General features: G+C 44.2%; 51 protein-coding genes (2 of these 51 cut by a window edge). 27 read left to right on the top strand and 24 right to left on the bottom strand.

Annotated features, from left to right (window positions below; genetic code table 11):
• The 9 genes from ACTD55_RS11090 to ACTD55_RS11130 form a co-directional block, all read right to left on the bottom strand.
• Positions 1-218, bottom strand: the 5' portion of a protein-coding gene (locus ACTD55_RS11090) for an alpha/beta hydrolase family esterase (RefSeq protein ID WP_438864394.1). Its footprint begins 691 nt before the window's first position; only the first 218 of its 909 coding nucleotides appear in the window; it begins with the start codon at positions 216-218; its stop codon lies beyond the left edge, outside the window.
• Positions 219-712: 494 nt separating this feature from the next.
• Positions 713-2,356, bottom strand: coding sequence for a carboxylesterase/lipase family protein (locus ACTD55_RS11095; protein WP_438864395.1), 1,644 nt, complete (start codon positions 2,354-2,356; stop codon positions 713-715).
• Positions 2,353-3,717 carry a spinster family MFS transporter gene (locus ACTD55_RS11100; RefSeq protein WP_438864396.1) on the bottom strand — a complete coding sequence of 455 codons (1,365 nt, stop codon included), beginning with the start codon at positions 3,715-3,717 and terminating at the stop codon, positions 2,353-2,355. Before ACTD55_RS11100 ends, ACTD55_RS11095 begins: the two co-directional genes overlap by 4 nt.
• 258 nt (positions 3,718-3,975) lie before the next feature.
• Complete coding sequence (locus tag ACTD55_RS11105) at positions 3,976-5,631, bottom strand: carboxylesterase/lipase family protein (RefSeq protein ID WP_438864397.1); 1,656 nt, start codon at positions 5,629-5,631, stop codon at positions 3,976-3,978.
• Between the two features lie 78 nt (positions 5,632-5,709).
• On the bottom strand, positions 5,710-7,506 hold the full coding sequence (locus tag ACTD55_RS11110; RefSeq protein ID WP_438864398.1) for an acyl-CoA dehydrogenase C-terminal domain-containing protein: 1,797 nt from the start codon (positions 7,504-7,506) through the stop codon (positions 5,710-5,712).
• Between the two features lie 27 nt (positions 7,507-7,533).
• A complete protein-coding gene (locus ACTD55_RS11115; protein ID WP_438864399.1) occupies positions 7,534-8,304 on the bottom strand; it encodes an SDR family NAD(P)-dependent oxidoreductase in 771 nt (256 codons plus the stop codon).
• Positions 8,305-8,356: 52 nt separating this feature from the next.
• On the bottom strand, positions 8,357-9,541 hold the full coding sequence (locus ACTD55_RS11120; RefSeq protein ID WP_438864400.1) for an acetyl-CoA C-acyltransferase: 1,185 nt from the start codon (positions 9,539-9,541) through the stop codon (positions 8,357-8,359).
• Positions 9,542-9,589: 48 nt separating this feature from the next.
• Positions 9,590-11,719: a 3-hydroxyacyl-CoA dehydrogenase NAD-binding domain-containing protein gene (locus ACTD55_RS11125; protein WP_438864401.1), complete on the bottom strand. Its 2,130-nt coding sequence runs from the start codon at positions 11,717-11,719 to the stop codon at positions 9,590-9,592.
• A gap of 57 nt (positions 11,720-11,776) precedes the next feature.
• Positions 11,777-13,582: an acyl-CoA dehydrogenase gene (locus ACTD55_RS11130; protein WP_438864402.1), complete on the bottom strand. Its 1,806-nt coding sequence runs from the start codon at positions 13,580-13,582 to the stop codon at positions 11,777-11,779.
• A gap of 126 nt (positions 13,583-13,708) precedes the next feature.
• Between ACTD55_RS11130 and ACTD55_RS11135 the strand changes: the two genes are divergently transcribed.
• From ACTD55_RS11135 to ACTD55_RS11145, 3 genes are all read left to right on the top strand, one after another.
• A complete protein-coding gene (locus tag ACTD55_RS11135; RefSeq protein WP_438864403.1) occupies positions 13,709-15,217 on the top strand; it encodes a PAS domain-containing sensor histidine kinase in 1,509 nt (502 codons plus the stop codon).
• Positions 15,218-15,251: 34 nt separating this feature from the next.
• The gene (locus ACTD55_RS11140; RefSeq protein ID WP_438864461.1) at positions 15,252-15,863 is read left to right on the top strand and encodes a response regulator transcription factor; all 612 of its coding nucleotides are present in this window, start codon (positions 15,252-15,254) and stop codon (positions 15,861-15,863) included.
• Between the two features lie 103 nt (positions 15,864-15,966).
• A complete protein-coding gene (locus ACTD55_RS11145) occupies positions 15,967-16,656 on the top strand; it encodes a glutathione S-transferase family protein (RefSeq protein WP_438864404.1) in 690 nt (229 codons plus the stop codon).
• Between the two features lie 105 nt (positions 16,657-16,761).
• Here ACTD55_RS11145 and rpmE read toward each other — a convergent pair whose 3' ends face one another.
• Positions 16,762-16,977, bottom strand: a complete 216-nt coding sequence (rpmE, locus tag ACTD55_RS11150) for a 50S ribosomal protein L31 (RefSeq protein WP_438864405.1) — start codon at positions 16,975-16,977, stop codon at positions 16,762-16,764.
• Positions 16,978-17,427: 450 nt separating this feature from the next.
• Here rpmE and ACTD55_RS11155 point away from each other — a divergent pair, with 450 nt between their 5' ends.
• The 6 genes from ACTD55_RS11155 to ACTD55_RS11180 all read left to right on the top strand — a co-directional run bounded on the left by ACTD55_RS11155 (position 17,428) and on the right by ACTD55_RS11180 (position 26,528).
• The gene (locus ACTD55_RS11155; protein ID WP_438864406.1) at positions 17,428-18,132 is read left to right on the top strand and encodes an autoinducer binding domain-containing protein; all 705 of its coding nucleotides are present in this window, start codon (positions 17,428-17,430) and stop codon (positions 18,130-18,132) included.
• 602 nt (positions 18,133-18,734) lie between these two features.
• Entirely contained in the window at positions 18,735-19,148 is a 414-nt protein-coding gene (locus tag ACTD55_RS11160) for a hypothetical protein (RefSeq protein WP_438864407.1), read from the top strand.
• Between the two features lie 19 nt (positions 19,149-19,167).
• Complete coding sequence (locus tag ACTD55_RS11165) at positions 19,168-19,941, top strand: hypothetical protein (protein ID WP_438864408.1); 774 nt, start codon at positions 19,168-19,170, stop codon at positions 19,939-19,941.
• Positions 19,942-20,308: 367 nt separating this feature from the next.
• Positions 20,309-22,495, top strand: a complete 2,187-nt coding sequence (gene priA / locus ACTD55_RS11170) for a primosomal protein N' (protein ID WP_438864409.1) — start codon at positions 20,309-20,311, stop codon at positions 22,493-22,495.
• A gap of 125 nt (positions 22,496-22,620) precedes the next feature.
• The gene (locus tag ACTD55_RS11175; protein ID WP_438864410.1) at positions 22,621-24,744 is read left to right on the top strand and encodes a methyl-accepting chemotaxis protein; all 2,124 of its coding nucleotides are present in this window, start codon (positions 22,621-22,623) and stop codon (positions 24,742-24,744) included.
• Positions 24,745-24,938: 194 nt separating this feature from the next.
• Positions 24,939-26,528, top strand: coding sequence for an ABC-F family ATPase (locus ACTD55_RS11180; protein ID WP_438864411.1), 1,590 nt, complete (start codon positions 24,939-24,941; stop codon positions 26,526-26,528).
• 54 nt (positions 26,529-26,582) lie between these two features.
• Here ACTD55_RS11180 and amt read toward each other — a convergent pair whose 3' ends face one another.
• Both amt and ACTD55_RS11190 read right to left on the bottom strand, forming a co-directional pair.
• Complete coding sequence (gene amt, locus ACTD55_RS11185) at positions 26,583-29,624, bottom strand: ammonium transporter (RefSeq protein ID WP_438864412.1); 3,042 nt, start codon at positions 29,622-29,624, stop codon at positions 26,583-26,585.
• A gap of 214 nt (positions 29,625-29,838) precedes the next feature.
• Positions 29,839-30,597, bottom strand: coding sequence for a PEP-CTERM sorting domain-containing protein (locus tag ACTD55_RS11190; protein WP_438864413.1), 759 nt, complete (start codon positions 30,595-30,597; stop codon positions 29,839-29,841).
• A 419-nt stretch (positions 30,598-31,016) separates the two neighbouring features.
• Here ACTD55_RS11190 and ACTD55_RS11195 point away from each other — a divergent pair, with 419 nt between their 5' ends.
• The 8 genes from ACTD55_RS11195 to ACTD55_RS11230 all read left to right on the top strand — a co-directional run bounded on the left by ACTD55_RS11195 (position 31,017) and on the right by ACTD55_RS11230 (position 37,777).
• Positions 31,017-31,547 (top strand): SPOR domain-containing protein, encoded by a 531-nt coding sequence (locus tag ACTD55_RS11195; RefSeq protein ID WP_438864414.1) that lies wholly within the window; start codon positions 31,017-31,019, stop codon positions 31,545-31,547.
• A gap of 106 nt (positions 31,548-31,653) precedes the next feature.
• Complete coding sequence (gene hslV, locus ACTD55_RS11200; protein WP_416306462.1) at positions 31,654-32,178, top strand: ATP-dependent protease subunit HslV; 525 nt, start codon at positions 31,654-31,656, stop codon at positions 32,176-32,178.
• A gap of 11 nt (positions 32,179-32,189) precedes the next feature.
• Positions 32,190-33,518, top strand: a complete 1,329-nt coding sequence (gene hslU / locus ACTD55_RS11205) for an HslU--HslV peptidase ATPase subunit (RefSeq protein ID WP_438864415.1) — start codon at positions 32,190-32,192, stop codon at positions 33,516-33,518.
• A 158-nt stretch (positions 33,519-33,676) separates the two neighbouring features.
• Entirely contained in the window at positions 33,677-34,096 is a 420-nt protein-coding gene (locus ACTD55_RS11210) for an ATP-dependent zinc protease family protein (RefSeq protein ID WP_438864416.1), read from the top strand.
• A gap of 21 nt (positions 34,097-34,117) precedes the next feature.
• The gene (rimK, locus tag ACTD55_RS11215; RefSeq protein ID WP_438864417.1) at positions 34,118-35,023 is read left to right on the top strand and encodes a 30S ribosomal protein S6--L-glutamate ligase; all 906 of its coding nucleotides are present in this window, start codon (positions 34,118-34,120) and stop codon (positions 35,021-35,023) included.
• 2 nt (positions 35,024-35,025) lie between these two features.
• Positions 35,026-36,051, top strand: coding sequence for a succinylglutamate desuccinylase/aspartoacylase family protein (locus tag ACTD55_RS11220; protein WP_438864418.1), 1,026 nt, complete (start codon positions 35,026-35,028; stop codon positions 36,049-36,051).
• A gap of 107 nt (positions 36,052-36,158) precedes the next feature.
• On the top strand, positions 36,159-36,593 hold the full coding sequence (zntR, locus tag ACTD55_RS11225) for a Zn(2+)-responsive transcriptional regulator (protein ID WP_438864419.1): 435 nt from the start codon (positions 36,159-36,161) through the stop codon (positions 36,591-36,593).
• Complete coding sequence (locus ACTD55_RS11230; RefSeq protein ID WP_438864420.1) at positions 36,590-37,777, top strand: SO_0444 family Cu/Zn efflux transporter; 1,188 nt, start codon at positions 36,590-36,592, stop codon at positions 37,775-37,777. The genes zntR and ACTD55_RS11230 overlap by 4 nt, the downstream gene beginning before the upstream one ends.
• Here ACTD55_RS11230 and ACTD55_RS11235 read toward each other — a convergent pair.
• Positions 37,774-38,847: an MJ1255/VC2487 family glycosyltransferase gene (locus tag ACTD55_RS11235; protein WP_438864421.1), complete on the bottom strand. Its 1,074-nt coding sequence runs from the start codon at positions 38,845-38,847 to the stop codon at positions 37,774-37,776. The two genes, ACTD55_RS11230 and ACTD55_RS11235, sit on opposite strands and share 4 nt — an antisense overlap.
• A 9-nt stretch (positions 38,848-38,856) precedes the next feature.
• Positions 38,857-39,369 carry a phosphatase PAP2 family protein gene (locus tag ACTD55_RS11240; RefSeq protein WP_438864422.1) on the bottom strand — a complete coding sequence of 171 codons (513 nt, stop codon included), beginning with the start codon at positions 39,367-39,369 and terminating at the stop codon, positions 38,857-38,859.
• 191 nt (positions 39,370-39,560) lie between these two features.
• On the opposite strand from ACTD55_RS11240, the gene rraA reads away from it, so the two are divergent.
• From rraA to ACTD55_RS11255, 3 genes are all read left to right on the top strand, one after another.
• The gene (gene rraA / locus ACTD55_RS11245; protein ID WP_438864423.1) at positions 39,561-40,046 is read left to right on the top strand and encodes a ribonuclease E activity regulator RraA; all 486 of its coding nucleotides are present in this window, start codon (positions 39,561-39,563) and stop codon (positions 40,044-40,046) included.
• 16 nt (positions 40,047-40,062) lie between these two features.
• A complete protein-coding gene (locus ACTD55_RS11250) occupies positions 40,063-41,076 on the top strand; it encodes a formimidoylglutamase (protein WP_438864424.1) in 1,014 nt (337 codons plus the stop codon).
• 500 nt (positions 41,077-41,576) lie between these two features.
• A complete protein-coding gene (locus tag ACTD55_RS11255) occupies positions 41,577-43,124 on the top strand; it encodes a hypothetical protein (RefSeq protein WP_438864425.1) in 1,548 nt (515 codons plus the stop codon).
• Positions 43,125-43,248: 124 nt separating this feature from the next.
• Here ACTD55_RS11255 and ACTD55_RS11260 read toward each other — a convergent pair whose 3' ends face one another.
• From ACTD55_RS11260 to hutI, 3 genes are all read right to left on the bottom strand, one after another.
• On the bottom strand, positions 43,249-43,698 hold the full coding sequence (locus tag ACTD55_RS11260) for a hypothetical protein (protein ID WP_438864426.1): 450 nt from the start codon (positions 43,696-43,698) through the stop codon (positions 43,249-43,251).
• 346 nt (positions 43,699-44,044) lie between these two features.
• Entirely contained in the window at positions 44,045-44,596 is a 552-nt protein-coding gene (locus tag ACTD55_RS11265; RefSeq protein ID WP_438864427.1) for a GNAT family N-acetyltransferase, read from the bottom strand.
• A gap of 9 nt (positions 44,597-44,605) precedes the next feature.
• Positions 44,606-45,838, bottom strand: coding sequence for an imidazolonepropionase (gene hutI, locus ACTD55_RS11270; RefSeq protein WP_438864428.1), 1,233 nt, complete (start codon positions 45,836-45,838; stop codon positions 44,606-44,608).
• Positions 45,839-45,958: 120 nt separating this feature from the next.
• Here hutI and hutC point away from each other — a divergent pair, with 120 nt between their 5' ends.
• Genes hutC through hutH form a run of 3 tightly spaced genes read left to right on the top strand, consistent with a single transcriptional unit; the run spans position 45,959 to position 49,876 of the window.
• Positions 45,959-46,675 (top strand): histidine utilization repressor, encoded by a 717-nt coding sequence (gene hutC / locus ACTD55_RS11275; protein ID WP_438864429.1) that lies wholly within the window; start codon positions 45,959-45,961, stop codon positions 46,673-46,675.
• A gap of 8 nt (positions 46,676-46,683) precedes the next feature.
• The gene (gene hutU, locus ACTD55_RS11280; protein WP_438864430.1) at positions 46,684-48,360 is read left to right on the top strand and encodes a urocanate hydratase; all 1,677 of its coding nucleotides are present in this window, start codon (positions 46,684-46,686) and stop codon (positions 48,358-48,360) included.
• A complete protein-coding gene (gene hutH / locus ACTD55_RS11285; protein ID WP_438864462.1) occupies positions 48,347-49,876 on the top strand; it encodes a histidine ammonia-lyase in 1,530 nt (509 codons plus the stop codon). The genes hutU and hutH overlap by 14 nt, the downstream gene beginning before the upstream one ends.
• A gap of 52 nt (positions 49,877-49,928) precedes the next feature.
• On the opposite strand, the gene ACTD55_RS11290 is transcribed toward hutH, so the two are convergent.
• From ACTD55_RS11290 to efp, 3 genes are all read right to left on the bottom strand, one after another.
• A complete protein-coding gene (locus ACTD55_RS11290; RefSeq protein ID WP_438864431.1) occupies positions 49,929-50,567 on the bottom strand; it encodes a PilZ domain-containing protein in 639 nt (212 codons plus the stop codon).
• Between the two features lie 134 nt (positions 50,568-50,701).
• Positions 50,702-51,679, bottom strand: coding sequence for an elongation factor P--(R)-beta-lysine ligase (epmA, locus tag ACTD55_RS11295; RefSeq protein ID WP_438864432.1), 978 nt, complete (start codon positions 51,677-51,679; stop codon positions 50,702-50,704).
• A 73-nt stretch (positions 51,680-51,752) separates the two neighbouring features.
• Positions 51,753-52,322: an elongation factor P gene (gene efp / locus ACTD55_RS11300; protein ID WP_438864433.1), complete on the bottom strand. Its 570-nt coding sequence runs from the start codon at positions 52,320-52,322 to the stop codon at positions 51,753-51,755.
• A 34-nt stretch (positions 52,323-52,356) separates the two neighbouring features.
• Between efp and epmB the strand changes: the two genes are divergently transcribed.
• A complete protein-coding gene (epmB, locus tag ACTD55_RS11305; RefSeq protein ID WP_438864434.1) occupies positions 52,357-53,382 on the top strand; it encodes an EF-P beta-lysylation protein EpmB in 1,026 nt (341 codons plus the stop codon).
• A gap of 61 nt (positions 53,383-53,443) precedes the next feature.
• Here epmB and ACTD55_RS11310 read toward each other — a convergent pair whose 3' ends face one another.
• The gene (locus ACTD55_RS11310; RefSeq protein ID WP_438864435.1) at positions 53,444-53,635 is read right to left on the bottom strand and encodes a hypothetical protein; all 192 of its coding nucleotides are present in this window, start codon (positions 53,633-53,635) and stop codon (positions 53,444-53,446) included.
• A gap of 168 nt (positions 53,636-53,803) precedes the next feature.
• On the opposite strand from ACTD55_RS11310, the gene ACTD55_RS11315 reads away from it, so the two are divergent.
• Positions 53,804-54,115, top strand: a complete 312-nt coding sequence (locus ACTD55_RS11315; protein ID WP_438864436.1) for a hypothetical protein — start codon at positions 53,804-53,806, stop codon at positions 54,113-54,115.
• A gap of 70 nt (positions 54,116-54,185) precedes the next feature.
• On the opposite strand, the gene ACTD55_RS11320 is transcribed toward ACTD55_RS11315, so the two are convergent.
• Positions 54,186-54,710: a DUF3016 domain-containing protein gene (locus ACTD55_RS11320; protein ID WP_438864437.1), complete on the bottom strand. Its 525-nt coding sequence runs from the start codon at positions 54,708-54,710 to the stop codon at positions 54,186-54,188.
• Positions 54,711-54,927: 217 nt separating this feature from the next.
• Here ACTD55_RS11320 and ACTD55_RS11325 point away from each other — a divergent pair, with 217 nt between their 5' ends.
• Complete coding sequence (locus ACTD55_RS11325; protein WP_438864438.1) at positions 54,928-55,086, top strand: DUF3309 family protein; 159 nt, start codon at positions 54,928-54,930, stop codon at positions 55,084-55,086.
• 49 nt (positions 55,087-55,135) lie between these two features.
• On the opposite strand, the gene gorA is transcribed toward ACTD55_RS11325, so the two are convergent.
• Both gorA and ACTD55_RS11335 read right to left on the bottom strand, forming a co-directional pair.
• Positions 55,136-56,482, bottom strand: a complete 1,347-nt coding sequence (gene gorA, locus ACTD55_RS11330; RefSeq protein ID WP_438864439.1) for a glutathione-disulfide reductase — start codon at positions 56,480-56,482, stop codon at positions 55,136-55,138.
• 124 nt (positions 56,483-56,606) lie between these two features.
• Positions 56,607-57,404 carry a peptidylprolyl isomerase gene (locus ACTD55_RS11335; RefSeq protein ID WP_438864440.1) on the bottom strand — a complete coding sequence of 266 codons (798 nt, stop codon included), beginning with the start codon at positions 57,402-57,404 and terminating at the stop codon, positions 56,607-56,609.
• A gap of 258 nt (positions 57,405-57,662) precedes the next feature.
• Here ACTD55_RS11335 and prlC point away from each other — a divergent pair, with 258 nt between their 5' ends.
• Positions 57,663-57,671 carry the start of an oligopeptidase A gene (gene prlC, locus ACTD55_RS11340; protein ID WP_438864441.1) on the top strand. Its footprint extends 2,031 nt past the window's final position, so the window shows 9 of its 2,040 coding nt (coding positions 1-9); the start codon lies at positions 57,663-57,665; the stop codon falls past the right edge of the window.

Here is a 57,671-nt window from a genome sequence, read left to right on the forward strand (position 1 = left end):
GCAAAGCCATGCACATCAACAACTAATGCAATTGGAGTACCGTCATAACCATCGGGGACATGCAGTAAATACTCCCGCGAACGGCCATCCACCGTGATAGAAAATTCGCAATCAACTCCAGCCTGAATGGTACAGGGTGCAGCTATTGCGGATGATAAAGGGAATAAACTACCAACCAATGCAATAAAGGTTAGTAATGCCTTAGGTAGTGCTTTCATAAACTTCACCTTGGTTTTTACAAAGTCTTAGTGAATCTAAGAATTGCTGTATTTACGTTAATCAAAAGAATGACCACTGATCTTTAAAGGTCCTTCTCTTGTTCAATGTATAACAACCAGCAGTTTCTAGGACTCAACCACAAGCAACTACATCTTCCAATTAAACTACTATATACCATTATAATAATACATTAATTTTACACATAGTTAACATAAATTATATTTATAGTTAATATTATTTCTTTAGATAATAATATTAAACTGAAAGGCTTTTAGGTGAATGAATTGTGCCTGACATTAGGCATCATAATTGAGTCAGGCGTCCGGCAATATTCCATGTTTTTTTAATGTTGAATTAAGTTAAATGCGTATTCAGTCAAGTGTATTGCGGGAAGTTCAGTGAGGGAAAAGTCTAATGTTGGTGTCTGGCTTTATCGATGCCAGTAAGACTTAATTCAGCTACGCCATAAATTAAGCCTTACTGATACCGTCGATTATAAACAGCCCTCGGAGGGTTTAGTGAGTACCGGTGAGATTAGGCCGGTATTCCAGTGCCAGGGAAATTGACCACTTTGCTTACGACGACAAACCGTTTCATCATGCAATTCATACATGCCGGGAAACAGGTTCTCCTGTGGTTTTGGTGTTTCGCCAAATAACATATAAGCTTGCTCGGCCCCATATACGGGCCAATCCGGCTGCTTATTAGCTTTGGGTTTACCGGTTTTAGCGAAACTACTCCAGTACTCTGTCATTGCCGTTGAAAAGGCATGCTCTTCGACGGTATCTGGGTTTTTAGGCCACAATTCAGGGGTACGATCAAAGGTGCCAAAAACATAAGGTAGTTCGCTCGCATGAAAAGCATGTAACCCGGCATTATCAGCAGCAGGATACCCATGATCAAATAAATATAAATATGACGGCTGGCCGATTGCCTGTTGGCTTTTAGCCATTTTTTCAGATGTCCAGCCGTATAAGGCATCCCGAGTTGTTGCATAAATACTTTCTTGCATATCTGAGCTGGGATACAAACGGAGAAACTTATCTGCCAAATCCAGATAACGGGAGCGAATAACTTTCTCATATTCCTCCGCTGACGACGGAACCGGTGGTGCCAACATTTTCAATGAACGAATTTCACCACTATTAAACCCAACCAACAACGGCACTGGTGCTTGCTTCCCCTGATCAAAAATATCGACCATTTGCCCAAATAATGTTTTACCGTCTACATTGGGAATGGGGAAATAATGTTCAGCTGCAGCGCCATTTGTCAAAGCTTGCGCATCCATGGCCCGTAAAGCCGCCAGATCCTTCGCCCCCACTTTGTTGGCAATATATGAGCCAATAGCTTCAGCAGAAAACTGACCGAACTGAGCATTTTTTAAATTGGGTATTGAAACCATATAAGCACTTTGTGCAATAGCTTTGGTGAATAAGCCACGTGCCGCAGGCGCTGCCATTAGGTGCATAACACTTAACGCTCCAGCTGACTCACCGGCGATGGTGATGTTCGCGTTATCCCCACCAAAAGCTTGGATATTATTCTGAATCCACCGCAACGACTCGATTTGATCAAGTAAGCCGTAATTGCCGGAGATATTATCGGCTGATTCAGCGCTTAACGCTGGATGAGCCAAATAACCAAGCACTCCCAGACGATAATTTATCGATACAACCACCATCCCCTGTTCAGCCAATGCCGTACCATCGTAGGACGGTTCTTTACTTGAGCCCGCAGTAAGCGAACCACCGTGAATCCACACAAACACCGGTAAGTTTTTAGCATCTTTGGGCGCCCAGATATTGAGCGTTAAACAGTCTTCACTGCTTGGACTAATATCATTTGCGTAAATACTGGCAACTTTGCGGGTTGGTTGAATACATGCATCGCCAAAAGTTTGTGCCATTTTTACATCTGACCAAGGTGTTACCGGCACCGGAGGTTTCCAACGAGCCTGGCCTACGGGCGGTTGAGCATAAGGAATTCCCTTAAACACGCTTAACGCCCCTTCATAACTACCTTCAACTTTACCTATCGGCGCCTCTACAACGGGGTCTGTAGCTGCAGAAGCAGGTACAGACATCATGCTAAAGGCTAACGAACTTACCGCTATCAATACTTTTATCTGTTTCATTGGATAACCTCATGAGTTTGCTCGGATTCCTTGCGTAACACTCGTGCAAGCCACAGAAAGAGTGCAATAGCCAGGAAATAAAACGGAACTAAAGAATACAATGCCATTTGCAAGGAATTGTCAGGAAAACTAGCGCGGAAAAAGTCGCTAGCCATTCCCACAAAGGTTGGCCCGAAACCTAATCCAATCAAATTCATGATTAATAACAACAACGCACCTGACATTACTCGCTGATTGGGTTTAACTTCCTGCTGGACTAACGCTACCGCTGACGATAAATAAAAGTAGTTGAGGAATGTGGGGCCAATAAGAAAAGCTAACGAAACCTGCCAGGAAGGAGCCCAGACAAATCCAATATAAAACGGGATAGCAATAGCTAATGAAATGGCCGGTAATAATGCATAGGCTTGTTTAGAGCGCTGGGTAAACCGATCGATTAATCGACCAGATACGAAAATCCCCGCACTCATACCTATCCCAACCAACAACGAGTAATAAATACCAATTTCACCCAATGTCATGCCTTTTTCACGCATTAAAAACAATGTTGTGAAATTGACCAAACCATAGGTGACAAATTGCGTGGCACCGCTACCAAATGCGATAAGCATTAATGACCGGGTTGAGAAAAACATTTTAAGTGTTTCAAAAAAAGCGGCTTGTTGATAATCGTCAGTAGCAGGAGCGCCCGGCTTGTCTTGAGGAAGCGTATCTAACCCTCCTCGCTTAGGTTCTCTTACGACAAGTATTAATGCTAATGCGGCAACAATGCCAGCAATACCAAGCACAATAAAGGCGTGCCGCCAGCTGTAGGTAGCCGCAATTGCTGCCCCAAATGCAATACCTAAAGCGGCACCAATGGGTGGCCCCAGATTGAAAATCCCTAATGCTGTCCCACGACGTCCCGGGGGGAAGTAATCGGTAATGATTGCATAAGAAGGCGGCACCCCACCTGCTTCACCAATACCAACCGACATTCGACTAATCACTAGCTGGGGATATGTTTTCGCTAGCCCACAAGCTACCGTTGCAGCGCTCCATATTGTGCATGCAATTGCGAGAACTCGCACCCGATTGGTTCTATCAGCCAACCACCCAACAGGTATTGCAATAAAACAGTAAAAGAGTGCGAAATAAAGACCACTAATCAACCCTAGTTGGCTATCAGAAATATGCAGACTGTCCTGAATCGGCTTAGCCAGTATGGAAAGCAATTGACGATCCAGGAAGTTCAATACATAAATGAAACACAGCATCCCCAGTGCAGTCCAGGCTCTTGCGTCCGGCACACTAGGGGAAATATGAGGTGAGCTACTCTTTTTAACCTTTATTGTTGTTTCCGATATATTATTTGTTGGCATTGAATAGTGTCCCAATTTATTGAATTACATGTTGATGGTTGCAAACCAAAAACTATTAAAATATTGTTTTATAAAGAAATTAAATACGGTTTTTACAATATTATTGTTACTCTAAAACTAAGCTTGAAAGCTCACAAAGTAAGCAACCAGCCACTATCCTAACATTCACTATCACGTGTGTTAACATTTATTTCACGTATAATTTACAAATATTTTGCCGTTTTTTGTACAACGAACAATCTGACTCTGTCTTGCCAACTAACGGCACTGATCCACTAATTTAGTCAGAACGGGGGATCGCAACCCGGCATTCCCGCGCCACGGAAGTTGTCCACTATTTTTGCGACGACAAACAGACGCTTCATGCAATTCATACATGCCGGGAAACAGGTTGGTCATGGGTTGAGGTGTTACACCAAATAGCATATAGGCTTTTTCGTCGCCGTATGCTGGCCAGTCTGGCTGGTTCTCCGCGCGAGGCGTACCAACTTTGGCAAATTCACTCCAATATCCCATCATCGCAGCTGAAAACGCCTGCTGCTCTTTTGTAGTTGGAATCTTGGGCCACAGTGCAGTCGTGCGCTCAAATGACCCAAATACAAAAGGAATTTCGCTGCCGTGGAACGCATGCAATCCGGCCTTATCAGCCGCAGGATAACCATGGTCAAATAAGTACAAATACGCTGGCTGACCAATTGCCTGTTGGCTTTTTGCTATTTTTTCAGATGCCCAACCAAACAGGGCATCACGGGCTGTGGCGTAAATACTCTCTTGCATAGCGCTACTGGGATAAAGGCGCAAAAACGGGTCAGCCAAATCAAGATAACGGGAACGGATGATCTTTTCGTATTCCGCCGACGATTGAGGAACGGGAGGTACCAGCATCTTTAATGAGTGTATTTCACCACTATTAAACCCAACCAATAAGGGCACCGGTGCTTGTTCGCCGCTAGCAAACGTATCAATCACCTGCCCTGTTATTACATTGCCGTCTACCACGGGCTGGGCCAGGTAACGTGCGGCTGCCGCACTATTGGCTAATTGTTGGGGATCCATCGCTCGTAATGACGCCAGGTTTTTTGCACCTACTTTTTTGGCGATATACGTGCCAATCTTCTCGGCAGAAAACTGTCCGTATTTATCCTGTTTTAATTCCGGCGTTGAGGACAGGTGAGCACTTTGCACAACGGCTTTAGCAAATAAACCGCGGGCAACCGGAGATGCCATCAAATACACGACGCTCAGCGCACCGGCGGATTCCCCGGCAATCGTAATATTAGAAACATCTCCACCAAAGGCAGCAATATTGTTATGCAACCAGCGTAATGATTCGATTTGATCGAGCAAACCATAATTACCGGATATTTTATCGGCCGATTCGGCACTTAATTCCGGATGAGCCAAATAGCCCAGTACGCCTAGACGGTAATTGATTGTTACCACTATCATGCCCTGTTCAGCCAACTTGCTACCATCATAAAACGGCTCTTTACTCGCTCCAGCAGTAAGCGCCCCACCATGTATCCACACAAATACCGGTAATTGTTGCGCTTGTTTAGGTGCCCAGATATTTAATGACAGACAGTCTTCACTGCTGGGGCTGATATCACTGCTGTAAATGCCGATTGTTTTTCGACTTGGTTGAATACATGCGTCCCCATAGCTGTGAGCGACTTTTACATCTGACCAGGGGGCAACGGGAACCGGCGGTTTCCAACGACGTTCCCCGATAGGAGGTTGGGCGTACGGTATACCCCTGAATACGTTCAAGGCTCCTTGGGATACACCTTCAATTTTGCCTATGGGTGCATCAACGACCGGGACGGCTTGACTTGCCGTCTCGGCATTACACATCAGCAATAAGTGTGCGATGGCGAGTGTGATTATTGCGATCACGATTTTAAACTGTTTCATTAATTACCTTACTCCTGTTGCCACTTTTTACATAACCCCCTTTAACATCAAGGGTTGCCATGCTTAAGCAGAATTAACCTAGAAAGAAAAGGCTTCCTCAGATAACGCCATTAAATTTTGCGAGCCGGATCGGATGATGCTGGCAATACTGTGAGTGCGCGGCAATATGCGCTCAAAATAAAATTGTGCCGTAATCAGTTTGGCTTGATAGAAACTTTTATCAGCCATTTTTTTATCCAGTCTCTGTTCTGCTTTTACCGCGCTTAACGCCCAAAAATAGGCCAATACAACATAACCTGAGTACATAAGGTAATCATATGCAGCCCCATTAATTTCATCCGCGTTTATTTTACCGGCACTCGTTTTAGCCATTTCGCTAACATCTTTCGTCAGCTCCTGCCATTGCTGAATAGACTGTGATAACTGCTGTGGAAACTTGCCTGGGTAATCCCTACAGAACTGTTGCATCAGTTCAAGTAACGGCTGCATGATTTGAGCATTACTGGCAATAATTTTTCGACCAAGTAAATCCAGTCCCTGAATGGTGTTGGTTCCTTCATAAATTGTCGTTACGCGGGTATCGCGATAGTGCTGTTCTTGACCGGACTCTCGAATAAAACCATGCCCACCCAGGATCTGAATACCATTACTGGTGGCTTCCAGACTGACTTCCGTTAAAAAACCTTTAGCAATCGGCGTTAACAGTGCCAGTAATGCTTCTGCCTGCTGTTGCTGCTCCTTGTTCTTGCTGCGATGAACAATATCCACTTGCTGGGCACAGAAATAATTGAGTAATCGTCCCCCTTCAGCGAATGCTTTTTGGGTTAACAGCATTCGCCGTATATCGGCATGCACAATGATCGGATCAGCCGGTTGTTGAGGGTCGATTCGTACCCGACCACGCATTTGAGTACGTTGCTTGGCATAAGCCAACGCATTTTGAAATGACGCTTCAATATGACCATGGCCTTCTTGAGCCACACCTAAACGTGATTCATTGATAAAGGTAAACATGGCGCTCATACCTTTATGCGGCTGGCCAAGCAAATATCCTGTTGCACCATCGAAGTTCAGTACGCAGGTGGCATTGCCATGGATACCCATTTTTTCTTCGATAGAACCGCAACTAACATTATTGTCCGGGCCAAGTGTGCCATCGGAATGCACTTGTATTTTGGGTACCGCAAACAAAGAAATGCCCTTAATTCCTTGGGGTGCATCAGGAAGACGCGCCAAGACAATATGAACAATGTTTTCACATAAGTCGTGATCACCGGCAGAAATAAAAATCTTATTGCCCGTAATATGGTAACTGCCATCAGAATTCGGTTGCGCTCTGGTTCGCAATAAACCCAAGTCGGAACCACAATGTGCTTCAGTCAGGCACATTGTGCCACTCCACTTGCCAGTAATGAGATGAGGTAAAAAACGCTGTTTAATGTCCTCACTGGCATGAGTATCTATGGTTGAAATCGCCCCACCAGACAAACTGGTATACTGGCACCAGGCATGGTTTGCCGAGGTCATTAATTCTTTAACCACAATAGCCAACGATTTGGGTAACCCCTGCCCGCCATATTCAGGCCGATGTGCGAGTCCAACCCAGCCACTTTCAGTGTACAAATTATATGCCTGCTTGAATCCCTCCGGTGTAGTGACCTTGCCATTACGCCAATGGCAACCTTGTTTGTCACCAATCTGATTTAAGGGCGCAACGACGTTGTCTGCTAATTTGGCTGCTTCTTCAATAATAGTCTGTACCATGTCTTCGCTGGCATCTTCAGTATCAGGTAACCTGTTGTAATGGCGGTTGAAATCCAACACCTCGTTAAAAGCAAATTGAATATCCCGTAACGGCGATTGATATGATTGCATAAAATTACTCTGGTTAAATTTATCTGCTTAAATACCGCAGGCATGGATGGCGCCATCAACGGGCAACACAGCACCATTGACAAACGAACCCGCATCACTGGCCAGCATGATAATCGGGCCGATAAGCTCCTCTAATTGACCTAAGCGCCGAGCAGGCATCCGCTGGATATATTCTTGTCCAGCCTGGGTCTCAAAGTACGCGTCATTGATTTCCGTTTTAAACCACCCCGGTGCCACCGCATTAACCCGTATATGATGTTTCATCAAATCAACAGACAATGCGCGAGTGAGCTGGATAACAGCGCCTTTAGATGCACAATATGCACTCTGTCCCGGTTTGCTGGTCAACCCCAAAATGGAGGCAATATTAATAATACTGCCAGGCTGCTGCGCTTCTACTAATCGCCGACCAGCCTCCTGTGCCACGTTCCAAACACCATTAAAATTAGTGCTCATCACAAAATCTCTGGATTGGTCTGTGATTTTTAGGAAATTGTTGGTATCCGCAACACCGGCATTGTTGACGATGACATTAATCGTCCCAACTTGTGATTCAGCTGTTTCGAATGCGGAATTAACGCTGTCACGATCTGTCACGTCCATCGTCACCGCAAGAGCTTTACCGCCGGCCTTGTCAATTTCGGATACCAACGCATGTAAGCGTTCAGTGCGGCGGGCAGCCACAACAACCGTGGCGCCTGCAGCAGCCAAACCTTTCGCTACGCAATGTCCTATTCCACTTGATGCGCCTGTCACTAAAGCCACTTTTTCGGCTAATGAGAAGATGTTCTGATCCATAAAATTACCTTAATAAAAACCAAGTCAGGGCATCACGCCCTCAACGTGTGTATCAGGCTACTTCAAATAACCCGGCCGCCCCCATGCCTCCACCAACACACATGGTCACCACCACATATTTAATCCCTCGACGCTTACCTTCAATCAATGCGTGAGCGACCAACCTTGAGCCTGTCATTCCGTAGGGATGACCAACTGAAATACCACCACCGTTGACATTATAAATACTTGGGTCGATGCCCAAGTGATCACGACAATACAAGGCTTGAACAGCAAAGGCCTCATTGAGCTCCCACAAGCCAATATCGTTGACCGTTAAACCATGTTGCTTGAGCAACTTAGGGACCGCATAAATAGGACCAATGCCCATTTCTTCAGGAGCATTACCTGCGACCATCATGCCTCGGTATATCCCCAGCGGCTGTAATCCACGTTGTTCCGCAAGTTTGCTTTCCATCACAACCACTGCCGAAGCGCCATCCGAAAGCTGGCTGGCGTTACCTGCTGTGATCACACCATTGTCAACCACGGGATTTAAACCTTGCAGGCTTTCATAAGTGGTTGAAGGACGATTCCCCTCATCTTTGCTGAGTGTCACCTGTTCAAAGGATTGTTGATTAGATTGCTTATCAATAATGACTTTGGTGGTGCTGAACGGCACAATTTCGTCGTCAAACTTCCCGGAGGCTTGAGCCGCCGCTGTCCGCTGCTGAGATTGCAATGCGTATTGGTCCTGTGCTTCCCGCGATATATTGTATTTTTTTGCCACATGCTCTGCGGTGAGCAACATCGGCATATAAGCGTGCTGAGCATGGTTAATGACATTGGGATCTTGAGACTTTCCGACCCAATCAAAATAGGCTTGCTGGATTTCAGAAATGTTTTCCTGCCCACCAGCGACAACCACATTCATGCCATCAACAATAATTTGTTTGGCTGCAGTGGCAATGGCCATTAAACCCGACGAACATTGGCGATCAATAGTTTGCCCAGAAACGGTCACCGGCAATCCCGCGGCGAGTGACGCCATGCGGCCTATATTCATTCCCGCACTGCCACTGTTTAGTACCGAACCAATGATGACATCGTCAATTTCTGATTTATCGATGCCTGAGCGTTCAACGGCATGTTGAATGGCATGGGCCATTAATGTAGGCGATTTGGTATTGTTAAACGCGCCTCGGTAAGCTTTACCAATCGGGGTACGTGCAGTGGAAACGATAACGGCTTCTTTCATTGTTCCTGTTCCTTGTCGATTTTATTTGTGTAAAGGGATAACACAAAGTCAGTGTGATTCATTATTTATGTATGTTTTGAACGATTTGCCCTCGGCTACCAATTTTTCTAGCAGGGGGGCCGGTGTAAACCATTGTCGCCCATATTCTCCCAACTCAATTTGGTATCGGTTAATAGCACTGAGGATGTTGTCCAGACCAATTTCATCCGCATATTGCATCGGCCCACCACGAAAAGTGGGGAATCCGTATCCATTACAATAAACCGTATCGATATCGCTGGAACGACATGCGATCCCTTCATCAAGCACCTGAGCCCCTTCGTTTACTAGCATGTAGAGGGTGCGCTGCAAAATTTCCTGATCCGGGATTTGACGCTGTTTAATTCCATACTGTTGAGCCAGTTGTGCAGCTAACTGAGTAACCTGTGTGTTGGCGCGCTTGTCGCGGCCATCATAAAGATAAAATCCCCGCGCTGTTTTTTGTCCGTGGTGACCCAGCTCATATAGCTTGTCACAAATAGCGGCATAACTGGGATCACGAGCGTAAAACGCTTGTTTATTACCCTGACGGGTCAGATAGCCAACATCAATTCCGGCCAGATCGATCATGCTGGGAAAACCCATTGCCATACCAAATTGACACAGAACATTGTCAATTTGCTCGGGACTGGCACCTTCAAGTATCAAACGTGACGCTTCACGGGCATAAGGTTCTAACATACGATTACCGATGAACCCCCAGCATACTCCAGCCACGACCGGTACTTTGTTAATACGCTGGGCCATACTAATCATGGACACAATGACATCATCGGCGGTGTGTTTGCCACGCACAATTTCCAGCAAACGCATCACATTGGCCGGACTAAAAAAGTGTAAACCGATCACATCGGACGGACGTTGCGTTACCGCGGCAATGTCGTTTACATCGAGGGTGGATGTATTGGTTGCCAATATCGCACCGGCCTGGCAGATTTCATCAAGCTTTTTAAACACACGTTGCTTAATTTGCATCTCTTCAAAAACGGCTTCGATAACCAGATCGGCGTCCTGAATGTCATTATAATCTGTGCTAACCGCAAGCTTTGACAAGCACTGTTCCATCTGTGCTTCTGTCAATTTTCCTTTTTGTACACTAGCCAGATAATGACTTTTAATCGTATTAAGGCCCCGCTCTAGTGCTTGTTCGCTCAGATCCAGTATTAGGGTAGCGATACCGGCACTGGCAAAATTCATTGCAATGCCTCCTCCCATCGTGCCGGCGCCAATCACCGCCACTTTATTTATGTCACGACTGGCGGTGCCAGGCTTGATACCCGGTACTTTTTTGGCTGCTCGTTCAGCAAAAAAGATATGTTGCTGAGCTCTGGCTTGGGGTGATTGTATGCACTCCTGAAAAAGCGAGGCTTCGAGTTGTAATCCTGCTGAAAAAGGTAATTCACAAGCGGCCTGTACACATTGAATAATCTTTTCTGGCGCCATAAATCCGCGACTACGACGGGCAATGCTGGCGCGAAAACCACTGAAAAAATTGTCTGGCAGTTGGCTTGTATCAACCTTTAGCCTGGCACAATTTCGTAATACTATATCGGCATCGATCAAGTGCTGCGCATAACCGATTGCCATATCAATAAAATCACTTTCGCCAGCATGAACGCAATCGACAATCCCTGCAGCTAACGCTTTTTCTGCCGAAATGGGGGTGCCCGAGATCATCATTTGCAACGCCAGTTCTGCACCCGCAATGCGTGGTAAACGCTGAGTTCCCCCGGCTCCGGGCAAAATGCCCAGTTTGACTTCAGGTAGACCAAATTGTGCTTGTGGTAGTGCAATAATAAAGTCACAGGCGAGTGTCAACTCAAAGCCACCACCCAGTGCCATGCCGTTGACCGCCGCAATAACCGGTTTGCTTGAGTCCTCTATTACATGGCATAAATCCGGCAGACTGGGAGAAGCCAGTGCCTGCTCGGTACCAAATTCACTAATATCCGCCCCGGCACAAAAAACATTCGCCGTTGAAGCGATAACAATAGCTTCAACTTTGCTGTCTTTACTGGCTTGCAGGTAAGCGTTAAAAATCGCTGCCCGTAGCCTTTGGCCTAATCCGTTTACCGGTGGACTCTGTAAACTGATTACAGCAATATTTTCTTCAACAGAGTAATTAATCAGCGCCGTCATGAATAAGCCTTTTGATTGGAATGATGAGGTGTGGTTAAACAACAAAAGAGCAACATATCAAAACCACTCGTCCTGCATTTGGTAGGGTATCTGGTTGAATCCTTTTAATAACGCTACTTGGTGGTAGATTTTGGGTAACTCCCATTGCATGTAATAGCGTGCCGCTTGCAACTTGCCGCGATAAAAACGGTGGTCATTTTCATGCAGCGTTTTGGTGGTCAAGGCTTCAGTGGCTTTTAATGCCTGTCTAAGCCATATCCAACTGGCGACAACACAGCCAAACACATCCAGATAAACCGTCGCATTAGCAAGCGTTAAATCAGGTGATTCGGCTAATTCGGCCGACAATATGCTGGTTACATCATTTAGCGCGTTTAGCGCCTTTGACAGTGCAAAGGCCAGAGGCGCGGTTTGATCCAGATTATTTGCCTTGTTGATTGTGGTTAAAATTTCATTGCTCAATAACGTTAAGCCCTGGCCATTATTGACAATGACTTTTCGTCCCAGCAGGTCGAGGCCATGAATGGCTTCAGTGCCTTCATGAATCGGATTTAGGCGATTGTCGCGGTAGTATTGCTCCACCGGATATTCCCGAATGTAGCCGGAACCACCCAATACCTGAATGGCCAATTCATTGGCTTTTAAACAATATTTAGCGGTCCAGGATTTCACTATTGGTGTAATAAGATCAAGTATTAAACCAGCCCGCTGGCGCTGCTGTTGATTGTCGGCAGTATGTATATCTTCAAATAACGAGCTGGCGTAAAGACACATCGCCAGTGCCCCTTCACTGTAAGCCTTTTGTGCTAGCAGCATACGGCGCACATCAGCATGTTGAATAATATTTACTTGCCTGGATTGTGGGTTTTTATTTGAAGGTAAACGCCCTTGCGGTCTCTCCCGAGCAAAATTGAGTGAGCAGTTAAAACCTTGATAACCTAAAGCGGCAGCGCCAAGCCCAACACCAATCCGCGCTTCATTCATCATTTGAAACATATAAAAAAGGCCGTGGTGTGGTTCCCCAATCAAATACGCTACTGCCCCTTGTTTTTCGCCGAAATTTAATACGGTGGACGTAGTATTTCGATACCCCATTTTATGCAGTAAACCGGCCAGCGAAACATCATTGCGTTGCCCCAATGTGCGATCGTCATTAACCAGATATTTGGGACATATAAAAAGAGATATACCTTTAGTACCTGCGGGCGCACCTTCTATTTTTGCCAACACCAGATGAACAATATTTTCAGTGATATTTTGATCACCACCTGAAATAAACATTTTTTGGCCAAAGAGTCGATAACTGCCATCCTCGGCCAATTTTGCCGTGGTTTTAATATCAGCAAGTGCAGAACCTTGGCCAGGTTCAGTTAACGCCATAGTACCTGCGTAAATTCCTGCCTGCATTGGGGGGAGAAACAAGGACTTCTGTTGTTCGCTTCCAAATGCATTAATCAAGTTTGCCGCACCAATACTAAGAAAGGGATAACCGGTTGTTGCGATATTGGCGGCCGAGAAATAAGCCATACAGGCACGCAGGATAACCTCGGGAAGCTGCATCCCGCCCTGCTCAAAGTCATAGTGTGCAGCTAAAAAACCGGCTTCAGCAAATGCATCCCAGGCTTCTTTCGTTTCTGGCAACATGGTGAGATTCTGTCCATCAAATGACGGTTCGTTGGCATCCCCCATACTGTTGTGATTAGCAAAATATCTTTCCGCAATAGTGCAGGCAGTAGCTAAAGTGGCATCAAATATTTCCCTCGAATGCTCTTGATAACGCGGTCGATGCAACAGTCCCTCAGTGTCGAGGAATTCGTAGAGTAAAAATTCAATATCGCGAAGATTTAACAGTTTTTGGTTCATTCGGATGTTCAACACCAAATAAGTAAGGGTATACCCCTACTTTATGTAATTCACTAATCTTGATCAAGTCTAAAAATGTAATAATATAAGGGTATATACTTAATTATTACCTTCTGCGGGATTCTATTGACTAAAAAAATAAGAGAAATCAATACGTTGGATCTTAGTGATGAGCGTTACCGATTTTTAGTTGAACAGTCAGGAGATTTGATCAGTACGCATCGCCCTGGCGACTGGGCTTATACTGCGGTCAATCCCGCGGTGAAAGTCGTTTGTGGTTATCAGCCTGAAGAGATCATGGGTAAACCGGCTTATGATTATTTTCACCCGGATGATGCTGAAGCGATGAAAAACAAGCTAATTCCGGCAATTTATCGACATGGTATTCGCACCTTTCGTTACCGACACCGACATAAGAATGGTAAATATTATTGGGTCGAGAGCACCCACCGTTCAATCCGGGATGACAATAGTGGCGAATTACAAGAAATCATCGCGGTAACCCGGGATATCAACGCCCAGGTCGAAGCCCAGGAAATGAGTCAACGTTTAGCCAAAGTAGTGGAGGCATCGTCGGATCTACTGGTTTTTTGCAACCAGAGTTATCAAATCACTTATATGAATCCTTCTGCGTTGCGATTTTTTGATGTCGCCAAACAATCGACACCAATAGATTTGAGTCATTTATTTTCCGCCCAAAGCGTCCAGAAACTGACAGCATTGGCCGCAGACATTGCCCAGTCCAGCGACAACTGGCGCGGTAACTTACCGATTAAATCCAGCCAGTTCTCTGAACGATTCATTGTGTTGCAAGAGCTATTAATCCACTCCCAGCAAAGTACCAATGAGACCGGTGATCACTATGTTTTCATTTTTAAGGACATTAGCGCTCAAAAGCGGGCAGAACAGGAAAAACATCAACATCAGGCAGAAATTGCCCATGCATCCAGATTGATGACAATGGGAGAAATGGCATCCGGATTGGCGCACGAAATTAACCAGCCATTGGCCACGACGCTAAATTATGCGCGCGGAGCGTTAAGGCATCTAGAGCATGGTACGTTAGATGATATTGAGAAAGTCCGCTCCGTGTTTGATAATATTGTGCGCCAAACCCAACGAGCCGCAGATATTGTCAAGCGGTTGAGAACGTTGGTAAAAAAAACGCCTTATCAACGTTCCAAAGTTTCGCTCAATGTTCTATGCCGGGACGTGGTATTTTTTCTGCAACATGAACTACAGGATAGCCAAACCACGGTTCAACTGGACTTGGCTTCGGATATACCAGAAATTGATGCCGACAACGTGCAGATTGAACAAGTGCTAATCAATCTGTTACGTAACGCAATAGATGCTTATAGCAACATTTCAGCTGAAGAAAAGTGTGTTCATATCCAAACCCGGTATGATGCGCAAACAGTATCACTCTTGGTGACAGATCACGGGCGAGGCATAGCTGACAGTTTGATCCAGTGTTTATTTGATCCCTATGTCAGTGATAAACCAACGGGTTTAGGGATGGGATTATCGATTTCCCGTACCATTATTGAAGCCCATGGTGGTGAGATTTCCGTTAAATCCGACAAAAGTACATTCACCACTTTTCAAGTGATTTTGCCGCGTCCCATATCATGACAATTGACAAAAAAGAGTATATGCCTTGAATACAATGACAATTTATATTGTGGACGATGATGCCGCCTTTCGAGAGTCTCTGGTTTGGTTGCTGGAAGGAGCTGGCCATATTGTTAGTGCATATGAAAGTGGCGAGGCTTTCTTACACGCTTGTACAGACAATAAAGATTCAATACAGGGATGTTTGTTACTTGATGTCCGCATGAACGGAATGAGCGGGCTGACCTTGCAACAAGAGTTAAACCAACGCGCTATTACACTCCCGGTCATTATCGTCACCGGCCATGCAGATGTCGCTATGGCAGTACAAGCGATGAAAAATAAGGCCGTTGATTTTATTGAAAAACCCTTTGATGACGATAAATTATTAAGGTTGATTGACCGGATACTCGGTGATTTATCACAACAAAGTACTATAGAGAAACAACAAACACAGCATATTGAACGATGGCGTTCATTGACCAAACGGGAGGAACAGGTGGCTCAGTTGGTCATTGCTGGGCGAGTAAATAGAGAAATTGCTGAACAACTCGGTATTAGTATCAAAACCGTTGAAATTCATCGCAGTCGTGTCATGAGCAAAATGCAGGCGCGGAATATTGCGGAATTAATAAAACAACACGTCGATCTTCAGCCCTCTATATAATTAAATTAAGCTCGAAAAGGTGGCTCTACTCTTTTAGTAGCCAACATTTAGCGCACAAATTACCATCTAACAACTGACCTTTTATTTTTTGGAGAGCCCATAAATGCTGCAACTATACATTGCTAACAAAAATTACTCGTCATGGTCACTACGGCCATGGGTTTTGATGCAGCAGCTGGGCATTGAGTTCGAAGAAATATTGGTGCCTTTTGGACTGTCAAAGGATCCAGCCGGTTTTCATGCTTTCTCGCCTACCGGTAAAGTGCCCTGTCTGGTTGATAATGGCACCACCATCTGGGACTCGTTGGCAATTATCGAATATCTGGCAGAATCACATGCGACAGTTTGGCCTGCGAATAAAGTAGCAAGAGCCTGGGCGCGCAGTGCCAGTGCGGAAATGCATTCCGGTTTTGGTCAAATCCGCAATATTTGCGGCATGAATTGCGGCTTACGAGTGAAGTTGTATGCCCCCGAAGCTGAGCTGCTGACAGAATGGCAACGAGTTGACCAGTTATGGTGTGAAGGACTGGATAAATTCGGTGGACCTTTTTTGGCTGGTGATCATTTTACTGCCGTTGATGCGTTTTACGCCCCGCTAGCTTTTCGGGCACAAACTTATACGCCGGCATTATCAGAACAAGCCAATCAATATGTACAACGCCTATTGGCATTAGCGCCAATGCAGCAATGGTATCAAGCTGCATTAGCAGAAGGTTGGCGTGATGATGCTCACGAGGAAGAAGCCAAAGCAGTGGGTGAGTGGTTAGCCGATTTTCGCAGCGAAGCAGACTAAAATGTATTGCACTTGGCAATATGGATGTTAAAGGGATGACTTTTGCAGGTATTGGCAGACACAAAAAAGGCGCTTAACGCGCCTTTTTTAACAAATGCTGTCAGCTTACTTCTTAGAAGAAAGACCACCGAAGCGTTTGTTGAATTTCTCGATACGACCACCGCTATCAACGTTACGTTGTTTACCAGTATAGAACGGGTGACATTCTGAACATACGTCCAGGAACAAATCATTCTTACAAGTAGAACGGATAGTCATTTTGTTACCACAAGAACAGTTTGCAGTAATTTCGTTATATTCCGGGTGTATACCTTCTTTCATGGGATAGCCTCTTTATTTTGGCCCGTATCGCAATCCGGCCCGTAGCCAAACACCATACGTGTTTTACAGTTAACAACCTGCTGGTTGCATTTTTTGGAGGCGGGATTCTAAAGTATGCCACCGCTACAGGCAAGTACTATTTGTGGTTTTAATAACCGATTTCAATAAAACATTTATCACGCCAAGGCGCAAAGATCACAGAGGGAAAGATAATTCAGCAACGAGTGGCGAGCTTCGAGCGACGAGCTAAAGAAAAACACACTGGACCCCGTTCCGGCTCAAAGGATTACCGGTATGACGAAGACTACCGGGGTGACAAATAAAACAACACGTGGGGATAACAGATAAAAATATAATCACCACAACAGTCCAAAGAATGGATAAGAAAGGGTGGACTAATCTATTCAATCGGAGTAAAAAGACAACTAATAAAACGGAATTTATTAGAACATGGATGTATTTATTTCAGATTGTTTCTCTCAATTGGTTCAAAATTTAACTTTTTCATTAAGTTGTCGTCAATTATTCCATAAGCTAAACGACATTGTTCAATATTTGGGGTTTGACTATTATGCATATAGTGTTCATGCGGCTTTTCCTGTAAGTAATCCAAGTTTTGTATTTTATAGTAATTACCCTGATGAATGGAAAAAAAAGTACGCAAAGAATAACTACCCTATAGAAGACCCAACGATAATACACGGCCTTAAAACTTCACTTCCTCTCATATGGAGAGCTAATGAGGTAACTAAACAAAAGAATTTCTGGGAAAATGCATTTACTCACAAGATTAGGTGTGGATGGACTCAATCTGCCGTACTGAATCCTCATAATACTGCCGTTTTTACTATGGCATGTAAAAAGCAAATTGATGTTTCACACCAGTTACAATCTCACCTGCTTACTTTGAGCGCTACGTTCCATAATTTATACACTAAAGTGGTGCTTGCTGAAGTGCCAGATATAAATCTAACAAAAAGAGAAATTGAAATCCTAAAATGGTGTTCTGATGGAAAAACATCCGAAGAGATCGCCATGATACTTAATGTCAAAAAGCGCACAATTAGTTTTCATATAGCGAATGCGATAAATAAGCTTAATGTAAATAATAAAACATCTGCTGCTGTTAGAGCCGTTCAATTGAAAATTCCATAAAACATTCAGCTTTTGAACATAATCTGACCGAGCCGAGATCATAAAATCATCAGTCCGGCTTCAGCTTAAAACACTTAGGCTCATGCTCTTGTTCTGGTGTTTAAGTTAACCCTCTCATTTATCGTCAATAGTATTTCTGCACATAACCAATGGTTCCCGGCAACTTATTGCCTAGTGTAGGAAAGCTTTGGGTGATAAATAGTTTAAAAAATTAACCTTCTTAGCATAAATACTTCATTGATCACATCCGGATCAGTTTTTGGATAGCAAGTATTTGAAATATATACAATATTAGGTTCTCATAAATAAATTTATATGTTGCAGATGCTTTTGCAGACTTATGACCAGACAGCTGATTTACCCTGTCATTTATGCCAGTTTTTAATCGGCTAGATGTCTGATTTAATCTTTCTGACGGGAATTACATGCTCTTTAAATAATCGTTTCAAATCAATGGTGTTATATAAGTTAATGATATTTAACATAAAATATTTTCAGCGTGAGTTGATTGATTGTGAGTAAAGAGCATTTTGTCTTTAGTCAACATTCTTAATTCATTGAAAGGATAACTGTAATGAAAACTTAAAAAAATATTAAACATATTGGTTTTATTTTCTCTATTAGGTGCAACTTCAGCATATGCTCAAACAGGTTCTTGGGAAGAGGAAAGGCCTCGTTATACAATTTATGGAAGTGGTGGGTATGCTGAAACCCTGTTTTATAATTTGCAGACACCAAGAACAGGCATCCACATTACAAATGTAGAATGGAATTGGGTTGGTTATAGCAATGGATTTGATTCGCAAACAGTGGAAATTTGTTATAGAACACCTAGCGGCTACAATGACGTACTATGTTTTGATATATCAGACCTCCAAACAGGTCAATTAAGCGGCTTTAATGGATATGACCCCAGAGGAACAATAGTGCTACGTTATACCCTGGTTGGTGGCACGTATTATGCCTATGGAACTAGTGGAGCTGACGACATAATAACAGTCACTTATAGCGATTAAGATAAAATTAGGGGGTAGGATGCTAATAGATACCGACAAAGTTACTATTGATTCAAGAGCCATAGTCTCAAAAGATGTGATTGACAAAGAGGCGGTCGGAGACTATCAAGTTGAATTATCTGAAATTACACTTAGTCAAACTGGGCAAGACATTAATGATCTTTATCAAAAGGTTTTACAGGTCGCAAAAGAGCATCCATCCCCTATTTATATATCAGTAGATAAACGCTTTGAGTTGTTGGAAAAGACGGCAAGTATGATCGCTGCGAAATCAGATATTAGTTATACATCTGAGCAAATCCATAGGGCTTCACAAGATGTTGGGAAAGAGCTAAATATTACTGAAATTCCCCCCGGAGATATAAGCGCCGGAGGGGGAAATGTATTTTCTTTTCTAAGCCAAGAAGATAAAACTCGTTTAGGCGAGGCTTATCAACATGCACTGGATAACAACTCCGATCTGAAAGACGTAAACACTGTTGCTTTTACTTTAGCTATTGCTAAATTTAGGGAAGAAAAAATTGCTTCTGGGACTATCTACGGAACTTTTAGTAAAGAAGAAAGAGAAAGTCTCTATGAGCTTAACAATAAATTAGAAGCTCCTTCTGATGAAATAAAACAATCAGGAAGAGATTTCGTTGAAGTATTGAAAAGCGAGTTAGAGGGGAATGATCTATTTTCTTCAAATCCTTTTTTAAAAACATTAATTCAACGTGATAGTATTTTTGATATATTAGAAGCAAGAGACCCAGACTACTTTAATAAAAATATCCGTAAAAAGTTTTTCACTTAATTTGTAAGCTTTTTTGCTGATTCTGACACAAAAATAGGTTGTTTGAGCAGAGTCGAAAGTGAGCTGTTTTTTTACAGATAATAGAGTACTATTTTTTCACAGAATACATTAATGGAAAGTTAGTAATATATTTGAGTACTACTTTGTCGTTGTGAATTTTTCGATCGACGAGCTTTAAATTCCTTTCTCCGTGCCCCTGTGGTCAATAAGCTTTTTCTTTTTTTGCTTTTGGCTCGCCACTCGAAGTCCGCTGCTCGCTGCTATTACTATTTCCTATTCTAATTAAATCGAATACATGACCTGACGCGGCAGTTACTTTATAGTAATAAGCCTGTAATGTTAGTTTGCCTCTACTACCTGAGATCCTATGGCCTGTACTATTGCTGATGTAGCCATTGGCGTTCCTAAACGTACCTTATTTGATTACCTCATTGCTGACACCGTGCCAGAGATTGGTGCGCGGGTACTAGTACCATTTGGACGGCGCAAACTGGTGGGTATTGTATTAGGTCTCAAAGAGCAATCCAACTGGCCGGTTGATAAATTAAAACCAATCGAACAAGTATTAGACCAACAGCCGGTGTTTAGCCCCGCCATGCTAACCATGCTTAAGTGGGCTAGCCAATATTATCAACACCCTATTGGTGACGTGTTGCAATCCGCCTTGCCGGTATTATTACGCAACGGCAAATCCAGTCAGATGCCAGCTATTTTAATCTGGCAATGTAGCGAATCGGGTCAACAAACCGACGAGGCTGAGTTAAAACGTTCGCCTAAACAGCAGCAACTACTGTTGTTGTTAAAACAACAGCCGATGCCAGACAGCGAACTAAAACAACAATTTAGTAGCGCCATTATTAACGCACTGCATAAAAAAGCATTGATTGAACAACAACATATTATCCCTGAGCTGGAAAATTACTGGCATCATCAATTACAAATATCGTCAGGCCCCAACCCGGGAATTGAACAATCGCTGGCGATTACCGGTATCACCAGTCACCTAGATCGGTTTCATCCAGTTTTACTCGAAGGCGTAACTGGCAGTGGTAAAACCGAAGTCTATTTACAAGCCATTGAGCCACTATTAAAACAGGCCAAACAGGTATTGATTCTGGTACCGGAGATAGGACTCACGCCACAAACAGTACAACGCTTTAAAACACGTTTTAATGCCCCGGTGGGATTATTGCATTCCAATCTGACCGATAACGAACGACTGGCGGTATGGCGTCAGGCCAAAGAAGGTCAACTCGCCATTGTTATTGGTACCCGTTCGGCGATTTTTACCCCTTTTAAACAGCTGGGGATGATTATCGTTGATGAAGAGCATGATAATTCCTATAAACAGCAGGACGGTTTCCGTTATCACGGACGGGATTTGGCGGCTGTCCGCGCTCGCCAACAGAATATTCCGCTACTATTAGGCAGCGCCACACCCTCGTTGGAAAGCTTACACAACGCCTTAAGCAACAAGTATCAACATTTTCAATTACAACAGCGCGCGGGTGTCGCTCAAATTGCCCGTCAGCAGGTGTTTGATATAAAAAATCAGCCTCTGCAATTCGGCATCGCCAAAGGCATGCAAGATCGCATGGCGGCACACTTGCAACAGGGTAATCAGGTGATGGTGTTTATTAACCGACGCGGATTTGCCCCCAGTTTGTTATGCCATCATTGCGGTTATGTAGAGATGTGCCATCGCTGTGATAAAAGCTATACCCTGCATAAAGGACTGAATAAACTGCAATGCCATCACTGCGGTGATGCTAAACATATTCCCCAGCATTGTCATGACTGCCAATCTCCCCAATTGATCAGTATGGGAGTCGGCACCGAACAGCTAGAACAGGGTTTAAATCAACTTTTTCCTGCTTACAAAAGTATCCGTATTGATAGCGACAACATCCGCAGTAAAAGCCGTTTTCACCAGATGCTGGAAGATATTAATCAGGGTGAATATCAGATCTTGATTGGCACGCAAATTTTAGCCAAAGGCCATCATTTCCCCAAGGTAACCTTAGTACTGATAGTGGATGTGGATGGCGCATTATTCAGTATGGATTTTCGCGCGGCGGAAAATTTATCCCAGTTAATAACCCAAGTAGCCGGGCGGGCTGGTCGAGCTGAACAACCAGGCGAAATGTGGTTACAAAGTCATCATCCCGAACATCCGTTATTACAAGACTTGCTCAATAACGGCTACGGCCACTTTGCCCGTTATGCTTTGCAGGAACGTAAACTGGCACAACTCCCCCCTTTTAGCTTTCAGGCATTAGTTCGTGCTGAAGCCAATTCAGCCAATAAGGCTCATCAATTTTTGCAACTGGCACAGCAGTATTTTATCGATGCCAACGAAGTTATCAGTATGGGCCCCTTCCCCGCCCTAATGGAGAAACGTCAGGGTCGTTACCGCATGCAGTTACTGCTACAAAGTCCCAATCGAGCCAGCTTGCAAAAAGCCCTCTTTAATGCGATCCCTCAGATTGAAAATCGTCCTGAAAGCAGCCAAATTCGCTGGTCAGTCGATGTGGATCCGCAAGATTTCACATAAACAACCTGCCACTTTCAATTTCATTCTATAATTCAGTAAGTTGTACACACATATCAGTGCAAATTTAACTCACAAAATACTGATTCGATACGATATATAAAGACTAAGTAAAAAAGGATATAAATATGAGTTGGCAAAATCGTTACCAAAATTTCAGTATTAGCACTAAATTATTAGCGTTAATCGTTAGTTTAGTTTTGCTATGTGTATTGCTGCTGTCTTATTTTTCTTCTTCCAGCTTAAATAAAATATCCAAAGAACAGCTTACCGCCACGGAAGTGCAATTAAAGCAATCGGTACTGGCCGCCATGCAACTAACCGGTGAAAATGCCGCCGCTAAAGTGCAGGCTTTACTCAATCAGTCTTTCACCGTACCAGTTTCATTAGCCAATATTCTCAAGAACAGCGCCTATCCCAATCAACCACTTAGCCGCAGTGCCGTCAAAGAGCTGGATCGTTCCATGTTGGAAGCCAACCCGCAAATCAGCTCTATCTATTCACAGTTTGAAGCCCAGGGATACGACAACCGGGATGCAGAATATGTGGGTAATCTGGAGCATAGCAGTAACAGCGGAACCATGGAGATTTACTGGGTTCGTGAAGATGGCAAGCTGGTTTACTATCCGGTAGATGATCCGGAAGAAAAACATTTGGATAGCGTTAATGAACTCGGTATACGCGAAGCCGAATGGTATTTATGTGGTCGCGATACCTTGGCTCCCTGCGCATTGGATCCCTATTTGTACGAAATTGAACCGGGCAATGAAGTCTTGATGACCACGCTGGCCGCTCCGGTAGTGGTCAATGGCCAGTTCCGCGGCACAGTAGGAATTGATATCAATTTACCCGTCATCCAGCAATGGATCAGCCAACAGGCTAAAAGCTTCTATAATGGTCAATCCCGTTTAACTCTGGTAAGCCAACGGGAGTTGCTGGTCGCCTCCAGTGAATTTCCCCAACAACTCAGCCAACAGCTAAAAAATGTCTCGCCAGAATTAAAAAAGGTACTGGATAGTGCCGACCATACTATTTCCGACGATAAATTCTGGCATGTTAAAGTGCCGATTAATATTGCTCAGGCCAACACTCAATGGCAATTACTGGTCTCGGTGCCAGTTGATGTGGCCATGGCTCCGGTGGCCAAAATGGCCAAAGTGGCCAACGATACCTTTTCCTCTGAACGGGCTAACTTTATTTATGTTGCGTTAATATTGCTGGTCGTTGCCATTGTTCTGGTGGTGTGGCTGGCTCGTTCTATTTCTCGGCCGATTGAAACCGTATCAGGCGCGATTGCGTTACTATCCAGTAATGAAGGCGATCTCACCCAAGAAATTAATGTCCGTAATCATAAAGAATTGATTGAAGTGTCCGACGGACTAAACCGCTTTATGGAAAAACTGCGGGATATGATCATCTCGCTTAAATCCGAAGCCACCGAGCTTAATAGCCAAGTAACTGAACTGGATGGTAAAGCTTTATCCATGCGGCATGAAACGGATGAACAGGAATCCAATCTGGATAATGTGGTTGCCGCGATTAACCAAATGGCCGCTACCGCCACCGAAGTCGCAAATCTGGCCAGTGGTACCGCCGATAGCTCGAATAAAAGCGCTACGATGTTAACCGAGACCCAGAACAGCTTCCGCCAAAATGTCGACGAGGTGAATTCTCTGGCCACTCAAATCCAATCGTCTGCGGATAAAGTGTCTGAGGTGGCGCATCGTAGTCAGGACATCACCAGTATTGTCGTTACTATTCAAGCCATTGCCGAACAAACTAACCTATTGGCATTAAACGCCGCCATTGAAGCTGCCCGCGCTGGTGAACAAGGCCGTGGCTTTGCCGTGGTTGCCGATGAGGTACGCAGTTTGGCGGCCAGAACCCAATCATCAACCCAAGAAATCGGAGACTTAATCCAGAACTTGCAACAAGAAGTAAATCAGGCCGTTACTTCACTGGGACAAATTCAAACATCTGTCACCAGTACCGTAGATAAGACCCATGTGAGTTTTGAACAACTATCCGAGGTGTTAGTCAGTATTAACGATATTAACGATAATGCCGCGCAAGTCGCTACTGCCGCTGAAGAGCAAAGCCAAGTCAGTGAAGATATTAATCGCCGTATTGTCGCCATCGGTGATGGCAGTAAACAATTATCAACGCTGGGTGATGAACTCAAAGCATTAAGCCAAGTGGTCCATTCCGTTGTTGAATCAATGAATAAACAATTAGGACGTCTTAAATCGTAACGACAGTGAATATTGGAGGTTAACCTCAGAACGATTGGACGGATCCGTTCTGACGTTAACCTAATCCAACTAACCGTCCCTCACTACATCATTCTTCATGACTTTGTGGCATACTATGCGCCAAATTTTAGCCGGGCCATATAGATTCGTTGCTTCGGCCTATTTCTTTGTATCGCTAATCCGGAATTAAGACATTGTTAACAGCTTCTAATATCACCATGCAATTTGGCGCCAAGCCATTATTTGAAAACGTCTCGGTTAAATTTGGCGAAGGTAATCGCTATGGTTTAATCGGTGCTAACGGCTGTGGTAAATCCACGTTTATGAAAATTCTTGGCAGTGATTTAGAACCGTCTTCCGGCAATATATCCAAAGATCATAATGAACGTATTGGTAAATTAAAGCAGGATCAATTTGCCTATGAGAAATTTTCGGTAGTGGATACCGTCATTATGGGTCACGAAGAATTGTGGGCCGTAAAATCCGAGCGTGATGCCATTTATGCCAAAGCAGAAATGAGCGAAGAAGATGGTATGCGAGCTGGCGATCTTGAATCTGAATTTATGGAAATGGACGGATATACCGCCGAAGCTCGAGCCGGGGAACTATTAGCCGGGTTAGGCATTCCGGTAGAACAACATTTTGGCCCGATGAGCGAAATAGCCCCGGGCTGGAAACTGCGGGTGTTATTGGCTCAGGTACTGTTCTCCGATCCGGATATTATGTTACTCGATGAGCCCACCAACAACCTCGATATCAACAGTATCCGTTGGTTGGAAGATATTCTCAATGCGCGTAACTGCACCATGATCATTATCTCGCACGACAGACACTTTCTGAACAGTGTATGCACTCACATGGCTGATTTGGATTATGGTGAACTACGTTTGTTCCCGGGCAATTATGATGAATATATGACTGCTGCGACTCAGGCTCGTGAACGTTTGTTATCCGATAATGCCAAGAAAAAAGCCCAGATTGCCGAACTTAAAACCTTCGTTAGCCGCTTTTCGGCAAATGCATCAAAATCCAAGCAGGCCACTTCACGTGCCAAGCAAATTGATAAAATCGAATTGGCCGAAGTCAAACCTTCAAGTCGCCAAAATCCATTTATTCGTTTTGAGCAAACTAAAAAGCTGCATCGCCAGGCTTTGGAAATTGAAGGACTGGCCAAAAGCTTCGACGAGCAGTTATTTTCCGGCTTTAACTTAATGGTCGAAGTAGGCGAACGCATCGCGGTTATTGGTCCAAACGGGATTGGGAAATCAACCTTGTTAAAATGTTTAGTGGGCGATTTAGAGCCTTCTGCAGGTATGATTAAGTGGTCTGAAAACGCTAATATTGGTTATTACGCGCAAGATCACGCTCATGAGTTTGAACAAGACATGAACCTGATGGACTGGATGTATCAATGGGCTCAGGAAGGTGACGATGAGCAGGTGATGCGTGGCACGTTAGGGCGTTTGCTGTTTTCTCAAAACGAGATCACTAAATCAGTTAAAGTCATTTCCGGTGGTGAGCAAGGTCGCATGTTGTTTGGTAAATTAATGCTGCAACGGCCAAATATTCTGGTGATGGACGAACCGACTAACCACCTTGATATGGAATCCATCGAGTCATTAAACCTGGCGTTAGAAAACTATCCCGGAACCTTGATCTTTGTCAGCCATGACCGCGAGTTTGTATCGTCATTAGCGACCCGAATCATCGAATTAACTCCAACCGGAATTGTTGATTTCCACGGCAGCTACGAAGAATACCTGACCAGTCAGGGTGTGCAGTAACTCTAACTGATCTCGATAAGTATGAACAATACCCGCTATCAAGCGGGTATTTTTTTATTGCTGCAACGGCAGCAGTTGTTCTATCTGTTGAGCCGATAAAGGCTTATAAAAATAGAATCCCTGAAAAACCGTGCAGCCTTTTTCAATCAAAAACTGAAGTTGTTGAGGTGTTTCCACGCCCTCTGCCACCACCGCGAGTTCCAAATTTTTGGCCAAATTGATGATCGTGGCGCAAATTTGTCCGTCCTCGACAATACTGGCGCATTCATCCACAAAAGAACGGTCAATTTTTAATATATCGATGGGTAGGCGTTTTAAATAATTCAACGACGAATAACCGGTACCAAAGTCATCAATAGAAATTTGGATGCCCAAGGCTTTAAGTTCAGCCATTGCCCGAATACATTGCTCAATATCAGTCACCAATACCCCTTCGGTTATTTCAAATTCCAGACGATTTCCGTCTATCTGGTATTTTTCCAGAACACCACGAATAAAGGGCAACAAGGTATTAGAAATAAGCTGTTTACCGGATAAGTTAATCGATACCGGTATCTCCGCAAGCTGGCTATTTTGCCAATGTTGCATTTGTGCCAACACTAGCTCAATCACCTTTTCTCCAATACTGAGGATTAAATTAGACTGTTCTGCCAAAGGGATGAATTCCGCTGGGGAGATCACACCTTCAATAGGATGGGTCCAGCGGATTAACGCTTCCAATCCGACGATCTGCCGGTGATGATCCACTTTAGGTTGATAGACTACCGAAATTTGTTGATCCGCCTGCAATGCATGGCGCATTTCCTGTTCAAAGTTAAATTCCCGGGCCGACTGATTAGCCATCTCTTGTTTGAACAACTGATAATTATCCCTGCCGCTTTGCTTGGCATGGTACATGGCAATATCCGCTTGTTGCACCAATTGCCCGGCCTGAGTTTTATCCACGGCAGACAAAGCAATACCAATACTGGTGGGAATGCTAATCTCGCGCCCATCTAACTCAACGGGTTCACGCATTGCCGCCAAAATGTCATTCGCTTTATTGACAACAAACTCTTCATTGACACCTTGTTCAATCAAAATAACAAATTCATCGCCTCCCCAGCGAGCAATCACATCGGTTTGACGGGTGACTCTGCTGAGTCGTGTCGCCACTTCTTTGAGCAAATCATCACCGGCATTATGACCCAATGTGTCGTTGATTTTTTTGAACCGATCCAGATCCATAAAAAATACCGCCAACATGGTATCTGGAGCAGGAGGAAGCTGAATAATCCGGTTAAGCCGGTCGATCAAATAGGTACGGTTATACAACCCCGTCAGCGGATCGCTGTAAGCCATATTTTTTAATTTATCCTGCAATTTTAACTGACGTGTTACATCCCGCACATGAAAGGTGAATTCATTGCGCAGTTCACCGCCAAGTTCAGCTCCGGTAATGGTAATTTCTGCCGGAAAAATATCCCCGGAGCTACGGCATAAATGAATCGAATTACGACGATTGCGCAACAAACCTTGAGAGGCAGAAAACTTGTGAGACAGGCTATCTCTGATATTTTTTTGCTCAGAGGGTTGAACAAATAACTCTATAAAGTTCAAGCCTTTGACCTGATGTTTAAGATAACCAAACATCTTTTCCGCTGAGGGATTGAATTCAAGAATATGACCGTTTAAATCAATACTGACAATGCTGTCCATCGATGAATTCAGAATGGCACTCTTACGTTTTTCGCTGGCTCTAAAGCTGTTTATGGCATCATCACGTTGAGATATTTCGGCCTTAACCCGATCAATGACCTGATTGTATTGTTGAGCGATTTGTCCCACTTCGGTAAAAGGCTCCACCGGCACCGACTCAACAAAATTTCCATCATGCTGTTGCTTGCTCATCGACCCCAGCAGATCAATCAGCTCGGTCGATGCGCGATGTTCCGAAATATTCATCCCCTGCATTTCATTCTCGGCAGAAACCCGTAACGCCACGAAGCGATTAATCAGTTTTAACAATGCATAGCCCAAGACAAAACTGCACACATTAATAGCCAGAATGCCAAGTAGTTGCACAGATAACTGCTCGGTTCGGGTTAAACCGGTATCTAAAATGGTTAAATCGCCAAATAATGCAACCGCAACCGTTCCCCAAATGCCAGCAAACAAATGCGTCGGAATGACCCCCAGTGCATCGTCTAGTTTCAGCTTTTCCATTAACAGCGTGCCGGCATATAAAATAACCCCGGCCACCATGCCAATAACCGCCGACTGTGCAGGACTAACAGCATGACAGTTAGCAGTCACCGCCACTAATCCGGCCAAAATCCCGTTCAGAATAAAGGTGACATCGATATAACGATGAAAATAGTAATGACAAATACTGCTGACCACGCCCCCCCATACCGCTGCCAAACAGGTATTAAGAATAATCACTGGTACTTGGTCGTTAAATAGCAACGTACTGCCACCATTAAAGCCAAACCAACCAAGCCAGATAAGCAACGTACCTAATGCAGACATAGGTAAATTGTTACCCACCGGCAAGGGTGACTCGGAGTCAAACCGGCCGATTCTAGGACCGATGATCATAATCGCCGCCAGAGCAACTGCCCCACCAACTGAATGCACCACGGTTGAACCGGCAAAATCGATAAACCCCAATTGCTGTAGCCAACCGGCATTATTATGATTGAATGCACCAGCCCATGCCCAGTGACCGGTTAACGGATATATCAAGCCACTGAGAATCACCGTGACCCACAAATAGCCTCTGAATGTCATGCGTTCCGCTACTGCCCCCGACATTAACGTCGCAGCAGTACCGCAAAACATCAGCTGAAAGATAAAAAAACTGATTTCATAAGCCGAATTATGTTCGCCGAACAGGAAGTGGCTGGTTCCCCACAATCCATAATAGGAATCACCAAACATCAACGCGAAACCAAACAGCCAAAACATGATGGTGGAGATAATAAAATCGGTAATGTTTTTAGCGGCAACATTAATGCTGTTCTTACTGCGAATTTTACCGCTTTCCAAACATAGAAAACCGGCCTGCATCAAGAAAACCAGAAACGCTGCAGTTAGCAGCCAAGAGTAATCCACCCACTTCTCCATTCACCTTTTATGCAATCCAGTTTGCAAGAAAACTCTACTGAATACAAAAGTTTATGCGGAAAAAGTCAATAGTTATGCAAGTGTTAACAAGACGCTAAAAAAACTTACAAATGAGACTGATTAGTTAAACAATGGAGGCCGTGAATTTCAGCAATAAAAAAGCCGGTAAAAAATACCGGCTTAATAACAGAGCAGGGTTGGATTAAGCTTTTTTACGTCTTAACAGTAAAAATGCCCCCAAACCAAATAATGCTAATGTCCCTGGCTCTGGAACATCGGTCGCGAAAAATGTCACGTTCGGTGTGAACGAAGTGTAAACACCATATGTATCAGCATATTGTGGCAAGCCATATTGATATGAAGCCATACCTAATCTACCCACATTTAAAGACCCTGTATCTGCACCGAATTCTGGCACCCAATCACCAAAAATATAAGATAACTCATTGTTTTCTCCAACTTGAGCTTGGGCTCCATCGGCATTTGCATCGGTCGCGTTATTAGCTTGATGACCTGAAACATTCCAATTAGTTGAACCATTATTATTCAACACAGAAATTGTATATATAAAGGACTCTGGGACTAATACCTGCGGCAGAAAAATATCTACAAATGAACGTGATGACCCACCATTTCCACCAGCAAGAAAGTGTTCTGTGGTTTGACTATAAATCAAACTCCCCAACGCAGGTTCGCCGCTAGTATCTACGTTATATAATGCAACTTGAATTTGAGCATCGTAATCCGCACCATAATTTGAGGTATCCCAGATTAATTGAGTCAACTGAGCGGCTCCACCCTCAAGTGAAATATAATCGCCCATGGTTGTCGCTGTGCCAGCACAAGTTGGACACAAACCACCAATTACATTATCCGCAGCCTGATAAACAACCCCAGCATTGGCATTACTTGCTACCAAAAGAGCAGTCGCTATGAACATCTTATTTAATAATTTTATCATTGCTAATTCCTTAATATTCAACATCAACTAGTACTGTAGTACTAAAAGCAAAAACCAAGCCAAATAAACAAAAACGATTAACTTCAAACAGTTAGACATATAAAGTGCGACATGATTTATATGTTTGTAAAAATAACTGACATTAAATTGTATATAAATCAATCAACTAGATGTACTTACGCGAATATTTAAATAATTGACGAGATAGCGCTATCAAACGCGGATTATTAGTTTAAATGTCACATTTTAATCCACCACAACGTTCAATGAGACAAGCACTTATATTTTGTGCCGATTTTTGATTGTGCCAATTTATATAGTCGGTACAATCATCGCTTCAGGAAAATGTGACCTGTCCTGCGACAAGTTAATTAAACGTCAGTTATATCTAATTCATCAACAAGTAGTAATGCAACGTTATGGCACCAAAAGATTATGTTTCCCGCGGTAAATCAACGGCTAAAGCAGCACCGGAAAAGTCCCCATTACCTTGGTTAAGAATTATTATTACTGCGGCATTAATCGCTGGGTTTAGTTATTTTTTGTGGTCGATAAAAGGTACGGCTCCCGATACCGCTCCTAAAAAAGTCGTTGTGGCAGAGCAACAGGCCGATCCATTACCGGAAGTCCCAAAAGAAGAATGGGAATTTATTGATGCATTGGATCATCAGAATATTGAAGTGGATGTACCCGAGCCACAAGAAGCCAAAGATACCCGCCCCTATAAAATGCAGTGCGGTTCATTTCGCCTAAAATCACAAGCCGAAGAAATGAAAGCCAAGCTCGCCTTTGGCGGACTGGAGGCGGATGTTAGTGGTTCACAAGGAAAAAATGGCTTGTGGTACCGAGTCGCAGTCGGACCGATTGAAAACAAGCGCGAAGCAGAACGTAAAAAACACCAGGCGCGAAAATTGGGTATCGCGACTTGCCAAATTTGGCGCTGGAATTAATTCAACCTTGAAATTCCCTTCCCCCATCCCTACATACTGACTATCAGTTACACCGCCTCAAGACCAAAGGATCTTCATGCGGTGTTTTTTCAGCGTAGGAATAAATATGACCACTATAGTATCTGTCAGACGTGGTAATCAGGTTGTTGTCGCCGGTGACGGCCAAGTGTCACTGGGTAATACCGTGATGAAAGGTAACGCCCGTAAAGTACGTCGCTTGTATCATGATAAAGTATTAGCCGGATTTGCCGGCGGTACTGCCGATGCCTTCACCCTGTTTGAACGTTTTGAAGCTAAACTGGAAGCTCACCAAGGCCATCTCACCCGTGCGGCAGTGGAACTAGCCAAAGATTGGCGTACCGATCGTATGTTACGCAAACTGGAAGCCTTATTGGCCGTTGCCGATCATACCGGATCATTAATCATTACCGGCAACGGAGATGTGGTTCAGCCAGAAAATGATTTGATTGCAATTGGTTCTGGTGGCCCCTTTGCTCAAGCCGCCGCAACTGCCTTATTGGAAAACACCGAGCTTTCAGCTCCCGAAATTGCCGCTAAAGCGCTGACTATTGCAGGCAACATTTGTGTTTTCACCAACCAACATCAAACAGTTGAACAACTGGATTACTAAGAGACTTATTCATGTCTGAAATGACCCCAAGAGAAATCGTTCACGAACTGAATCGTCACATCATCGGCCAGAATGATGCCAAACGCGCGGTGGCCATCGCCCTGCGTAACCGCTGGCGTCGTATGCAACTGGAGCCTGAATTACGTCAGGAAGTGACTCCTAAAAATATCCTGATGATTGGTCCTACAGGTGTGGGTAAAACCGAGATCGCCCGTCGTCTGGCCAAATTAGCCAATGCCCCTTTTATTAAAGTCGAAGCCACTAAATTTACCGAAGTGGGTTATGTGGGTAAGGAAGTCGACTCCATTATCCGTGATTTAACCGATATGTCGGTGACCATGACCAAAGAACAGGAAATGGCCAAAGTCAGATTCCGTGCCGAAGAAGCAGCCGAAGAACGTATTCTGGATAAATTACTGCCTCGCCCGGAAAATAGCTGGGGCGACCAGGAACCCAGTCAGGATAAAGGCACACGTCAGGCATTCCGTAAAAAACTGCGTGAAGGTCAACTGGATGATAAAGAAATCGAAATCGATGTGACCCTACCGCAAGTCGGTGTCGAAATCATGGCCCCCCCAGGTATGGAAGAAATGACTAACCAGTTACAGGGCATGTTCCAGAATTTGTCCGGTAATCAGAAAAAATCCAAAAAGCTGAAGATCAAAGATGCCTTTAAATTATTGATTGAAGAAGAAGCTGCACGATTGGTTAATCAGGAAGATCTAAAGCAAAAAGCCATCGATTTGGTAGAGCAAAACGGTATCGTGTTTATCGATGAGATCGATAAAATTTGCAAACGGGAAAATGCCGGTGGTGGCGATGTCTCCCGTGAAGGTGTACAACGCGACCTGTTGCCTCTAGTGGAAGGCTCAACAGTCAGTACTAAACATGGCATGGTCAAAACCGATCATATGTTGTTTATTGCTTCGGGTGCGTTCCAGATGTCCAAACCTTCAGATTTAATCCCCGAATTACAAGGCCGTTTGCCGATCCGCGTCGAATTAAATGCATTGGCGGCCGAAGACTTTGTCCGTATTCTAACCGAACCCAACGCGTCATTAACTGAACAGTATAAAGCGTTAATGAAAACCGAGAGCGTGGACATTAATTTTACCGAGGACGGCATTCAGCGGATTGCCAATGCTGCCTGGCAAGTAAATGAAAAAACCGAAAATATCGGTGCCCGTCGTTTGCATACCGTGATGGAAAAATTGATGGAAGAAATTTCCTTCGATGCATCCGAAAAAAATGGTTCCAGCATTGAAATTAATGCCGATTACGTGAATGACAAACTCGACTTGCTAGTGGATAACGAAGATCTGAGTCGTTTCATTCTGTAATATTAAATCCCCTCATACCAACATCAATACCGCCTTCCATGGCGGTATTTTTATGCCCACGGAAAAATATTTTCATTCTGTTATGATTATTTTTAGGCACTTTGTGATATTCATGATATATCGCTTCATTGTAATTAAAGATCATCAGGTTATAACAAGTGAAAACAACTTTAGGCTGGCGTGAATGGGGCGCATTACCCGATTTGGGCATTGATGCCATCAAAATGAAAGTAGATACCGGAGCTAAAACCTCCTGTCTGCATGCCTTTAATCTCGAACCTTTTGAAAAAAATGGTGAGCAATGGATAAAAATCTTTTTGCACCCCAATCAGAATGACGATCAAACCGTGCATGAGTGTGAAGCTCGGGTAATTGATCAACGCAGTGTGCGTGACTCTGGTGGCCATGAAGAAGTGCGCTATGTAGTTGAAACTCAACTACAATTAGCAGAGCATCAATTTCCTATCGAACTGACGCTGACCAATCGCGATAGCATGAAATTTAGAATGCTGCTAGGTAGACAGGCAATGTTGCACCGATTTATTGTTGACCCTACCGCTTCATACATCATTTCTTAATCTAACCAAATAGGCCCTAATATGAGAATTGCCGTTCTATCTCGCAATGCTAATTTATATTCCACACGCCGACTGAAAGAAGCCGCCATAGAACGTGGTCATGACGTGCATGTTGTCGATGCCTTAAAATGCTATATGAACATCAATATGCAAACCCCATCCGTACATGTAAAAGGCCATGAATTACCCCATTTTGATGCCATTATTCCGCGTATCGGTGCTTCGGTAACGTTTTACGGCACCGCCGTATTACGTCAGTTTGAAATGATGGGCGTTTATCCGGTCAATGAATCGGTGGCGATTACCCGTAGCCGCGATAAATTGCGTTCATTGCAATTACTTTCACGCAAAGGTATTGGCTTGCCCATTACCGGCTTTGCCAATCAGGCCAGTAATATTCCCGATCTGATTGAAATGGTCGGTGGTGCGCCATTAGTAATTAAACTGCTTGAAGGGACCCAAGGGATCGGTGTGGTACTGGCCGAAACCCGTTCAGCGGCAGAGAGTGTTATCGAAGCTTTTATGGGCTTAAAAGCCGATATTATGGTGCAAGAATATATTAAAGAGGCCGGTGGGGCCGATATACGCTGTTTCGTGCTCGGTGATAAAGTAATTGCCGCCATGAAACGTCAGGCTAAAGCGGGGGAATTCCGATCTAACCTGCACCGTGGCGGTACTGCCACCGTGGTACGTTTGACTCCGGAAGAACGCAGTACTGCGGTACGCGCTGCACGCACCATGGGCTTAAACGTCGCCGGGGTGGATATTTTACGCTCTAGCCATGGTCCGGTAGTAATGGAAGTCAATTCATCTCCGGGCTTAGAAGGCATTGAAGCCGCTACAGGTAAAGATGTGGCAGGTAAAATTATTGAGTTTATCGAAAAAAATGCCAGCGCAACTAAAACCCGTACTCGTGGAAAGGGGTAACCATGCCCCGTCGCCCTGCCTTTGAACTTGCCGATAAAATCATCCCTGCCGGTAAACAGGTTTCGGTTAAAATACCATCAGTCAGACTTTACACCGATACCCCAATTGATTTGCACGTGGAAGTATTTCATGGCATCAAAGAGGGTCCGACCATGTTGGTGTGTGCTGCAGTACATGGTGATGAATTAAACGGAGTGGATATTTGTCGCCGTTTAATTAAAAAGCTTAACCCTAAACGGCTGCACGGTACGGTGATGATTGTACCTATTGTCAACGTATTTGGTTTTATTCAGCAAACCCGTTATCTGCCGGATAGACGGGATTTAAATCGCTGTTTTCCGGGGTCGGAACAAGGTACGTTGGGCTCCCGTTTAGCCCATTTATTTTCATCTCAGTTAATGAGTCGTGCCAGTCATATTATCGATCTGCACACCGGCGCGATTCACCGTAGCAACATGCCGCAAATCCGCGCCAATGTGAAAGATCCGGTGGCATTAAAAATGGCTGAGGCTTTTCATGTTCCGATTATTTTGCATGCCAAAGAATTAGACGGCTCACTGCGAGCCCAAGCGAGCAAATTGGGGTGTTCGGCAATTATCTACGAAGCCGGTGAAGCCCTGCGCTTTGACCAAACCGCCATTAAAGCCGGTTTAAATGGTGTACTGAATGTCATGAAAGAGCTGGGTATAGTCCAGCGTCGTGGTAGTCGGGTAAAGTTTGATCCCATTGTCACCAACCATAGCCAATGGATACGTAACGAAAATGATGGGGTTATTATTAGCCGCATTCGTTTAGGTGAACGAGTCAAGAAAGGCCAAATTTTAGGTTATTCAGCCAGTCCTCATGGCGAAATGGAACAAGCCATTCGCTCGCCTATTGATGGTATGGTAATTGGTATCTCCAATATCCCCGTAGCCAATCAGGGTGAAGCGTTATTCCATATTGCGCGTATCAGTACCGATCAGATCTCCGAAGCCGGTGATATTGTTGACTCGTTTATCGAAGATTTTGATAGTCGGGTGCTGTAAGCCAAACACGAATACTGCCGGTTATTTTTTCTGTGTAAAAAATCTGCTTGACCCTAAAGTATACTTTAGGGTTTATCCTTATAATTCATTTAGAGGATGGTGGATAAATGAATAGTCAGTTTTATCAAATTGGGGAATTAGCCAAGCAAACCCATATTAGCGTCGAAACCTTGCGCTACTATGAATCTAAAGGGCTGATCAGCGCACAACAACGTACCGACTCCGGCTATCGATTATATGCAGAAGCCGATGTGCAGCGTTTACATTTTGTCTTGCAAGCCAAAAAAGTCGGCTTTTCACTTAAAGAAATTGATCAGTTATTAAATCTTCAAGTCGCAAAAGATCGGCATACCTGTGAAGAGGTCAAACAGGTAACCGGTAATAAAATTGAAGAAATCGAACAAAAAATTCATGATCTTAATCAAATAAAACAGGCACTACAGCGTTTACATCAGGCCTGTTGCGGGGGTCAAGAAAGTGCCGCCAACTGCTCCATTTTACAAACATTAGAAGATCCGGATTTTTCAGGACAATTAAAATGAATATGCTTATCGAATTGCTCAGCCACTTTATTGATCTGTTTATTGAATCAGCCCCTTGGCTACTGTTGGGTTTGCTGATTGCGGGATTAATGCAATGGTTAGTGCCCATCAGTTTATTACAAAAACAGTTAGGTAAAAACGATACGTCATCGGTAATCAAAGCGGCTTTAATAGGCGCGCCCTTGCCACTTTGTTCATGTGGAGTCATTCCGGCCGCAATAGGATTACGACGCGCTGGCGCTTCAAAATCGGCCAGTATTTCCTTTTTAGTCGCCACCCCTGAAACAGGTGTGGATTCAATTTCCGTATCTTATGCGCTATTAGGGCCTTTTATGGCAATCGTTCGACCCGTTACCGCCATTTTAAGCGCGATATATGCCGGTTTATTAGTGATGCTGGTAGACCGGCCAGAAAAGCAAACTAAATCAGCCGATGTTTCTCGTCCGAGCAACACCAGCTGTTGCGCCAGCGAGCAAGTCGAAACCGTAAAACAAAGTTGTTGTGCCAGTGAAACGCCTGAACCGGTTAAAAAGAGTTGCTGCGCCAGTGAGAGTCAGGAGCCCGTTCAAAAAAGCTGTTGCAGTACTCCGTCTGCTAAAGAAAAACCGGTCAGTCTTGGCCAGCGATTAATTAATAGCGTTAGTTTTGCCAGCGGAAAATTATTGCGTGATATCAGTATTTGGTTATTGATTGGATTGGCAATGGCAGCGTTGGTTAAAACCTTTGTACCAGTGGACTTTTTAACCCAATGGGGGGGTGGTTTTATTGCTATGGCAGTCATGGCACTGATCGGCATTCCCATGTATATCTGTGCGACAGCATCCACCCCCTTAGCGTTAGGTTTTCTAGCGGCTGGTGTATCACCTGGCGCAGTACTGGTGTTTATGCTGGCGGGACCTGCAACCAATATTTCAACCATGGGCATGATCCACAAAGAGTTGGGTACCCCGGTATTAATTACCTATCTGTTCAGTATTTTTACCGCGAGTATTGGGTTTGGTTATCTAACTAATTGGTTGGTTGATCAATATGACTTTACCATTGCTGCAACAACACTCAGTGGACATCAGCATAACCAATCTTATCTGTATCTTTTTTGTGCGCTGTTGTTAGCAGGATTAATGCTAAAAAACCTATTTCGTTGGCTTAATATACGTCAAGCCAACAGGCTGCCATCAAATTAAGTTAACCTGGGGTAGCGGTTTAATAACCGCTGCACCGGCTCGGGATAAACCACTTGTTCCCATAACGTTTTGCATAACTCGCCGGTCTCATCCCAACGCCGGGCTTTAATCCAGTCGACGAGTAAATCAACATCCTGCGGAAAAATCACTCTGTCCACACCAGGCGCCAATAGCCACTTTTCCAGTATATCGGTATCTAATGCTTCCATACTGCTACACAAATTCAGCTCTAGCAGGGTTAACACATTAGATAATTGCTCAAATTGGCCATGCAGGGGTTTGATCAGCAACTTTTTGCCCAACATTAAACATTCGCTGGATAACTCAAAGCCGCCATTGGCAATCACACCGGCACTTTCAACAAGGGCTTCACGAAACCCCTGCTTTGAAGTTTTACGCCATTGAATGTTGTCGTCGTCATAATCTGCCTCCAATTCAGGATGGAAACAAATAAAACGCCGTTCGCTGATAGGTTTAAGAAACTCTTCAATATCGGCAAGGCTCTCAAAAGGCAAATACACCAAATATTGGTCACTGCACATATCCCTGCCTAACTGAATATCAATCAGGGGAGGTAACAAATTAAAACCAAAATGATGCCAATGAACGCCAAGGTTGATATCACAAGGGGCGAAATGTTTTAGCAGCAGCCGGTTCAGCATATTGTCGCCCTGCTTGGGCACTGCATGAGCAAAAGCCGCCTGATGGCTAATCGATATGGATGGAATACCTTGTCGACGAGCTGCCCAAGCGGAAACCGGCTCAAAATCATTAATCAATAAATCATAGTCGGCTAAATCTAACGATTTGATGTCTTGGAAAAACTGCCCCACTTTGGCATTGCGAAAGGTTTTCCAATGGTCAATCGAGCCATTGCAGGTAACAAAAGACAACCCATTGCGATGTTGATAATCACCAAACACTTCCATATCAAAATATTTACTTTTATCTCGGCCACTAAACAAGTAATCCACTTGTATATCATCTCTGGCGGCAAAGGCTTTAGCCATCACGCGGGCACGGGTAATATGACCATTACCGGTACCTTGTATACCGTAAAATATTTTCATACTGCTCAACTATAAAAGGATAGAAAGACTAATCAGTGCGATGGTTTCACCTAACAAGGCACCTACAATAATATCGCTGGGATAATGCACACCGAGTAACACTCGGGAAATCCCAATGATGCTCGCCCAGATGTAAACCAAAGGCATAATTTGTGGGTAAAAGCTGGCTAATAGTGACGCCATTAAAAACGCGGCGGCGGTATGCCCCGAAGGCAGACTGAATCTATCTGACGGGGCGATATGGGCGGTAAAGTTACTGAATAAATCGCAAGGGCGCTGACGCTTGAAGGACTTTTTCAAGACCACATATAAGGGCAATTCCATCGCATAGGCCAACAATGCACAATAAAGCAATACCGTGCCCTTTTCTTGCTCGAAGTACCAAATCAGCAAGGCAACCAATAAGTACAGGTAGCCATCGCCCGTTTTTGAAACCAAACGGATCACATTGCAATTCCGACCCGCTGTTTTATTAAAAATCCAATAAAACAGCTGTGTATCTGTGCGTGAGAGCAAATTCATATCAGAACACCTCTAACTTTATTAATAACCAATGCTAGAAGCGCTTTTTGAAACAACCGTGACAATATTAAGAAGCTTTAATGACAAACAAGGCCTTGGCAGAGTAAATCGCCTTAAATGCAATTGAACCTTTTAACTATATGACTTCTGGCAGTATACTCATTGCTGCATAGTCTGATTTAGGGATCATCATGGATTACAACACCTCTGAGCTTTGTGATTTATTTACCGATAGTGTCGATGTCGTCGAACCCATGTTTATTAGTTATGGTGGGCGCAGTTCCTATGGCGGTGAAATCACTACCGTTAAATGTTTTGAATCCCGAGGCCTAATTGAACAAGTCTTACAAACACCGGGGCAAGGTAAAATATTACTCGTTGATGGCGGAGGTTCGATGCGTCGGGCACTTATTGACGCTAACCTGGCACGCCTCGCTCTGGAAAACGAGTGGGAAGGTATTGTCTGCTACGGTAGCGTGCGCGATGTAGATTCACTGGTAGATATGGACATCGGTATTCATGCCATTGCAGCCATTCCGGTCGGCGCTGATTTTGAGCCTAACGGTGAAATTGATGTGGCCGTTAACTTTGGTGGAGTTACTTTTTTACCAGAAGATCATCTGTATGCCGATAGCTCCGGAATTATTTTATCTCCCGAACCACTCGATGCCGAATAGCGCTTTTAAGCTCTAAATGCTGCCCTTTTTACACCCTTTTACCCAACAGCAACGCCTGGAAAACACCAAAACTCGTCCCGGGGAAACCCGGATGGGTGAAGCCATTGGCTTATTATCCAGTACCTTAACACTACAAAATGCGCATCAGAACGGGTTTCGCTATGCAGTGGTGGGAATACCAGAAGATATTGGTCCCCGCGCTAATTTGGGTAAAGGCGGAGCGGATAAAGGATGGCAGGCCTTTTTAACTTATTTCCTCAATCTGCAATCTAATTCGTTTTTATCCGGCCAAGATATTTTGCTGCTCGGTCAGGTGCAAACTGACGATCTGGAGGGGCACAATACCGACTCATTACGGCGTGCCTGTAGCGAGTTGGATGAAAGGGTAAATGCGGTATTGCAACAATGTTTTAGCGCCAATTTAATCCCCATCGTCATTGGCGGTGGACATAACAATGCCTTGCCCATTATTCAGGCATGTTATCAATCAACACAACAACCATTGGCCGTGGCCAATCTGGATCCCCATGCGGATTTTCGTCAACCGGAAGGACGCCATAGTGGCAATCCGTTCCGCTACGCCTATGATGCCGGCTGGTTAAATCGCTACACCATCATTGGTTTACACGAACAAAAAAATTCCCAGTCAGCCCTAAATGCCCTGCGCCAAGCGGCTTTTCCGTTTTACAGTATTCAGCGCTGGAAATGGCGTCAGGAAATTCAGCTCGACGAAATTCTGGAAAAAACCGCAGAATATCTGGCTAACAGTCATCTACCCATAGGCCTGGAAATCGATTTAGATGCCATTTCAGATATGCCGTCCAGCGCCATTACCCACTGCGGAGTCAGTTCAGTGGACGCACTGCACTACATTGATTATTTGGGCCAACTGGAAAATATCCGTTACCTGCATATAGCCGAAGGCGCCCCGGAAAGACATCCCGCAGGCATCGAGGCAGGAAATCAGATAGTGGGTCAGATGCTAACTGAACTGGTATGTACCTTTATTAAGGCCAGAGAACACCAGTAGATAAAAGGATTAATTACCCCTCACAATGAACCTAGGGAGTAATAAAATCTCATACTAAATAGTTCTTCATTATCGAATTTTGACGTCCGGATTGTGCCATTTGTGGTCGTAGACTATTTTTAAATGGCTCCTAAAAGCAGACACCCAATACTTTTGTGTAGGATCTGAAAAGAGCGATGTAGCAAAAGCAAATTAGCCACTAGTTGACGATCTGTTCGGGGTGGAAAGCGGTCATCGACAAGTTATGTTCTTTTAGATAATTAAGCTGCACTTGAAAATAGACTATTGGGGCCCGGTTTCAGGCCCTTTACGGTCATTAGCAGGCAGTATCATTTTAAGGGATAGTTACAGTAGGAGGACTGACATGCCATGCAAATTAGCCCCCAAGCGAACATTTAAACAAATCAAACCAGTCAAAAACAACAGCTGTCACAGGGGGTTGTAAATAGTTTTAATTCTTCTTATATTCAATACAGTAATCAACGAAGGAGTAGTTGTAAGTGAATACAGTGGAGGTTAGTTATCGCGCATTTATCGCTTTTTTAATAGTGTTTTTATTGAATTCAGCCAGTTTTGTCCATGCAAACCCAGGGACTAAGACGAAAATAAATTTACTCGTTGAAAGAGACTATCAACCAGATTTTTTTTCTGGTAGTTGGCTAGTTTCAACGGAAACCGAAAAAATTGAGGCGCTCATATGGTCAAATGAAGTCGGTAGAACCGTCGGTTATTTATTCTCCCACAAAACTGGGTTTCTCTATGAAATACTGATAGAACCTCAGCGATTACGAGGTAAGCATTTTTTCATTGTTTCTCGAAAAGAAAAATTTTCCCCAGCTTATAACTCGTCAACTTATAAAGATATCGACCGATGGATTCATGGCTATATTGTTGATAAAAACAGTTTCAGACTTGAGGCAAAAGAATCACAACAGAAGTTTTTTACAGATGAGTTAGGAAGCAACAAGGACGCACAGTTAGAGTTTTCCCGGGCAAAAGTTTCAGAAGAGTTTGTTTTACAATTGAATGCATACCAATATTTAAATAGTAACTTTACTCACCAATTAATCGCTCCGTTAGCAATATTTCGTTCCGAAACCCCTCAATTTCTTGTGGCTGAAGAGATAGAAGAATTCGTTCAAGAGAATATTCATATGAGGAAAAATAGTCCATACGACACTATAAAAACGAGGCCGATTTCCGAAATTAGCTTATCTCAGGTAAAAGATAACAGCCGAGAATGTAAAGCATTTAGCCGTGAAAATGGAAAGGTTCTATTTACCCGGTTAGCGAATAGAAAGGATAAGAAAAGGTTTTATTTTGCTGTAGAGGGAGAAGGCGTATTTTTTTATTATCAAGGAGGAGGAAGCAGTAAGGTTGAAATGTATGACCTAGCTTCACAAGATACTGAAACAGCTGTATTTTTGTGTGACAACCAAGCCTCTCCTAACAATAATAATTTACCAAGCGCATGCCCACTTTGTTTTTATCCTGCTGGGCGTTATCTAGACCAAGTTTATCGCGGAAATATCAGAGCTGATGAGGGCGACTACATGATTCCGCATCTTAAGCGCAGCGCTCACGCAAAGGTTAAGGATATAATTGACGGAACAAAGAGGTTAAACTTAATTGAAGAGATGCTGGGTTTTTACATGTTAAATTACTCGGATAGTCCAAAACAGTGTTTTCACCCTGGAGCATTTAAAATAACCAAAACCGTAGATGTGTCTGGCTACAAGATAACTGATGGACTCGGTTCGGAGGTAACTCGTGTGGACCCTTATCAGGTTAGTGATACATATAAACTTAACAAAGAATTTAAGGAGGCGTGTTCTGATATTTGTTTCAAACACGGAACATTAATAATTGAAGCTCAATCAGCCTCTTTATTTGAAAGAAAAGATAGTGTCAAAAAAGAAAAACAGACGGTTCTTGAGGTATTTAGCAGTCTTGAAAAGTTCATGAACGATTATGACTGTAATAGTGATGTTCGAAAGAAATTCGAACATAATTTAATAAAGCAATATAACTTTTATAACAGCCAATAGCATTTATATGGGGCTCTGTTACTTTGTCTCAGATATAGGTAACGCCTAAAGCAGCGTCCGTAGTGTAGGCGCGAAGCGCCGAAACGAAGGTCCAGCCCCGAAGGATCGAAGCTGACTTTACTTGTTAGGCATTTTTCATTGCGTCTATAGCTTTAAGATACTGCTGCTTTTCAAACACAAAACCTTCGAAAGCCGAATAATCCCAGTCATCGTCTCTATGAGGTTGCTCGAACTCAGACCAAATAACCTTATTGCCCTGTAAGCTGATTTTACAGAGCAACGGCCAGCAACCTACAGTACCGCACTCACAACCGAGCAGTGCTGTTTTGTTTTCTTCATCCCCCCAATCTGCCTTATCTTTTCCAAGATAATATTTTTCGAGTGAAGATAATACCTCAATAGCATGGTAGCCCCCTGCAAGGTCTGGATGTCCTTCCTTTGTTGCCATTGGCATCTCATAAGCTTTCATAATTTTTGCCAACGGTATGTCATCGATAAAGATATTAACCAGTGAAGATTCATAACCGGAATCATATTTATGCTTCTTTATGACCTTGAATGTAATCCTGTTCATACTTATGCCTAACGAGACTGCAGAAAAGTCGACTTTGACTGCTCACCACATCGTCTTTGTTTAAATTTACAATGCTCATAACCTTGCCGTGAGCAATGATATTTTGCAAAGTTTTTTACGCCTTGCTTTGATTTTTATGATGTTTGAAAGTTTTGTGAAAATGTCTGCTGAGTGCCAGTTGCAGACGTTAAGATTGAAGGATGTCAACGATCACTTTGTACCTGAAGCAGACTACCTCCTCAGTTATTGCCAATGTCAGATTTTCGCTCAATGCGGTCGTAACCAGTATGAGACTTGATTACTCTACCATTTCCCATCAACTCTGTGCCTGCGTGGTCACATAGCTTTAGCTTTTAATGTGCGACTGCCATTGTTCAACCGTGATTTTATACAACACATGTTCTGCTAATGGATGCCCTTGGGGAACTTTGGGATTAATAAAGTTTTGCTGCATATTGCGCATGCCAATTTTGTGCATCACCGCCTGTGAAGGAGCATTAGCAACCGCGGTGAAGGAAAATATCTGGGGTAAATCCAGTTTAACAAAAGCAAACTGCAAACAGGCTTTGGCTGCTTCACTGGCATAACCTTGTCGCCAGCTGTGTTTGGCTAATCGCCAGCCTATTTCTACACCGGGTTCTACCGGCAGAATGTCGGGAATAGGTTGCATCCCGACAAAACCGATAAAATCCCCCTGCTGTTTGCGCTCTACTGCCCAAAACCCCCAGCCTCGCTGACTAATCCCGTCCTGATAGCGTTGAATGCCTTCGTCACTTTGCGTGGCACTAAACGGGGCGGGGAAAAATTCGGTCACATCGGGATCGGCATTCAGATCGGCAAAAGGTTGTCGGTCGGATGCTTGCCATTGGCGTAAAATCAATCGGTCAGTTTCAAGCATAGTAATTATCTACAGGTTAATAACCGCACCATTTTGCCACATTTTAATAATTGAGTGGTTGCCAATTTGATAAGCCAACTGATTAGGATGGCTAATGTCCCAGCAGACTAAATCAGCCTGTTTGCCCACTTCAATACTGCCGATATGTTGCTCCATTCCCAGCGCCTTGGCGGCATTAATTGTCACCCCTTGCAGGGCTTCCTCTGGCGTCAATCCAAACAGGGTGCAAGCCATATTGATCATCAAGGGTAAATTGCAAATTGGTGAAGAGCCGGGATTGAAATCCGTTGCCAGCGCCATCGGCACCTTGTATTGGCGCAATAAATCAATGGGCGGTTTTTGGGTTTCTTTTAAATAATAAAATGCGCCGGGTAATAACGTTGCCACCGTGCCGCTTTGTGCGATGGCTTGTACACCCGTTTCATCCAGATATTCAATATGATCCACCGATAGCGCATTAAAACTGGCTGCTAATGCACTACCGCCCATATTGGTTAACTGTTCCGCATGCAGTTTTACCGGCAAATCCAGTGCCTTTGCTTGTTCAAATACGCGTCGGGTTTGCTCAACAGTAAAGCCAATCGATTCACAAAACACATCCACGGCATCTGCCAATTTCTGTTGGGCGACTTGTGGCAGTAATTCATTACACAGCATATCGATATACGCATCAGCATTGTCCGCATATTCAGGCGGTAAAGCATGTGCGCCCAGAAAAGTGGTCTGTACCTTAATGGGTAAATGCTCAGCCAACTGGCGCGCCACTCGCAGCATTTTTAATTCAGTTTGGCTATCCAGACCATAACCGGATTTCACTTCAATACAAGTGACGCCTTGTGATAACAACGTGGTCGCCCGCTGTAATGCCAGTTGCAATAATTCCTGTTCAGACGCTGCACGTGTGGCGCTCACAGTACGCTGAATACCGCCGCCCTGAGCAGCAATATCAGCATAACTGACACCCTGCAATCGTTGCTCAAATTCGTCGGCGCGATTACCGGCAAACACTAAATGCGTATGGCAATCGATCAGGCCGGGAGTGAGCCACTGTCCTTTCAATGATTCAATCAATGGCTCCTGATTTAATTCAGGTAACTCACTTTGTTGCCCGACCCAGGTAATTTGTCCTCCCGCCATCGTCAGTGCTGCGTTACGGACAATGCCGTAAGGTTGACCGTTTTCCGTTATAGTTGCCAGATTAACGTCCAGCAGCAACGTATCTGCGTCGACAACTAACCCCATATCAATTGCTCTTCTATCATTATTTATTAGCCTTATGCCAACTTGTCTATACAAGAATAATATGCCAGTATCTTGTATAGACAAGTAAATAACAAGTTCACCCACAACAATAGTCGAAATATGTCAGGTTCTAAATACCAACAGATAAAACAGCATATATTGGATAAAGTCGAATCCGGTCAGTGGCCGGAGAATCACCCTGTTCCTTCAGAAAATCAGTTGGCGCAGCAATTTACTGTTAGCCGCATGACCGCAAGGCGAGCTTTGCAGGAATTATCCGAACAAGGTGTACTAACCCGCACTCAGGGCGCGGCAACCGTGGTGGCCAGCCTGACATCCCAGTCTTCCGTTTTGGAAATTCGCAATATCGCCGATGAAATCCAAGCCAGACATCATCAGCATCATGCCAAAGTGCTGGCACTCAACTCAATTAAAGCCGATACCCAACTTGCTGCCCAGTTACAGGTTCCGGTCGACTCCGTTATTGCCTACAGCTGTATTTGTCATTACGAAAACAACATTGCAGTACAGCTTGAACAACGCTATGTGAATCTGGAACTGGTCAAAGACTATCTGCGACAAGACTTTACGTTAATTACACCACACGAATATTTATGCAATACCGCACCACTCACCGAGGCCAAGCATCAGATTGAAGCTATTTTGCCGGACGCATTAATGCAACAAACGTTGTCCATTGATGCAAACCAGCCCTGTCTGCATATGCACCGGCACACCTGGTCAAAAGACGGCATGGTCAGCTATACCTTGCTGACCCACCCCGGTAATCGATACAAACTTGGCGGACATCTGACCTTTTCGCCAAACGAAAAATGAGAAACCCTATGAAAAATAATCGACACGATCCACAGCGTCTTATCAAGGCGCCCCACGGCAGCCAGTTAACATGCAAAAGCTGGCAAAGCGAAGCTGCCATGCGCATGTTAATGAATAACCTCGATCCTGATGTGGCCGAACGCCCGGAAGATTTAGTGGTGTATGGCGGAATTGGCCGCGCCGCCCGAGACTGGCCATGTTACGACAAAATTATCGATGTTTTGCAGCGACTGGAAGACGATCAAACCTTGCTGGTGCAATCCGGTAAACCGGTCGGGGTATTTCAAACCCATACTGATTCTCCCAGAGTGTTAATCGCCAACTCCAATCTGGTGCCGCACTGGGCGAATTGGGAGCATTTCAACCAGTTAGATAAACAGGGATTGATGATGTATGGCCAGATGACCGCCGGCAGCTGGATCTATATTGGTAGTCAGGGCATCGTACAGGGCACTTATGAAACCTTTGGAGCGGTGGCCAAACAGCATTTTGATGGTGACACAAAAAGTAAGTGGATACTTACTGGCGGTTTAGGCGGCATGGGTGGAGCGCAACCGTTGGCCGCTACCATGGCTGGATTTTCCATGCTAGCAGTAGAATGTGATGAAACCCGCATCGATTTCAGACTGCGTACCGGTTATGTGGATAAAAAAGCCACTTCACTGGATGAAGCGCTCGCCATCATTAACCAATCCGAACAACCCGTTTCAGTGGGTTTACTCGGCAATGCCGCCGATATTTTTGCCGAGTTGGTAGATAAAAATATCACCCCGGATGTAGTTACCGACCAGACCTCGGCTCACGATCCGCTGAATGGTTATTTACCTCAAGGCTGGAGTATGGCAAAAGCGGCCGAGATGCGTACACAGGATGAACGTACGGTGGTTAAAGCCGCCAAACAATCGATGGCGGTACAAGTGCAAGCCATGCTCACATTGCAACAGCGCGGCGCTGCTACTCTGGATTACGGCAACAATATTCGGCAGATGGCCTTTGAAGAAGGGGTCAGTAACGCTTTTGACTTCCCGGGTTTTGTGCCGGCTTATATCCGTCCATTATTCTGTGAAGGTATTGGTCCTTTCCGCTGGGTGGCCTTGTCCGGCGACCCAGAAGATATTTATAAAACCGATCAGAAAGTTAAAGAACTGATCCCCGATAATCCACATTTACACAATTGGCTGGATATGGCCCGTGAACGCATCCAGTTTCAGGGATTGCCAGCCAGAATTTGCTGGATTGGTCTCAAAGATAGGGCACGAGTTGCACTGGCCTTTAATGAAATGGTCAAAAACGGCGAGTTATCTGCACCAGTCGTCATTGGCCGTGATCATCTGGATTCCGGTTCGGTAGCCAGTCCAAACCGGGAAACCGAATCCATGCTGGATGGCTCCGATGCCGTATCTGACTGGCCATTGCTGAATGCTATGCTAAGTACTGCCGGTGGCGCAACCTGGGTCAGTTTGCATCACGGTGGTGGTGTCGGCATGGGCTTTAGTCAACATGCGGGGGTGGTGATTTTATGTGATGGCACCGATGCGGCAGCCAAACGAGTGGGCCGGGTATTATGGAATGATCCTGCCACTGGTGTCATGCGCCACGCTGACGCCGGTTATGACATTGCCATCGAATGCGCCAAACAAAACAATCTCGATTTACCCATGCTGGAAAATAATCATGACAGATAATCAACTAACCCTACATCCCGGCAAACTCACACTGACACAACTGCGTCAGGTCAGCCGGGCTAAATTACATATTAGCTTAACTGAATCTGCCCATGCGGATATCCATGCTTCGGCACAAACCGTGCAAAAAGTGATTGAGCAAGGACGGGTGGTATACGGTATTAACACCGGTTTTGGTTTATTAGCCAATACCCGAATTAAACCGGACGAACTGGAATTATTGCAACGCTCGATTGTTCTGTCCCATGCCGCCGGCACCGGGGCGTTAATGGATGATGAAACGGTACGCTTAATGATGGTGTTAAAAATTAACTCACTGTCGCGCGGATACTCCGGTATCCGATTACAGGTTATTGAACATCTGATCGCACTGGTTAATGCCGAAGTATATCCCTGCGTACCCAAAAAAGGTTCAGTCGGTGCCAGTGGCGATTTGGCTCCTTTAGCCCATATGAGTATGCCATTAATGGGGGAAGGGCATGTTCGCTACCAAGGTAACATTATTACCGGATCCGAAGGACTTGAAATAGCCGGTTTGCAAGCGCTAACTTTTGCCCCAAAAGAAGGGTTGGCCTTACTCAATGGTACGCAGGCGTCCACCGCATTTGCTTTGCAGGGATTATTTCATGCAGAAGATTTATTGGCGGCAGCCACCGTCAGTGGGGCCATGTGCGTCGAAGCCGCATTAGGCAGTCGTGCACCTTTTGATCCGCGTATTCACCAAGCTCGCGGCCAACAAGGCCAAATCGATATGGCCGCTGCCTATCGGGAATTACTGGATGAGCACAGTGAAATCGGCTCATCCCATCAGGATTGTGAAAAAGTACAAGACCCCTATTCATTGCGCTGCCAACCCCAAGTAATGGGAGCCTGCCTCACTCAAATTCGGTTTTGTGCTGATGTGTTACTGACCGAAGCCAACGGAGTCACCGATAATCCATTAATCTTCGGTGAAGATATTATCTCCGGTGGGAATTTTCATGCCGAGCCAGTCGCCATGGCGGCAGATAACTTGGCGTTGGCGATTGCAGAAATTGGCGCCTTGTCAGAACGTCGCAGTGCATTACTAATTGATACCAATTTGAGCAAACTCCCCCCCTTTCTGGTTGAGAATGGTGGTGTGAATTCCGGTTTTATGCTGGCGCAAGTCACTGCGGCAGCACTGGCGTCAGAGAACAAATCGCTGGCACATCCGGCATCGGTGGACAGTTTACCGACCTCAGCCAATCAGGAAGATCATGTCTCGATGGCCACCTTTGCCGCCAGACGACTGGCTGATATGGCCGAGAATACCCGCGGAATAATCGCTGTGGAGTTACTAAGTGCTGCACAAGGCATGGATTTTCGTCGTCCGCTCAAATCCAGTCTAAAGGTAGAGCAAGGCTATCAACTAGTGCGTGAGCAAGTCAGCTTTTATGATTCGGATCGTTACTTTTCACCGGATATTGAGCATATCAGTCAAATTATTGGAGAAGGAAAATTTAACCCTCTGGTGGAGAGTATTTTAATCAGCTAGGGCGTATTTTTGTGCCACACCCTCATTCCAGTATTTAATCAGGGTGTGGCAGTTAACTGGCTATTTTTAACATCGGCTCAAAAGCCATGCCGATAGATACCAAATTGTGCTCTTTGCGTTGTGAACAAACTTTGGCATAGACTTCCTGTAGCTCACCAGTTTCGGGGTGTTCCAGCTCAATATAAACATATTCCTGTTTGATTCCCCGAACCGACTCACCGACTTCGAATTCGAAACGACATCCCCCTGCAGAGATATCGGTAATCACCCCAACCATGCGACTACTTTCTTTGGTCATATAAATTTGTGCCGGTTTACGATAAGCCTTGCGCTGCTCACGGCGTAATTCCCGCATTTGTATTTCATCGGGGAAACTAACATAAACCAATTTATGCGGATGATTGGTGAAACCTTGTAATACTGCTCTAAAAGCCAGACATTCGCCGGTGGTTTTTTCACAAATAGTACGGATAACTAAGGGAATACCATCCACCAACTGGTCACGAATAAAACCATAACGTTTACTGTCAGGTTGTTCCAAAATAAGATAATGATGCTCTTTGGCACCCACTAAAAAGGTTTTAAATCGGTCGCGTAGATGATTCTGGATTTCAACATCGACAAATTGTCCCATGCGGACATTATCGAAAATAATATGTTCTTGCAGTGCCGCTACTGAAATATCTGGCATCTGTAAACCTCCGGTTAACGTCAATACCAAGGGGGAAGGCTAGTCTTAACTCCTGTCAGCCTTGAATTTATTATCAGTAGATCTTTACCAAATGCAACATTTATTATTTTTAAAATGCATTTTTAGGTTAGTTTTCAAGCTCTTGGTAATGAAAAAGCCTGAACGGAATCGATACTCGACGCTCCGACCGCCAACATCAATAGACGATCAATTCCTAATGCCACGCCGGCACAATCGGGTAATCCCTGCTCCAACGCATCAAGCAATCGCTCATCAGCTTGCATCTGCTGGTATCCAAGCGTTTGACGTTTGTGATTGTCTTGTTCAAAACGCCCGCGTTGCTCTGTCGCATTAGCTAGTTCATGAAAACCATTAGCCAACTCAACACCTTTGTAATACACCTCGAAACGCTCAGCCACTCTGGAATCGCCAGGATGAATGCGAGCAAGGGCCGCTTGACTGGCCGGGAAATGATAGATCATACAAGGACGGTCTTGACCGATATGCGGTTCAATACAATGGTTAAACAATATCTGCAATAAGATATCTGGATCGGTTTCCTGATCGGCAAAATCCGCTATACCCAACTCCATCACCCTATTTTGCAACTGGGCTAATGTTGCGCTGAGAGGATCGAGAGATAAATACTCACTAAAAACCTGCTGATAACTCATTTGTTGCGGTACAGCGCAATCAAGTATTCTTACCAATAAATCAGCCATTTCATTCATTAGATCAAAATGATCAAAGCCAACCCGATACCATTCGAGCATGGTAAATTCAGGATTATGCAACCTTCCCGCTTCTTCATTACGGTAGGCTTTACATATTTGATAAATACAGCCACTTCCGGCACAAAGCAGCCTTTTCATTGCATATTCTGGCGAAGTTTGCAGGTATAGATCTTTGCCCTGCGCATCTTGCTCCGCAAGGCCTGGCCCAACAAACTGAGTCCTAAAACTAACCAAATATGGGTCTGTCACGCCATGTTTGGCCAATTGTGGTGTTTCCACTTCCAAAACATTACGTTCGGCAAAAAACGATCTGATACTAGCCAGGATCTTTGCTCGTTGTTGCAAGGTTTGGAGAGAAGCGCCAGGTTGCCAGTTCATAGGAAGGTTCTGTTATTAATCGGGGGCTTAACAGGAAAACCCACCCTGTTTGTATAGGGTGGGTAAAACATAATTATTTTTGTGCGCGAGACACATATTCACCGTTACGTGTATCCACTTTAACCACTTCACCGGTTTGAACAAATAGTGGTACCCGCACTACAGCGCCAGTACTTAATGTAGCCGGTTTACCACCGGTGCCAGCCGTATCGCCTTTTAGGCCAGGATCGGTCTCGGTTATTTGTAGTTCTACAAAGTTAGGTGGCGTCACTGAAATGGGTGAACCATTCCATAAGGTAATAGTGCATTCATCATTTTCAACCAACCATTTGATGCTATCGCCAACGGCATTTTTATCTGCGGCAATTTGTTCAAAGGTTTCATTGTTCATGAAATGCCAGAATTCACCATCGGAATACAAATATGCTAAACTGGTGTCCAGTACGTCGGCTCCTTCGAATGATTCTCCGGATTTGAATGTTTTTTCCAACACTTTACCTGAAATCAGTTTACGAATTTTAACCCGGTTAAAGGCCTGACCTTTACCTGGTTTAACGTATTCGTTGTCTAAAATGTTGCAAGGCTCACCATCGAGCATTATTTTAAGGCCCGCTTTAAAGTCGTTTGTGCTGTAATTAGCCATTTTTTCCTCATTACCCATAAGAGCACTAAATTAATTGATGCAGATAATACCTAATATTCAGCAATCTGTGGATAGAGATTGGCAAAAAGAATTAGCCGACTGTATTACCGATCCGGCGGCGCTGCTTGAACAACTTGAACTCGACCCCGCTGAATACCAACTGGATATGCCTGCCCGTAAGCTTTTTCCGCTACGTGTTCCACGTCCTTTTATGCGACGGATGCAAAAAGGTAATCCGCGCGATCCGTTATTTTTACAGGTCTTCACTCAAGCCAGTGAGTTTACATTGCACCCGGACTACAGTGTCGATCCACTGCAAGAACAAGATAATCACTCACCGGGGCTATTACATAAATATCAGAGTCGAGTGCTATTGGTTGTGCGCGGTGGTTGTGCGGTTAATTGTCGATATTGTTTTCGCCGCCATTTTCCTTATGCCGATAATCAGGTCAATAAAGCGGGTTGGTTAAAAGCATTGGAACATATTGCTGCGGATAGCAAAATTAATGAAGTGATTTATTCCGGTGGCGATCCATTGATGGCAAAAGATGACTTTTTGGCGTGGTTAACCGAGCAAGTCAGTGCTATTCCGCACATTAAGCGATTGCGTATTCATACTCGCTTACCCGTGGTAATCCCCAGTCGTATTACCCCACAATTAATAGAGTGGTTCACTCAATCTAGATTAAAGCCCATTATGGTGTTGCATGTTAATCATGCTAATGAAATTGATAGCGCTTTTACTCAAGCAATGAAAAAACTGGCTGACGCAGGAGTAACCTTGCTCAATCAGGCTGTTTTATTAAAAGACGTGAACGATAGCGGTGAAGCACACTATCAACTCAATGAACAATTATTTGATTGTGGAGTTTTACCTTATTACTTACATATGCTGGATAAGGTACAAGGTGCAGAGCATTTTGCGGTCAGTGATAAACAAGCCAGAGTGATAATGGCTGAAATGATAAAGCGTTTACCGGGCTATCTGGTGCCTAAACTGGTGAGAGAAATAGGCGGCCAGCCCGGAAAAACGCCATTGGACTTATTACTCCATCCGTAATCCAGGATCGGTTTATCGTTCATCTTCACCAACGGGGGTGAAGATGAACGATCAACACTACCTAGGCAAACAGATCAACGTTTGATCCTAATGCCGAATTAGCAGATGTTGCTTTTGGCACGTCAGATGCTGAATCCAGCAGCTGAAGCGTTTGCTGACCGGTTTGCTCTTGCTGGCTTTTAGCCAGTTTGGCAGCCCGTAATTCCGCAGACGCGTCGGACATTCCAGAGGTACTTGCCCCTTGTAGTTCCATACCATTCTCCTAAAACCTGTATCAATACTGCCAATGAGCCAATACTGATTAAACAGGTGTTGTACTTGTTAGATATTACAAAAACAGGCAGAATTGCCCGCCTTCGGTTGTTTATCGGCCGCCATTAATAAATCTTTAGCTTTTTTTGGAAAAAAATCACTTTTATTTATGCAGAATATAATCGACAAACTTAAAGACAACTTGCAGATCATTTATCGCCGGGGTCTAGACGCCGACAAAACCTTGGCCACATTACAACTACAAGGTAAAGGCAAGTTTCAATATGTATTCGCCGAAGACGCCGGTTTTAACGTAAAAAGCAAACGCTTTCAGCCTTATATTGAAGAGTTAGCTAAAGACATTATCCAGCTTGAACAAAGCGATGAAAAACAACAGCCCAACCTGTTACCCAATATAGTGAAAAAAATTGAATTGCTGTTTGCCACCTTAAGTCAATTGCAGGATAGCTTAAAAAGCTAACTGACGAGTCACCTGTTCGAACTGAAAACGCCGCATTAAATGCGGCGTTCGTGTTTGCACTAACTAAGACTTATTTATCCTTCTGGAGATAATCTTCAAACGTATCTTCAAACCAGCGCTGCAACATATTCTTTTCATAATGTAAGCGATCACTCTCGTGAATACGCCCACCTCTATCCATAAACGCCATATCCTTCAGCTCTTCAGTACCTTCTTTAAGGGTGGCCCCTGTGCTATCGGTTAGCTTGTAGCTAAAATCCATGCGTGGAATATCCAAATTTTTAACCAGACGCACATCTGAACTTGAATTCAATCCCACCATCATTCCAGGCCAAACTTCACCGGCTAAATCCAGATTAGTTACCGTCATCGATAACTTGTAGCCATCGGGTAAATCTTTAAGCTCTTTAGTGAGAAATTTTTCAATATCCTCAAACGTTTGCTTGCGAAAACTGCTCCGCGTCTGACTTGTAGGTTTCACATCCCGATACTTGTCCGGTTTATCCCAATTAACCTCAAGCTCACCCTGCGCAAAACTGGCCAAAGGCAATAACACCATGCTAGCTGCACTCAACAATATCATTAGCTTTTTCATTATTGACACCTCGTAATCAGTTATTCGTTTCAAGCTATATGCTGATATTACTAAAGTAAACTGAATACTGACTGAATTAACCTACAAACTGTTGTACACCAAATGGTCTATTTTACCGTTTCCAAGACCTATTACACATGCTTATGTTTGCTGGCGCACAGATAGCACTTAATTAACCTTGTAGCTTTATTTTTTGACTTAATTAGAGAGAAAAGTAATGGGATTGGGCACAATATTAGTATTAATTCTTATTTTTGCGTTGTTGGGTGTGATTCCAACGTGGCCACATAGCCGCAGTTGGGGCTATGGGCCAAGTGGCTTAGTCACAATTTTGCTAATCATTATTGTCGTACTATTGCTAACGGGAAGAATTTAACTACATTTTCCTCATTAAGCTTAGTCTGGATTGGGGTTAAAAGCCCCAATTACATCGTCACAAACTCTTCCGCACTAGTCGGGTGGATCGCAACGCAGGCATCAAAATCGGCTTTAGTGGCGCCCATTTTTATTGCCACACCGAAACCTTGCAGGATCTCGTCCATGCCATAACCAATACCATGTAATCCCACGACTTTTTGCTCTTCACCGGCACAAATCAACTTCATCTTGGTCATTTGTCGATGGCGGGTAACCGCGGTGTACATGGCGGCAAAACCGGATTGATAAACGGTAATATTGTCATCACCAAACTGTTTTCTGGCTTCAGGCTCAGTTAGTCCAATTGTTCCAATTGCCGGATGGCTAAACACCACAGTGGGAATATTGTTGTAATCCATGTGGGCTTGGGTTTGATTATTAAACAAGCGTTCCGAGAGTAAACGTCCGGCTTTGACCGCCACTGGGGTTAATTCAACTTGTCCGGTATTATCGCCTACCGCATAAATACCCGGTACCGACGTATTCTGGAATTTATCTACCTTAATATAACCTTTGTGATCCAGCTCTACGCCTATATCGTCCAGACCTAGCTGATTATTGGCAGGAGTGCGACCAATGGCCCAAATGAGGCTGTCCACCTCTAATGAGGCATTATTATCAAAATCGACTTTCAAACTACCGTCAGCATTTTTGCTAACAGATTTCACCTGATGGTGAGTTAACAGAGTGGGCCCATCTTCAGCCATTATTTCCACTAATGTTTGGCTAATCATGGGATCAAACTGACGCAGCGGAGTGTCATGCCTTACCGCCAAACTGGTTTGGCTACCGAGTGAATGCATCACCCCCGCCAATTCCACCGCAATATAACCGGCACCCACCACTAACACTCTTTGCGGCTGTTGCTGCAGCGCAAAGAAACCATCTGAATCAATCCCTAACTCAGCTCCGGGAATATCCGGCAACACCGGACGTCCACCGGTAGCAATCATAATGTGCTCGGCTCGAAACTGCTGGCCATCAACCTCTACAGTATGGGCATCAATAAAGCGGGCAAACCCCTTAATCACGGTCACGTTATTGTTACCCAATACCCGATCATAGGAGGCATGAATACGTTCAATATAGGCTTGGCGACTCGCGACCAAGCGGCTCCAGTCAAATTTTTTCAGTTCTACATCAAAGCCGTAATCACCTGAATATTTATGAATGGCTTCAGCAACTTGTGCACCAAACCACATGGTTTTCTTGGGAACACAGCCTACGTTAACGCAGGTACCACCAATATGTTTGGCTTCGATAATCGCAACTTTCTTGCCGTGTTTAGCTGCTCGATTGGCCGATGCGATACCGCCACTACCACCGCCAATACAAATATAATCGAATGTTGTCATTAGGACTCCCGTAAATACTGTTAATACACATACATTAACGTCATGCAATAAGAGGCCAATGATGACACACGCAAAAAAAAAGCCAAAACTTTCGTTTTGGCCATTTTCACAAATAAATTAGCAATTAGCGTTTTAAACGATATCCGGCCAACAAGCCCAGCATCATGACTAACCAACCAAAACTGCCACCACCAGACGAACCCGAACCACTATTGTTATCCACTGAATCAATCAACGTGTTAGGAGCTGGGGTAATTTCAGGATGAGTGGTCACATCTGCATCAATAACCACGATGTCGTTTATCATCACCAGATTCTGTCCGCTAAGCTCTACCTCGTTTTGTGCATCCTCAGCCGTGTAATCAGCCAATGGAATATCCGATAAGGCACAATAAGGATTTTGCGACGAACACATATTAAAGATAGATAACGCCGCAATAGCATCAACCACATCCATCCCATCACCCAATACCTGGCCAAATACAGTAAAACCGCCATTATCTGTATCCAAATTAACGCTATTATTAGTTAAGTTAATAAACCACTGGGAAGTCGCACTGTTAGGCTTACCGCGCTGTTTAGCCATTGCAATGGTACCGCGCACATTGGATAACTCAGGCTCATTAATGACTGCAGCACTGGTGACCACTTCCGTGATGGGAAAATCCCCTTCAAATTTAAAACCGCCGGTTTGTACTACGAAGTCCGGCACCGAACGATGCACGATAGTTTGGTAATATTCACCGGAGTTTACGTAAGCCAGAAAATTCTCTACCGTTTTTGGGGTAGCATTATCAAACAGGTTAACTTCGAAACTCCCCATTGATGTCTGTACTTCTACCACCGTAGCCGAACTGCCAAAACTGATTAATCCCATCATTAAGGCGATAGAAGCTGATTTTAATTTTGTTACTTGATGCATTAGACAAAAACCCTATTAAAAATTTGCATGCACCATAAGGGAATGCCTAACGAGAAAATAGCGCTGAAATGCTTTTTTTTGATCCAATTTGTAATCCACCGATAAAACCGCAGCGACACACCGGTAAAAATACAACTATAAGTAGCGGGTACAAAGCAAGCAGTAAAAAACGATGTTGATATGCAACACTTGAGTTTTGGACTACTGCCCCAATCATATTCTGACTAAACCATTAATAGCATGGACTGACAATTGCCTATGAACTCA

This window comes from Neptunicella sp. (genome assembly GCF_048268085.1).
GTDB lineage: Bacteria > Pseudomonadota > Gammaproteobacteria > Enterobacterales > Alteromonadaceae > Neptunicella.

Bases quoted from the DNA above. Each gene is read 5' to 3' on its own strand.
- ACTD55_RS11095 (WP_438864395.1), bottom strand. From the start codon at position 2,356: ATGAAACAGATAAAAGTATTGATAGCGGTAAGTTCGTTAGCCTTTAGC.
- ACTD55_RS11100 (WP_438864396.1), bottom strand. From the start codon at position 3,717: ATGCCAACAAATAATATATCGGAAACAACAATAAAGGTTAAAAAGAGT.
- ACTD55_RS11105 (WP_438864397.1), bottom strand. From the start codon at position 5,631: ATGAAACAGTTTAAAATCGTGATCGCAATAATCACACTCGCCATCGCA.
- ACTD55_RS11110 (WP_438864398.1), bottom strand. From the start codon at position 7,506: ATGCAATCATATCAATCGCCGTTACGGGATATTCAATTTGCTTTTAAC.
- ACTD55_RS11115 (WP_438864399.1), bottom strand. From the start codon at position 8,304: ATGGATCAGAACATCTTCTCATTAGCCGAAAAAGTGGCTTTAGTGACA.
- ACTD55_RS11120 (WP_438864400.1), bottom strand. From the start codon at position 9,541: ATGAAAGAAGCCGTTATCGTTTCCACTGCACGTACCCCGATTGGTAAA.
- ACTD55_RS11125 (WP_438864401.1), bottom strand. From the start codon at position 11,719: ATGACGGCGCTGATTAATTACTCTGTTGAAGAAAATATTGCTGTAATC.
- ACTD55_RS11130 (WP_438864402.1), bottom strand. From the start codon at position 13,582: ATGAACCAAAAACTGTTAAATCTTCGCGATATTGAATTTTTACTCTAC.
- ACTD55_RS11140 (WP_438864461.1), top strand. From the start codon at position 15,252: ATGACAATTTATATTGTGGACGATGATGCCGCCTTTCGAGAGTCTCTG.
- ACTD55_RS11145 (WP_438864404.1), top strand. From the start codon at position 15,967: ATGCTGCAACTATACATTGCTAACAAAAATTACTCGTCATGGTCACTA.
- rpmE (WP_438864405.1), bottom strand. From the start codon at position 16,977: ATGAAAGAAGGTATACACCCGGAATATAACGAAATTACTGCAAACTGT.
- ACTD55_RS11155 (WP_438864406.1), top strand. From the start codon at position 17,428: ATGGATGTATTTATTTCAGATTGTTTCTCTCAATTGGTTCAAAATTTA.
- ACTD55_RS11165 (WP_438864408.1), top strand. From the start codon at position 19,168: ATGCTAATAGATACCGACAAAGTTACTATTGATTCAAGAGCCATAGTC.
- priA (WP_438864409.1), top strand. From the start codon at position 20,309: ATGGCCTGTACTATTGCTGATGTAGCCATTGGCGTTCCTAAACGTACC.
- ACTD55_RS11175 (WP_438864410.1), top strand. From the start codon at position 22,621: ATGAGTTGGCAAAATCGTTACCAAAATTTCAGTATTAGCACTAAATTA.
- ACTD55_RS11190 (WP_438864413.1), bottom strand. From the start codon at position 30,597: ATGATAAAATTATTAAATAAGATGTTCATAGCGACTGCTCTTTTGGTA.
- ACTD55_RS11195 (WP_438864414.1), top strand. From the start codon at position 31,017: ATGGCACCAAAAGATTATGTTTCCCGCGGTAAATCAACGGCTAAAGCA.
- hslV (WP_416306462.1), top strand. From the start codon at position 31,654: ATGACCACTATAGTATCTGTCAGACGTGGTAATCAGGTTGTTGTCGCC.
- hslU (WP_438864415.1), top strand. From the start codon at position 32,190: ATGTCTGAAATGACCCCAAGAGAAATCGTTCACGAACTGAATCGTCAC.
- rimK (WP_438864417.1), top strand. From the start codon at position 34,118: ATGAGAATTGCCGTTCTATCTCGCAATGCTAATTTATATTCCACACGC.
- ACTD55_RS11220 (WP_438864418.1), top strand. From the start codon at position 35,026: ATGCCCCGTCGCCCTGCCTTTGAACTTGCCGATAAAATCATCCCTGCC.
- zntR (WP_438864419.1), top strand. From the start codon at position 36,159: ATGAATAGTCAGTTTTATCAAATTGGGGAATTAGCCAAGCAAACCCAT.
- ACTD55_RS11230 (WP_438864420.1), top strand. From the start codon at position 36,590: ATGAATATGCTTATCGAATTGCTCAGCCACTTTATTGATCTGTTTATT.
- ACTD55_RS11235 (WP_438864421.1), bottom strand. From the start codon at position 38,847: ATGAAAATATTTTACGGTATACAAGGTACCGGTAATGGTCATATTACC.
- ACTD55_RS11240 (WP_438864422.1), bottom strand. From the start codon at position 39,369: ATGAATTTGCTCTCACGCACAGATACACAGCTGTTTTATTGGATTTTT.
- rraA (WP_438864423.1), top strand. From the start codon at position 39,561: ATGGATTACAACACCTCTGAGCTTTGTGATTTATTTACCGATAGTGTC.
- ACTD55_RS11250 (WP_438864424.1), top strand. From the start codon at position 40,063: ATGCTGCCCTTTTTACACCCTTTTACCCAACAGCAACGCCTGGAAAAC.
- ACTD55_RS11260 (WP_438864426.1), bottom strand. From the start codon at position 43,698: ATGAACAGGATTACATTCAAGGTCATAAAGAAGCATAAATATGATTCC.
- ACTD55_RS11265 (WP_438864427.1), bottom strand. From the start codon at position 44,596: ATGCTTGAAACTGACCGATTGATTTTACGCCAATGGCAAGCATCCGAC.
- hutI (WP_438864428.1), bottom strand. From the start codon at position 45,838: ATGGGGTTAGTTGTCGACGCAGATACGTTGCTGCTGGACGTTAATCTG.
- hutC (WP_438864429.1), top strand. From the start codon at position 45,959: ATGTCAGGTTCTAAATACCAACAGATAAAACAGCATATATTGGATAAA.
- hutU (WP_438864430.1), top strand. From the start codon at position 46,684: ATGAAAAATAATCGACACGATCCACAGCGTCTTATCAAGGCGCCCCAC.
- ACTD55_RS11290 (WP_438864431.1), bottom strand. From the start codon at position 50,567: ATGCCAGATATTTCAGTAGCGGCACTGCAAGAACATATTATTTTCGAT.
- epmA (WP_438864432.1), bottom strand. From the start codon at position 51,679: ATGAACTGGCAACCTGGCGCTTCTCTCCAAACCTTGCAACAACGAGCA.
- efp (WP_438864433.1), bottom strand. From the start codon at position 52,322: ATGGCTAATTACAGCACAAACGACTTTAAAGCGGGCCTTAAAATAATG.
- ACTD55_RS11310 (WP_438864435.1), bottom strand. From the start codon at position 53,635: ATGGAACTACAAGGGGCAAGTACCTCTGGAATGTCCGACGCGTCTGCG.
- ACTD55_RS11315 (WP_438864436.1), top strand. From the start codon at position 53,804: ATGCAGAATATAATCGACAAACTTAAAGACAACTTGCAGATCATTTAT.
- ACTD55_RS11320 (WP_438864437.1), bottom strand. From the start codon at position 54,710: ATGAAAAAGCTAATGATATTGTTGAGTGCAGCTAGCATGGTGTTATTG.
- ACTD55_RS11325 (WP_438864438.1), top strand. From the start codon at position 54,928: ATGGGATTGGGCACAATATTAGTATTAATTCTTATTTTTGCGTTGTTG.
- gorA (WP_438864439.1), bottom strand. From the start codon at position 56,482: ATGACAACATTCGATTATATTTGTATTGGCGGTGGTAGTGGCGGTATC.
- ACTD55_RS11335 (WP_438864440.1), bottom strand. From the start codon at position 57,404: ATGCATCAAGTAACAAAATTAAAATCAGCTTCTATCGCCTTAATGATG.